Source organism: Pseudomonas sp. P1.8 (assembly GCF_001269805.1).
Taxonomy (GTDB): Bacteria; Pseudomonadota; Gammaproteobacteria; order Pseudomonadales; family Pseudomonadaceae; genus Aquipseudomonas.
The window spans coordinates 342,747-399,520 of the sequence record NZ_LHVM01000023.1 but is presented as its reverse complement, the minus strand read 5'-3'; the positions used below and the strand labels follow the sequence as shown (position 1 = coordinate 399,520).

52 protein-coding genes (2 of these 52 cut by a window edge) are annotated in these 56,774 nt (G+C 58.9%); 37 read left to right on the top strand and 15 right to left on the bottom strand.

Annotated features, from left to right (window positions below; translation table 11 throughout):
• The 5 genes from AD668_RS26030 to gcvP form a co-directional block, all read left to right on the top strand.
• On the top strand, positions 1-657 hold the 3' portion of the coding sequence (locus tag AD668_RS26030) for an extracellular solute-binding protein (RefSeq protein ID WP_053163697.1). 348 nt of this gene lie to the left of the window's left edge; the window shows 657 of its 1,005 coding nt (coding positions 349-1,005); its start codon lies beyond the left edge, outside the window; it ends in the stop codon at positions 655-657.
• Between the two features lie 201 nt (positions 658-858).
• A complete protein-coding gene (locus tag AD668_RS26025) occupies positions 859-2,475 on the top strand; it encodes an iron ABC transporter permease (RefSeq protein WP_053163694.1) in 1,617 nt (538 codons plus the stop codon).
• Between the two features lie 153 nt (positions 2,476-2,628).
• Positions 2,629-3,711, top strand: a complete 1,083-nt coding sequence (gene gcvT / locus AD668_RS26020; RefSeq protein WP_053163692.1) for a glycine cleavage system aminomethyltransferase GcvT — start codon at positions 2,629-2,631, stop codon at positions 3,709-3,711.
• Positions 3,712-3,759: 48 nt separating this feature from the next.
• Positions 3,760-4,143: a glycine cleavage system protein GcvH gene (gene gcvH, locus AD668_RS26015; protein WP_053163690.1), complete on the top strand. Its 384-nt coding sequence runs from the start codon at positions 3,760-3,762 to the stop codon at positions 4,141-4,143.
• A 231-nt stretch (positions 4,144-4,374) separates the two neighbouring features.
• Positions 4,375-7,248 (top strand): aminomethyl-transferring glycine dehydrogenase, encoded by a 2,874-nt coding sequence (gene gcvP, locus AD668_RS26010; RefSeq protein ID WP_053163688.1) that lies wholly within the window; start codon positions 4,375-4,377, stop codon positions 7,246-7,248.
• 151 nt (positions 7,249-7,399) lie between these two features.
• Here gcvP and AD668_RS26005 read toward each other — a convergent pair whose 3' ends face one another.
• The 3 genes from AD668_RS26005 to AD668_RS25995 form a co-directional block, all read right to left on the bottom strand.
• Positions 7,400-7,720: a DUF2388 domain-containing protein gene (locus tag AD668_RS26005; RefSeq protein ID WP_053163686.1), complete on the bottom strand. Its 321-nt coding sequence runs from the start codon at positions 7,718-7,720 to the stop codon at positions 7,400-7,402.
• 74 nt (positions 7,721-7,794) lie between these two features.
• Entirely contained in the window at positions 7,795-9,579 is a 1,785-nt protein-coding gene (locus AD668_RS26000; RefSeq protein ID WP_053163684.1) for a GspE/PulE family protein, read from the bottom strand.
• A gap of 88 nt (positions 9,580-9,667) precedes the next feature.
• Positions 9,668-10,006 (bottom strand): hypothetical protein, encoded by a 339-nt coding sequence (locus AD668_RS25995; protein ID WP_053163679.1) that lies wholly within the window; start codon positions 10,004-10,006, stop codon positions 9,668-9,670.
• Positions 10,007-10,132: 126 nt separating this feature from the next.
• On the opposite strand from AD668_RS25995, the gene AD668_RS25990 reads away from it, so the two are divergent.
• A complete protein-coding gene (locus tag AD668_RS25990) occupies positions 10,133-10,597 on the top strand; it encodes an Lrp/AsnC family transcriptional regulator (RefSeq protein WP_053163676.1) in 465 nt (154 codons plus the stop codon).
• A gap of 108 nt (positions 10,598-10,705) precedes the next feature.
• On the opposite strand, the gene AD668_RS25985 is transcribed toward AD668_RS25990, so the two are convergent.
• Positions 10,706-12,073, bottom strand: coding sequence for an inorganic triphosphatase (locus AD668_RS25985; RefSeq protein ID WP_053163673.1), 1,368 nt, complete (start codon positions 12,071-12,073; stop codon positions 10,706-10,708).
• A 155-nt stretch (positions 12,074-12,228) separates the two neighbouring features.
• Here AD668_RS25985 and argE point away from each other — a divergent pair, with 155 nt between their 5' ends.
• Both argE and argA read left to right on the top strand, forming a co-directional pair.
• Positions 12,229-13,395: an acetylornithine deacetylase gene (argE, locus tag AD668_RS25980; RefSeq protein WP_053163670.1), complete on the top strand. Its 1,167-nt coding sequence runs from the start codon at positions 12,229-12,231 to the stop codon at positions 13,393-13,395.
• A 234-nt stretch (positions 13,396-13,629) separates the two neighbouring features.
• Positions 13,630-14,928 (top strand): amino-acid N-acetyltransferase, encoded by a 1,299-nt coding sequence (gene argA, locus AD668_RS25975; protein ID WP_053163667.1) that lies wholly within the window; start codon positions 13,630-13,632, stop codon positions 14,926-14,928.
• Positions 14,929-15,026: 98 nt separating this feature from the next.
• Here argA and tauA read toward each other — a convergent pair whose 3' ends face one another.
• Positions 15,027-16,016 carry a taurine ABC transporter substrate-binding protein gene (gene tauA / locus AD668_RS25970; RefSeq protein ID WP_053163665.1) on the bottom strand — a complete coding sequence of 330 codons (990 nt, stop codon included), beginning with the start codon at positions 16,014-16,016 and terminating at the stop codon, positions 15,027-15,029.
• Positions 16,017-16,379: 363 nt separating this feature from the next.
• On the opposite strand from tauA, the gene AD668_RS25965 reads away from it, so the two are divergent.
• From AD668_RS25965 to AD668_RS25920, 10 genes are all read left to right on the top strand, one after another.
• Positions 16,380-17,708, top strand: coding sequence for an OprD family porin (locus AD668_RS25965; RefSeq protein ID WP_053163663.1), 1,329 nt, complete (start codon positions 16,380-16,382; stop codon positions 17,706-17,708).
• Between the two features lie 410 nt (positions 17,709-18,118).
• The gene (locus tag AD668_RS25960; protein WP_053163660.1) at positions 18,119-19,465 is read left to right on the top strand and encodes an OprD family porin; all 1,347 of its coding nucleotides are present in this window, start codon (positions 18,119-18,121) and stop codon (positions 19,463-19,465) included.
• Between the two features lie 294 nt (positions 19,466-19,759).
• A complete protein-coding gene (locus AD668_RS25955) occupies positions 19,760-20,398 on the top strand; it encodes a peroxiredoxin (protein ID WP_053163656.1) in 639 nt (212 codons plus the stop codon).
• Positions 20,399-20,695: 297 nt separating this feature from the next.
• On the top strand, positions 20,696-21,289 hold the full coding sequence (ssuE, locus tag AD668_RS25950) for an NADPH-dependent FMN reductase (protein ID WP_053163653.1): 594 nt from the start codon (positions 20,696-20,698) through the stop codon (positions 21,287-21,289).
• A 92-nt stretch (positions 21,290-21,381) separates the two neighbouring features.
• A complete protein-coding gene (locus AD668_RS25945; RefSeq protein WP_053163651.1) occupies positions 21,382-22,362 on the top strand; it encodes a sulfonate ABC transporter substrate-binding protein in 981 nt (326 codons plus the stop codon).
• Between the two features lie 24 nt (positions 22,363-22,386).
• Positions 22,387-23,535, top strand: coding sequence for an FMNH2-dependent alkanesulfonate monooxygenase (ssuD, locus tag AD668_RS25940; protein WP_053163648.1), 1,149 nt, complete (start codon positions 22,387-22,389; stop codon positions 23,533-23,535).
• 8 nt (positions 23,536-23,543) lie between these two features.
• Positions 23,544-24,326: an aliphatic sulfonate ABC transporter permease SsuC gene (gene ssuC, locus AD668_RS25935; RefSeq protein WP_053163645.1), complete on the top strand. Its 783-nt coding sequence runs from the start codon at positions 23,544-23,546 to the stop codon at positions 24,324-24,326.
• Complete coding sequence (ssuB, locus tag AD668_RS25930; protein ID WP_053163642.1) at positions 24,323-25,129, top strand: aliphatic sulfonates ABC transporter ATP-binding protein; 807 nt, start codon at positions 24,323-24,325, stop codon at positions 25,127-25,129. Before ssuC ends, ssuB begins: the two co-directional genes overlap by 4 nt.
• A 33-nt stretch (positions 25,130-25,162) precedes the next feature.
• Positions 25,163-25,378 (top strand): molybdopterin-binding protein, encoded by a 216-nt coding sequence (locus AD668_RS25925; RefSeq protein WP_007967989.1) that lies wholly within the window; start codon positions 25,163-25,165, stop codon positions 25,376-25,378.
• 114 nt (positions 25,379-25,492) lie between these two features.
• On the top strand, positions 25,493-26,110 hold the full coding sequence (locus AD668_RS25920) for an LpxA family transferase (protein WP_218187265.1): 618 nt from the start codon (positions 25,493-25,495) through the stop codon (positions 26,108-26,110).
• Between the two features lie 4 nt (positions 26,111-26,114).
• Here AD668_RS25920 and AD668_RS25915 read toward each other — a convergent pair whose 3' ends face one another.
• The 3 genes from AD668_RS25915 to AD668_RS25905 form a co-directional block, all read right to left on the bottom strand.
• A complete protein-coding gene (locus AD668_RS25915; RefSeq protein ID WP_053163633.1) occupies positions 26,115-26,753 on the bottom strand; it encodes a TetR/AcrR family transcriptional regulator in 639 nt (212 codons plus the stop codon).
• An 89-nt stretch (positions 26,754-26,842) separates the two neighbouring features.
• Positions 26,843-27,595 carry a carbonic anhydrase gene (locus AD668_RS25910; protein ID WP_053163630.1) on the bottom strand — a complete coding sequence of 251 codons (753 nt, stop codon included), beginning with the start codon at positions 27,593-27,595 and terminating at the stop codon, positions 26,843-26,845.
• 210 nt (positions 27,596-27,805) lie between these two features.
• Positions 27,806-29,182, bottom strand: coding sequence for a glutamine synthetase family protein (locus AD668_RS25905; RefSeq protein ID WP_053163627.1), 1,377 nt, complete (start codon positions 29,180-29,182; stop codon positions 27,806-27,808).
• A gap of 669 nt (positions 29,183-29,851) precedes the next feature.
• Here AD668_RS25905 and AD668_RS25900 point away from each other — a divergent pair.
• The 8 genes from AD668_RS25900 (at position 29,852) to AD668_RS25865 (ending at position 39,440) form a co-directional block, all read left to right on the top strand.
• Positions 29,852-31,210, top strand: coding sequence for a glutamine synthetase family protein (locus AD668_RS25900; RefSeq protein WP_053163625.1), 1,359 nt, complete (start codon positions 29,852-29,854; stop codon positions 31,208-31,210).
• Positions 31,211-31,269: 59 nt separating this feature from the next.
• Positions 31,270-32,634 carry an aspartate aminotransferase family protein gene (locus AD668_RS25895; RefSeq protein ID WP_053163622.1) on the top strand — a complete coding sequence of 455 codons (1,365 nt, stop codon included), beginning with the start codon at positions 31,270-31,272 and terminating at the stop codon, positions 32,632-32,634.
• A gap of 186 nt (positions 32,635-32,820) precedes the next feature.
• Positions 32,821-33,933 carry a polyamine ABC transporter substrate-binding protein gene (locus tag AD668_RS25890; RefSeq protein ID WP_053163619.1) on the top strand — a complete coding sequence of 371 codons (1,113 nt, stop codon included), beginning with the start codon at positions 32,821-32,823 and terminating at the stop codon, positions 33,931-33,933.
• Between the two features lie 243 nt (positions 33,934-34,176).
• Positions 34,177-35,274 carry a polyamine ABC transporter substrate-binding protein gene (locus AD668_RS25885; protein WP_053163616.1) on the top strand — a complete coding sequence of 366 codons (1,098 nt, stop codon included), beginning with the start codon at positions 34,177-34,179 and terminating at the stop codon, positions 35,272-35,274.
• Between the two features lie 72 nt (positions 35,275-35,346).
• The gene (locus AD668_RS25880; protein ID WP_053163613.1) at positions 35,347-36,489 is read left to right on the top strand and encodes an ABC transporter ATP-binding protein; all 1,143 of its coding nucleotides are present in this window, start codon (positions 35,347-35,349) and stop codon (positions 36,487-36,489) included.
• Entirely contained in the window at positions 36,486-37,406 is a 921-nt protein-coding gene (locus tag AD668_RS25875; protein ID WP_053163608.1) for an ABC transporter permease subunit, read from the top strand. The genes AD668_RS25880 and AD668_RS25875 overlap by 4 nt, the downstream gene beginning before the upstream one ends.
• Positions 37,403-38,293, top strand: coding sequence for an ABC transporter permease subunit (locus AD668_RS25870; RefSeq protein WP_053163606.1), 891 nt, complete (start codon positions 37,403-37,405; stop codon positions 38,291-38,293). The genes AD668_RS25875 and AD668_RS25870 overlap by 4 nt, the downstream gene beginning before the upstream one ends.
• 181 nt (positions 38,294-38,474) lie before the next feature.
• Positions 38,475-39,440: a GlxA family transcriptional regulator gene (locus AD668_RS25865; RefSeq protein WP_053163604.1), complete on the top strand. Its 966-nt coding sequence runs from the start codon at positions 38,475-38,477 to the stop codon at positions 39,438-39,440.
• 140 nt (positions 39,441-39,580) lie between these two features.
• Here AD668_RS25865 and AD668_RS25860 read toward each other — a convergent pair whose 3' ends face one another.
• Positions 39,581-41,980 (bottom strand): penicillin acylase family protein, encoded by a 2,400-nt coding sequence (locus AD668_RS25860; protein ID WP_053163601.1) that lies wholly within the window; start codon positions 41,978-41,980, stop codon positions 39,581-39,583.
• Positions 41,981-42,067: 87 nt separating this feature from the next.
• Positions 42,068-42,664: a DUF6436 domain-containing protein gene (locus AD668_RS25855; RefSeq protein ID WP_053163597.1), complete on the bottom strand. Its 597-nt coding sequence runs from the start codon at positions 42,662-42,664 to the stop codon at positions 42,068-42,070.
• Between the two features lie 95 nt (positions 42,665-42,759).
• On the opposite strand from AD668_RS25855, the gene AD668_RS25850 reads away from it, so the two are divergent.
• A complete protein-coding gene (locus AD668_RS25850; protein WP_053163595.1) occupies positions 42,760-43,707 on the top strand; it encodes an alpha/beta hydrolase in 948 nt (315 codons plus the stop codon).
• A 69-nt stretch (positions 43,708-43,776) separates the two neighbouring features.
• Here AD668_RS25850 and AD668_RS25845 read toward each other — a convergent pair whose 3' ends face one another.
• Positions 43,777-44,517, bottom strand: coding sequence for a DUF2059 domain-containing protein (locus AD668_RS25845; RefSeq protein ID WP_053163592.1), 741 nt, complete (start codon positions 44,515-44,517; stop codon positions 43,777-43,779).
• A 108-nt stretch (positions 44,518-44,625) separates the two neighbouring features.
• On the opposite strand from AD668_RS25845, the gene AD668_RS25840 reads away from it, so the two are divergent.
• A complete protein-coding gene (locus AD668_RS25840) occupies positions 44,626-45,258 on the top strand; it encodes a 2OG-Fe(II) oxygenase (protein WP_053163589.1) in 633 nt (210 codons plus the stop codon).
• A 1-nt stretch (position 45,259) separates the two neighbouring features.
• Entirely contained in the window at positions 45,260-45,739 is a 480-nt protein-coding gene (locus tag AD668_RS25835; protein WP_053163586.1) for a DUF523 domain-containing protein, read from the top strand.
• Positions 45,740-45,800: 61 nt separating this feature from the next.
• On the opposite strand, the gene AD668_RS25830 is transcribed toward AD668_RS25835, so the two are convergent.
• The gene (locus AD668_RS25830) at positions 45,801-46,373 is read right to left on the bottom strand and encodes a transporter substrate-binding domain-containing protein (RefSeq protein ID WP_053163582.1); all 573 of its coding nucleotides are present in this window, start codon (positions 46,371-46,373) and stop codon (positions 45,801-45,803) included.
• A 135-nt stretch (positions 46,374-46,508) separates the two neighbouring features.
• Here AD668_RS25830 and AD668_RS25825 point away from each other — a divergent pair, with 135 nt between their 5' ends.
• Positions 46,509-46,934 carry a DUF4399 domain-containing protein gene (locus AD668_RS25825; protein WP_053163579.1) on the top strand — a complete coding sequence of 142 codons (426 nt, stop codon included), beginning with the start codon at positions 46,509-46,511 and terminating at the stop codon, positions 46,932-46,934.
• A 180-nt stretch (positions 46,935-47,114) separates the two neighbouring features.
• Here AD668_RS25825 and serA read toward each other — a convergent pair whose 3' ends face one another.
• Positions 47,115-48,344, bottom strand: a complete 1,230-nt coding sequence (serA, locus tag AD668_RS25820; RefSeq protein ID WP_046032306.1) for a phosphoglycerate dehydrogenase — start codon at positions 48,342-48,344, stop codon at positions 47,115-47,117.
• A 206-nt stretch (positions 48,345-48,550) separates the two neighbouring features.
• Between serA and AD668_RS25815 the strand changes: the two genes are divergently transcribed.
• The 4 genes from AD668_RS25815 (at position 48,551) to AD668_RS25800 (ending at position 52,827) form a co-directional block, all read left to right on the top strand.
• On the top strand, positions 48,551-49,945 hold the full coding sequence (locus AD668_RS25815) for an FAD-binding oxidoreductase (RefSeq protein WP_053163575.1): 1,395 nt from the start codon (positions 48,551-48,553) through the stop codon (positions 49,943-49,945).
• A gap of 36 nt (positions 49,946-49,981) precedes the next feature.
• Complete coding sequence (locus AD668_RS25810) at positions 49,982-50,647, top strand: fumarylacetoacetate hydrolase family protein (RefSeq protein WP_053163573.1); 666 nt, start codon at positions 49,982-49,984, stop codon at positions 50,645-50,647.
• A gap of 217 nt (positions 50,648-50,864) precedes the next feature.
• A complete protein-coding gene (locus AD668_RS25805; RefSeq protein WP_053163569.1) occupies positions 50,865-51,791 on the top strand; it encodes an SdiA-regulated domain-containing protein in 927 nt (308 codons plus the stop codon).
• 118 nt (positions 51,792-51,909) lie between these two features.
• A complete protein-coding gene (locus AD668_RS25800) occupies positions 51,910-52,827 on the top strand; it encodes an SdiA-regulated domain-containing protein (RefSeq protein WP_053163566.1) in 918 nt (305 codons plus the stop codon).
• Positions 52,828-52,947: 120 nt separating this feature from the next.
• Here the strand turns inward: AD668_RS25800 and rpiA are convergent, their stop codons facing one another.
• Positions 52,948-53,622, bottom strand: a complete 675-nt coding sequence (gene rpiA / locus AD668_RS25795; protein ID WP_053163564.1) for a ribose-5-phosphate isomerase RpiA — start codon at positions 53,620-53,622, stop codon at positions 52,948-52,950.
• A gap of 267 nt (positions 53,623-53,889) precedes the next feature.
• Between rpiA and ilvA the strand changes: the two genes are divergently transcribed.
• On the top strand, positions 53,890-55,404 hold the full coding sequence (gene ilvA / locus AD668_RS25790; protein WP_053163561.1) for a threonine ammonia-lyase, biosynthetic: 1,515 nt from the start codon (positions 53,890-53,892) through the stop codon (positions 55,402-55,404).
• A gap of 40 nt (positions 55,405-55,444) precedes the next feature.
• Positions 55,445-55,870, top strand: coding sequence for a DUF2269 domain-containing protein (locus AD668_RS25785; protein ID WP_053163558.1), 426 nt, complete (start codon positions 55,445-55,447; stop codon positions 55,868-55,870).
• 93 nt (positions 55,871-55,963) lie between these two features.
• Here the strand turns inward: AD668_RS25785 and AD668_RS25780 are convergent, their stop codons facing one another.
• Positions 55,964-56,620 carry an HAD family phosphatase gene (locus tag AD668_RS25780; protein WP_053163556.1) on the bottom strand — a complete coding sequence of 219 codons (657 nt, stop codon included), beginning with the start codon at positions 56,618-56,620 and terminating at the stop codon, positions 55,964-55,966.
• Between the two features lie 143 nt (positions 56,621-56,763).
• Here AD668_RS25780 and AD668_RS25775 point away from each other — a divergent pair, with 143 nt between their 5' ends.
• Positions 56,764-56,774, top strand: partial view of an RNA pyrophosphohydrolase gene (locus AD668_RS25775; RefSeq protein WP_053163553.1) — the beginning only. The gene runs 469 nt beyond the window's last position; 11 of the gene's 480 nt are visible here — the first part of the coding sequence; its start codon is at positions 56,764-56,766; the stop codon falls past the right edge of the window.

Below are 56,774 nucleotides of genomic sequence, written 5' to 3'. Positions count from 1 at the left end.
CACGCCTGGACCGGTTTGAGCCTGCGGGCACGGACCATCGCCTATTCCACTGACCGCGTGAAACCGGGCGAACTGACCACCTACGAAGCGCTGGCCGACAAAAACTGGGAAGGTCGCTTGTGCCTGCGCACGGCGAAGAAGGTCTACAACCAGTCCCTGACCGCTACCATGATCGAAGTGCACGGCGCCGAGAAGACCGAGAAAATTCTCAAGGGTTGGGTCAACAACCTGTCGACCGACGTGTTCTCCGACGACGTCGCGGTACTGGAGGCGATCAATGCCGGTCAGTGCGACGTCGGCATCGTCAACACCTACTACTACGGCCGCCTGCACAAGCAGAAACCGGACCTGCCGGTAAAACTGTTCTGGCCAAACCAGGCCGACCGGGGCGTGCACGTCAACTTGTCGGGTATCGGCCTGACCAAGTACGCCCCGCACCCGGAAGCGGCCAAGGCGCTGGTGGAGTGGATGACTACGCCTGAGGCGCAGAAAATCTTCGCCGATGTGAACCAGGAGTTCCCGGCCAACCCGGCTGTGCAGCCATCGGCTGAAGTCGCGGCCTGGGGCAAGTTCATTGCCGATACCTTGCCTGTGGAAATCGCCGGCAAGCGCCAAGCCGAAGCGATTCGCCTGATGGATCGCGCTGGCTGGAACTGAGTCGCCCGTTATACTGCGCCCCGCCTATGCGGGGCGTTTTGTTTGTGCGCCCCGCGTTTTGCTCCTGTAGGAGCCGGCTTGCTGGCGAAGGCGTTCTTGCGTGTTGCAGCGATCTTTCGGCCGTCTTCGCTGGCAAGCCAGCTCCTACAAAATCTATCCACTTCCAATTCTGACCATTTCATCGTTTAGAGAGCTTTGTCCTTGGCCCACCCCGCCCAACGCCGCTGGTATCCCCTGGTCTTCGCCATCGCTGCGTTGGTTCTGCTGCCCCTGAGCGTGCTGCTGCTGTCCTGGCAAACCATCGATCAACAGATCTGGTCCCACCTCTGGGACACGCAGATGCCACGGTTGTTGGGCAATACGCTGACGCTGGTGTTGGGCGTCGGTGTGGGTGTGACGCTTCTAGGCGTGAGCCTTGCCTGGCTGACCAGCCTTTGCGAGTTCCCCGGTCGACGCTGGCTTGATTGGGCGTTGATGCTGCCGTTCGCCATTCCTGCCTACGTGCTGGCCTTCGTCTTCGTCGGCCTGCTGGATTTCGCCGGGCCGGTGCAGTCTCTGCTGCGCGAATGGTTTGGTACTGGGCTGCGTCTGCCACGTGTGCGCTCCACGGGCGGCGTAATTGTCGTGCTCGTGCTGGTGTTCTATCCCTACGTATATCTGCTGGCGCGCACCGCGTTCCTCGCCCAAGGCAAAGGCCTGATGGAAGCGGCGCGGGTCCTGGGACAGTCGCCGTGGCAGGCGTTCTGGCGTGTGGCATTGCCGATGGCGCGGCCGGCCATTGGCGCGGGTGTTGCGTTGGCGCTGATGGAAACCCTGGCGGACTTCGGGGCTGTGTCGGTGTTCAACTTCGACACCTTCACCACGGCTATCTACAAGACCTGGTACGGATTTTTCAGCCTGTCCTCTGCCGCGCAATTGGCCAGCTTGTTGCTCCTGGTGGTGATGGTCGTGCTGTACGGCGAACGCCGTGCTCGCGGAGCCAACCGGGCGAGCAACGAGCGTCCACGGGTCAAGGCGTTGTATCACTTGCGAGGATTCAAGGCGCTGGCGGCCATGACCTGGTGCGCACTGGTGTTTGCCTGCGCCTTCGTCATTCCGATGCTGCAACTGGTTGTCTGGTTCTGGCAGCGCGGGCGCCTGGATCTTGATGAGCGTTACACCGGGTTGATCGTGCACACCTTGTATCTGGGAGCGATGGCCGCGTTGATTACCGTGAGCGTCGCCCTGGTTCTTGCGTTTGCCCGGCGCCTGGCACCGACCCGAGGGATCCGGGCGGGGGTCAGCCTGGCTAATCTGGGGTACGCCTTGCCCGGCTCGGTGCTGGCTGTCTCGATCATGCTGGCGTTCAGTTACCTGGATCGTGAGCTGGTGGTTCCGCTCTCCGGTTGGCTTGGCGCAGCCGGCAAGCCGTTGCTGCTCGGCAGCCTGGCGGCGCTATTGCTGGCGTATCTGGTGCGTTTTATCGCCGTGGCATACGGACCGCTTGAAAGCAGTCTGGCGCGTATACGGCCCTCTTTGCCCGAAGCGGCACGTAGTCTTGGTGTTAGTGGGCCGCGACTGTTTTTCAAAGTGTATCTGCCGTTGTTGCTACCCGGCACCTTGAGCGCAGCCTTGCTGGTTTTTGTCGATGTACTCAAGGAAATGCCCGCGACCTTGCTGATGCGTCCGTTTGGCTGGGACACGCTGGCTGTGCGGATCTTTGAAATGACCAGCGAAGGCGAGTGGGCGAGGGCGTCTTTGCCGGCGCTGACACTGGTGTTGGTAGGCTTGTTACCGGTCATCGGATTGATCCGACGTTCGGCGCATCGAAACACCTAGGTGCCAGTCCTACACCTTGCGGCTACAATGCGCGGCATTCGGTGCGGTCCGTCTGACAGACCAGGTAGCTGAAATCGGCTGAAAGCCTTTTTTTCAAGGTATTCAAGCCGCAGCACTTGTCCGCACCTTCGCCACGCCCGGAAGGAGAAACCCATGGGACAGCGTACGCCTCTGTATGACCTTCATCTCGCCCTCGGCGCGAAGATGGTCGATTTTGGCGGTTGGGACATGCCTCTGCATTATGGATCGCAGGTCGAGGAGCACCATCAGGTGCGCCGCGATTGCGGTGTCTTCGATGTATCCCACATGACCGTGATCGATGTCGGCGGCCTCCAGGCCAAAGCCTGGCTTCAGCATTTGCTGGCCAATGATGTCGAGCGCCTGCACAGCCCTGGCCGTGCGTTGTACAGCGCCATGCTCAACGAGCAGGGCGGTATCGTCGACGACATGATCGTCTATCGCCTCGACGAGGGTTATCGCCTGGTGGTCAATGCGTCCACTCGCGATCAGGACATGGCGTGGATATCATCCCATCGCGACGGCTTTGATGTGCAGCTGAGCGAGCGCTCCGAAATGGCGATGCTGGCCATTCAAGGCCCCCACGCCCGCCAGAAAATTGCGGAACTGGTGAGCCAGTCCCGCAGCAACCTGATCCAGCTACTCAAGCCTTTCGAAGGGCAGCCCGACGGGGACTGGTTTATCGCTCGCACCGGTTATACCGGTGAGGATGGGCTGGAAATCATTCTTCCCGCCGATCAGGCGCCGGGATTTTTCAACGACCTGGTTGGTGCCGGAATCTCTCCGATAGGCCTCGGTGCCCGGGATACCTTGCGCGTCGAGGCCGGCATGAACCTCTACGGTCAAGACATTCAACAAGACGTTTCGCCTTTGGCCTCCAACATGGCCTGGAGCATCGCCTGGGAACCGGCCTCGCGCCAGTTCATCGGCCGCTCGGCACTGGAAGCGGAAAAGGCTGCCGGGATCCAGCACAAACTGGTAGGGCTGGTCCTTGAAGAACGCGGAGTTTTGCGCGCTCATCAGGTGGTCCGCATAGCCGATGTTGGCGAAGGGGAGATCACCAGTGGTAGTTTCTCTCCTACGCTTAGCAAGTCGATTGCACTGGCGCGCGTGCCGATGGCAACAGCCGACCGCGCCGAAGTGGAAATCCGTGGCAAGTGGTACCCGGTCCGAGTGGTCAAACCGACCTTCGTTCGCCACGGCAAAACCTTGATCTAATCTTTTCCAGCGGTTAACGACCGCTGACATTTCCTGAGGACACAGAACATGAGCGATATCCCTGCCGACCTGCGTTTTGCCGAAAGTCACGAATGGGCACGTCTGGAAGCCGATGGCACCGTCACCGTGGGCATCAGCGATCACGCGCAGGAAGCGCTGGGTGATGTGGTATTTGTTGAGTTGACCGAAGTCGGCAACGTATTTGCTGCTCAAGATCAGGCGGGTGTCGTTGAATCGGTTAAAGCCGCTTCCGACATCTACTCGCCGATTGCCGGTGAAGTGATCGCAGTCAACGAAGAGCTGGGCGCCAACCCGGAATTGCTCAACTCCGACCCGTACGGAGCGTGGATCTTCAAGATCAAGCCAAGCAATGCCACTGATCTGGACAAGCTGCTCGATGCCGCCGGTTACCAGGCCGCCATCGGCGAATAAGCTTAAGCGTCACCCCAAAGCCCCGACCCGTCGGGGCTTTTTGTTGTCTGGCGATTTTCCCTTGTAGGAGCGAGCTTGCTCGCGATGGATCGTTAACGAAAACGCTACAACCCAGGCCCCCCGCGGCGCGCTCGCTGTCATCGCGAGCAAGCTCGCTCCTACAAGGGTGGCTGCTATGCTGGTTTGACCGTATTGCATCGACGTTGAGCGCCAGTCAAGAGAGAGCCCGTCATGTCCCAGTTGCCGTCCCTGAGCCAGTTACGCGATCCCAATGCCTTTCTCCGCCGCCACCTGGGGCCTGATGCCGCCGAGCAGCAGGCGATGCTCGACAGTCTCGGCCTTGGCAGCCGGGTTGAGCTGATCGAGCAAACAGTGCCGCCTGGCATCCGCCTGAACCGTGCGCTGGACCTGCCCCCGGCACTCGACGAAGAAGCCGCACTGGCCAAGTTGCGCGGTTACGCCGAACAGAACCAGGTCTGGACCAGCCTGATCGGGATGGGCTACCACGGCACCCTCACACCGGCTGTCATCTTGCGCAACGTGCTGGAAAATCCCGGCTGGTACACCGCGTACACGCCCTATCAGCCGGAGATTGCCCAGGGGCGACTCGAAGCATTGTTGAATTTCCAGCAACTGACCATCGATCTCACCGGCCTGGAACTGGCCAACGCGTCGTTGCTGGATGAAGCCACTGCGGCGGCGGAAGCCATGGCCTTGGCCAAGCGGGTCGCCAAGTCGAAAAGCAATGTGTTCTTCGTCGATGAGAACTGTCATCCGCAGACCATTTCCGTGGTGCAGACCCGCGCCGAAGGGTTCGGATTCGAGCTGGTCGTCGACGCTGTGGATAACTTGAAACAGCACCAGGTGTTCGGCGCGCTGATGCAGTACCCAGATACCCACGGCGAGATCCGCGATCTGCGACCCTTGATCGATCACCTGCATGCCCAGCAAGCGATTGCCTGTGTCGCCACGGATCTGTTGAGTCTGCTGCTGCTGACGCCTCCCGGGGAATTGGGTGCGGATGTGGTTTTCGGTTCCTCCCAGCGTTTCGGCGTGCCAATGGGCTATGGCGGCCCCCATGCGGCCTTCTTTGCCAGTCGAGACGAATACAAACGAGCGATTCCGGGGCGGATCATTGGTGTTTCCAAGGATGCGCGCGGCAACATTGCCCTGCGCATGGCCCTGCAAACCCGCGAGCAACATATCCGTCGGGAAAAGGCCAACTCGAACATCTGTACTGCCCAGGTGTTGCTGGCCAATATCGCCAGTTTTTATGCGGTTTATCACGGCCCCGAAGGGCTCAAGCGCATCGCCCAGCGCGTCCATCGCCTGACCTGCATCCTCGCCGAAGGCCTGGCGCGAAACGGAATCAACCACGTCAATCAGCACTTTTTCGACACCCTGACCCTCGATGTCGGGGGAACCCAGACCGCTATCATCGAAAGTGCCCGGGCGGCGCAGATCAACCTGCGTATTCTCGGGCGCGGGCAACTGGGCCTGAGCCTGGATGAGACCTGCGATGAAACCACCGTCGCCAAACTGTTCGATGTTTTTCTCGGGGCCGATCACGGGCTCAGCATTGAGAGTCTCGATGCTGAAACCTTGCCGGGCGGCATTCCCGAAGGGCTGCTGCGAACTTCGCCTTATCTGCGCCACCCGGTGTTCAGCGCCCATCACAGCGAAACCGAGATGCTGCGTTACCTCAAGCAACTGGAAAACAAGGATCTGGCGCTCAACCAATCGATGATCCCGCTGGGCTCATGCACCATGAAGCTCAATGCCACCAGTGAGATGATCCCCATCACCTGGCCGCAGTTCGCCAACCTGCACCCGTTTGTGCCCAAAGAGCAGGCCGTGGGTTACACGTTGATGATCGAAGAACTGGAGCGCTGGCTGTGCGCGATTACCGGATTCGATGCCATTTGCATGCAGCCCAACTCGGGTGCGCAGGGTGAATACGCCGGGCTGCTGGCAATCCGCAAATACCACGAGAGTCGCCAACAGGGCGGTCGGGATATTTGCCTGATTCCATCATCGGCCCATGGCACCAATCCGGCGTCGGCACAAATGGCCGGTATGCGCGTGGTGATCGTCGAATGCGATGAGGCGGGTAACGTCGACCTCGACGATCTAAAGGGAAAAGCGGCAGCTGCCTCTGACAAGCTCGCCTGTCTGATGGCGACCTACCCATCGACCCACGGTGTGTACGAGGAAGGCATCAGCGAGATTTGCGAAGTGATCCACCAGCACGGCGGCCAGGTGTACATGGACGGCGCCAACCTCAATGCCCAGGTCGGTCTGGCGCGACCGGCGGACATCGGTGCCGATGTGTCGCACATGAACCTGCACAAAACGTTTTGCATTCCCCACGGCGGTGGCGGGCCAGGCATGGGGCCGATTGGTGTGCGCGCGCATCTGGCGCCGTTCGTGGCCAATCACCCGGTGGTGCCGATCGATGGGCCGCAACCGCAGAACGGTGCGGTCAGCGCTGCGCCTTGGGGCAGTGCGAGCATTTTGCCGATCAGCTGGATGTACATCGCCATGATGGGGCCGCAACTGGCGGATGCCAGCGAAGTGGCGATCCTCGCCGCGAATTACCTGGCGCGGCATTTGTCCGGCGCATTCCCGGTGCTCTACACCGGGCGCAACGAGCGTGTGGCCCACGAATGCATTCTCGATTTGCGACCGCTCAAGGCGCTGACCGGCATTACCGAAGAGGATGTGGCCAAGCGTTTGATGGACTACGGATTCCATGCGCCGACCATGTCGTTTCCGGTGCCGGGAACGCTAATGGTTGAACCGACCGAAAGTGAATCGAAGGCCGAACTGGATCGCTTTATCGGGGCGATGCTGAGTATTCGTGCGGAAATCAACGAGGTGCAAAACGGCAACTGGCCCGCCGAAGAAAATCCGTTGAAAGGGGCGCCGCATACCCTCGCCGATATCACCGGCATCTGGGAACGGCCGTACAGCGTCGAACAGGCAATCACCCCGGATGCACACACCAAGGCTCATAAATACTGGCCGGCGGTGAATCGGGTGGACAACGTGTACGGGGACCGGAACCTTTTTTGTGCGTGTGTGCCGGTGGATGATTACCGTTAGGCAAGATCAAAAGATCTTCCGAACGCGGCCCGAGCCTTCGCCAGCTCCTACGATTGAATGGCGATCTCCTGTAGGAGCTGCCGAAGGCTGCGATCTTTCAGACATAAAAATGCCGCTCATGTGAGCGGCATTTTTAGTCCGGCAGCGAAGCTTACTTCGCAGCAGCCACGGCATTCCTCGCCAGAATCGCGTTCGCCAGTTCCATGTCCGTGGCTTGCAGGCCCGGGTTTTCGGCGCGGACTTCTTGCATGGCGGCTTCCAGGTAAGGCCCGCGGATGCCGCCATCGCTGGCAACGAAGCTGCTGGCGTCATCCTGGGTTGCAACGACCAGCTTGTGATCCTTGGATGTCAGGTAAGACGAACCGGTGGTTGCGCCGGACGTCAGAACGTTACGCCAAAACGTATCGGCCATTGCCGAACCGACAGGCAGAGACAGCAGAGCGACGGTTGCAACAGCAAGTTTGAAACGCATGAAAAGGTGACTCCAATGGATAAAATCCGCCGTTGGATTGCCTTCCCCCCCATCGAGTTCAATCATCACCTTATCTAAAGTTGTTCGCTCTGGGGCGTCACCCGCAATACCTCTTCAACCGTGGTCAAACCGGCCGCGACTTTTTGCGCTCCCGACAGGCGCAGGCTGCGCATGCCTTCCTTGAACGCTTGCCGTCGCACGGCCAGCAGGTCGGCGTCGGGACGGATCAGCGCTTTCATGCCGTCGCTGAGCTGCATGATTTCGTAGACTCCGGCGCGGCCGTGATAGCCGGTATCGCGACACTCCGCACAACCCACGGCGCGTTGGGCATTGAGCGGCAATGGCGCTTGCCAGGGACGGGTCAGGGTTTGCCAGTCGTCGTCTCCCAGTTTTATCGGCGCCTTGCAGTGCGGGCACAGGGTTCGCACCAGACGCTGGGCCATGACACCGAGCACTGTGGCTTTGATCAGGTAATGCGGCACGCCGAGTTCAAGCAGGCGGCTGATGGCGCTGGGGGCGTCGTTGGTGTGCAGCGTCGACAGCACGAGGTGGCCGGTGAGCGCGGCCTGGATTGCCATTTCCGCCGTCTCCAGATCGCGGATTTCGCCGATCATGATGATGTCCGGGTCTTGCCGCATCAGCGCCCGCACGCCGGCAGCGAAGGTCAGGTCGATGTTGTGCTGGACCTGCATCTGGTTGAACGACGACTCCACCATTTCAATCGGGTCTTCGATGGTGCAGAGGTTGACCTCCGGCGTCGCCAGTTTTTTCAGCGTGGTGTAGAGGGTGGTGGTCTTGCCCGAACCGGTCGGGCCGGTGACCAGGATGATGCCGTTGGGCTGGCGGGTCATATCTTGCCAGCGGCGCAAGTCATCGGTGGAAAACCCAAGCTGATCGAAGTCCTTGAGCAGCACTTCGGGGTCGAAAATCCGCATGACCATTTTTTCGCCAAACGCCGTCGGAAGGGTCGACAGACGCAATTCGACCTCGCCGCCGACTGGCGTCTTGGTTTTCACTCGGCCGTCCTGGGGTTTGCGTTTTTCCGCAACGTTCATGCGCCCCAGACTCTTCAGGCGGCTGACAATCGCCATGGTGACCTGCGGCGGAAATTGATAGACATTGTGCAACACGCCGTCGATGCGAAACCGCACCGTGCCCTGTTCGCGCCGAGGCTCGATATGGATATCGCTGGCGCGTTGCTGGAATGCGTACTGGAACAGCCAGTCGACGATGTTGACGATGTGCGCGTCATTGGCGTCCGGCTCCTGATCGCTGGCGCCGAGGTTGAGCAACTGCTCGAAGTTGCCCAGGGCATTGACCTGCTGATCAGAGTTGTTCGCCCCGGTGACCGATCTGGCCAGCCTGAAGAACTCGACGCTGAAGCGCTGTATGTCCACCGGATTTGCTACTACGCGTTTGATCGGCAGCTTGAGCACGTGGGTCAGGTCAGCCTCCCAGCCGCTGACGTATGGTTGGGCGCTGGCCACTGTCACCGCGTCACGGTCGATGGCGACTACGAGAATCTTGTGGCGCTGGGCGAAGGCGTAGGACATCAGCGGGGTCACGGCCGCAACGTTGATTTTCAACGGGTCGATTCGAAGGTAGGGCTGACCGGCCTGCCGGGACAGCCACAGGGTGAGGTTTTCGAGGTCCAGGTGTTTGCCTGTCCGGCTCAGGTCGTCCAGATGTTGATCGGCGATAAATTCCAGCGGGTGCACCTGGTCATTGGCGGCGTGACGGCGTCGGGCATTGAGTGCGTGTTCGGCGCAGTCCTGGCTGACAAAACCCTGCGCGACCAGTTCACGCAGTACCTCGTTGAGATCCAGCCAGCGGTCCTGAGTGGCGAGTTGAACGGACATGCGGGCTCCTTTTGAACAAGTGCGCAAAGGATAGCCGGGGCGTTGCAGACTGTTGGGCCACTACTCGACGAAGCCGTGTCAGGGTTTTTCAGCCCGTGGCTTGAGTTGCTTCGGCCCACATGAAATCAGCCGTTTGCAGATCGACGGAGCAGACGCTGATCAGGTTCCTGAGTTTTTCCGCGATCACTTGAGCGCGGTGGAAGCTCAGTCCGTCCATGACGATGTCGATGAGCAGCAGGTCATCCTGGCGCTGTACGTTGACCTGTTCCGGTGTCAGAAACTGCAAGGCAAACAGGTTGAGCGCTCGACACAAAATATCCGGTTCGGCTTCGGCCAGCATTTGGTAACGCACGCGGCAGTGAGCATTGCTGACATGCCAGACATCGGCGCGAGTGGGCGGGGTGTTTACGGCTTCAAGAAATGGCATGGTTGGGCTCCAGAATCATTGGAGAAATATTTACATCCGAAGCCGGGTATTTCTTGTCTATGATGAGGCGTTTAGTGCGCTTGTTGAATAAAACAATTCGCTGATCATCAATTAAAAGGTTTATTTATGCCGATCGAACTGGACAGTTATGACCGCAAGATCCTCGTTTTGCTGCAAGAGGATGCTTCTCTGTCCAGTGCTCAGATCGCCGAGCAGGTTGGTCTGTCGCAGTCGCCGTGCTGGCGGCGGATTCAGCGGATGAAAGAGGAAGGGATCATCCGGGCCCAGGTGACCTTGCTCGACCGCAAGAAAATCGGTCTGAACACGCAGATCTTCGCCGAAGTAAAACTCAACGCCCACGGCCGCTCGAACTTCACTGAGTTCACCGAGGCGATTCGCGGCTTTCCGGAGGTGCTGGAGTGTTATGTGCTGATGGGGGCGGTGGATTTTTTGCTGCGCATTGTCACGGCGGACATCGAGGCGTACGAGCGATTCTTCTTCGAGAAACTGTCGATGGTGCCGGGGATTCAGGAAGTGAATTCGATTGTGGCGTTGTCGGAGATCAAGTCGACGACGAGTTTGCCGGTCTGAAATACTGAGGTAATTGTGCGGGCCCCATCGCCAGCAGGCTGGCTCCCACATTGGTTTTGTGTACGTCACAAATCCCCTGTGGGAGCCAGCCTGCTGGCGATGGCGGTATTACATGCGCAACAGCATTTTCCACGCGCGGTTCTGATACACCGCAATCGCCTGCTGCTTGCGCGCATCGAGGACTTCGTCGGTGATCGATTCGTTGGCCAGTTGCGCCAGCTTGTTCAGCTCGCCATACAGGCGATCCATTTCCGGGACCTCCAGCACGTTGCGCGCATGGTGCAGCCACACCTGGATGCGTTCGATACGCGGCAATTGCTCGGCCAGGTCTTCCGGCTGTTGCTGATAACGCTGCAATTGCAACGAAGTGGCTTCCTCGCCCAATAGGCGCGGCAACCAACTGCCCAGTTGCGCAGCACCCTGGCGATTGCCACGGGTGTTGCGGTCGGCAGCCCAGGTGCGGGCCAGCAACCAGCGCGATGTGGTCAGAGAGAACAGGCCCCAGCGCGGGTCTTCCAGTTCTTCGAGGAACTGCTCCGGCGCGGCTTTGCGCACGTCTTCATCGTCCAGGCCGGCCTGAACCAGCGGGCGCCAGTCTTCCAGCAACGCGTCGAGCGCGACGCGCAGGTCGTGGGTCGATTGACGCGGAGCGGCCTGGCCGAGGCTGCTGATCAGCGCACGCATTTCAGCGAGGCACTCGACCCAATCCTGCAGCAGGCGCCAGTGACCATTGAAGCGATATTGTTCGGCCAAACGCTGGCTGCTGCTCAGCAAATGCCAGCTCAGCGCAGAAAAAGCGTCGTCCAACTGCGTTTCGGCGGTGATCTGCGGCGCCGGCAGGCTCAACGAGTAACTGTGGGCGTCATACAGGCGATAGCCGCGCTCGGCCTTGCTGATGTCGCATGGCATCAGCGCCAGTTTTTCAGCCAGCTCGGCAGCCAGTTCCAGCAGGGCTGCCGGCTCGCCTTCGCGCAGTTCCAGTTCCAGCTCGCAGATTTCTTCTTTCTGCTTGCCGACCACCACGTGGCCCAGGTCCAGCGCGGCTTCGATGACCACTTTGGTCTTGCCGCGGCCCCAGGCGATTTCGGCGCGCTCACGGACGAAATCGGTGGTGAAGATCGGCTTCAGGGTTTTCTTGTCCAGTTCGGCCAGTTCCTCGGGCCAGCATTCGCCGTCGAGTTTCTTCAGGTCGAGCTTTGCTTTGGGCAGGTTCCAGTCGTACTCGTTACGAACCGATAGACCGGCAATGCTCTGGCCACGGGTCTTGAGGGTCTGAATGACTTCTTCGCCATCCTTGCGCAGGCGCAGGGCGACTTTGGCCTGGGCCAGATCGCGCTCAGGCGTGTCGAAGTACTGATTCATCAACTCACGGCGTTCCCAGCCACTTTTGTTGCGTTTTTTCAGTAACGGGTGCTCGCGCAGGGCGGCGAGGGTTTCGCGGCTGACGCGGAGTTTGATTTCGGTTTCTTTCTGCATGGCCGGAAAATCCAGGATCGGGAGCGCAGCCGGGGAATATGTGGCTGCCAAGGTCGTGCAGTGTACAGGACTCAACCTGCCTACGCCGCGCAACGGTTTATTCCTGTCGCCAGATGGTTCTATGATGGACTTCAATTCGGGGGTTGGAGTCTGCGATGCCTTTGCCGTCCATGAAAGATCAGTTCGCTGCACTGATCGCCGCACCGTCTGTCAGCTGCACTCAGGCGAGCCTCGATCAGACCAACCGCCATGTGATCGACCTGCTGGCTGCGTGGCTTGGCGACCTGGGTTTTGCCTGTGACATCCAGCAAGTCAGCCCCGGCAAATTCAATCTGCTGGCCAGTTTTGGTTCAGGTCCCGGCGGGCTGGTGCTGGCCGGTCACAGTGACACAGTGCCGTTCGATGGCGCACTGTGGCAGACCGATCCGTTGAAACTGACCGAAGTCGACGGTCGCTGGGTTGGCTTGGGCAGTTGTGACATGAAAGGCTTTTTCGCCTTGGCCATCGAAGCCGTCAAGCCACTGCTCGACCAGCCGTTCAAGCAACCACTGCTGATCCTCGCCACCTGCGATGAAGAAAGCTCGATGTCCGGCGCCCGCGCGTTGGCGGCAGCGGGACGGCCACTGGGGCGTGCCGCGGTGATCGGCGAGCCGACCGGGCTCAAGCCGATTCGCATGCACAAAGGCATCATGATGGAACGTATCGACATCCTCGGGCAGAGCGGTCATTCGTCTGACCCGCGCCTTGGTCACAGCGCCCTGGAAGCCATGCACGATGCCATCGGTGAGCTGCGTGGCCTGCGCCTGTTGTGGCAGCGTGAGTTTCGCAATCCACAATTTGGCGTGCCGACACCCACGATGAATTTCGGCTGCATCCATGGTGGCGACAATCCCAATCGCATCTGCGGCCAGTGTTCGCTGGAGTTCGATTTGCGTCCGCTGCCCGGCATGGACCCCAAAGTCTTGCGTGCCGAGATCCTGCAGAAACTCAAGCCGGTTGCCGAGCGGCATCAGGTGAAGATCACCTACGCGCCGTTGTTCCCCGAAGTGCCGTCCTTCGAGCAGGCCGAGGACACGGAACTGGTGCGAATCGCCGAAAAGCTCACCGGCCACAGCGCTGAAGCAGTGGCGTTCGGCACCGAAGCGCCTTATCTTCAGCGTCTTGGCTGCGAAACGCTGGTACTGGGCCCGGGTGATATCGCCTGTGCGCATCAACCGGGGGAATACCTCGAAATGTCACGTTTGCAGCCTACGGTGCATCTATTACGTCAACTGATCGAACATTACTGCCTGACACCGGCCCAAACGCAACACGACCTGTAGGAGCCGGCTTGCTGGCGATGAACAATGACGCGGTTCATCTGATGGACCGCAGCGCTTGCATCCCCAGCAAGCCGGCTCCTACAGGTTTCATGTATAAATTGCCGATGTTCGAACCCGTATTCATGAGGAGAGCGCGCGTGTCGCCAAGCCTGTTCCGACGATAACCATCAGCCCGCTGTGCTTTTTTTCAGTTTCGCCCTTTTTTCGGCTGCTATTTATTACAGGCCCAGGTTCATGCCCGAATACGTTAATTGGCTTCGTCACGCTTCGCCTTACATCAACGCCCACCGCGATTGCACCTTTGTCGTCATGCTGCCCGGCGACGGCGTTGAGCATCCGAATTTCGGCAATATCGTCCACGACCTGGTGCTGTTGCACAGCCTGGGTGTGCGTCTGGTGCTGGTTCACGGTTCCCGCCCGCAAATCGAAGCGCGCCTCGCGGCCCGAGGCCTGACTCCGCATTACCACCACGGCATGCGCATCACCGACGCAGCAACCCTGGAGTGCGTGATCGACGCAGTCGGCCAGTTGCGCATCGCCATTGAAGCGCGCCTGTCGATGGACATGGCCTCGTCGCCGATGCAGGGCTCGCGCCTGCGGGTAGCCAGCGGCAACCTGGTGACGGCACGGCCGATCGGCGTGCTCGAAGGCGTCGACTACCACCACACCGGCGAAGTGCGCCGGGTCGATCGCAAGGGCATCAACCGTCTGCTGGACGAGCGCTCCATCGTGCTGCTGTCGCCGTTGGGCTACTCGCCGACCGGTGAGATTTTCAACCTGGCCTGTGAAGACGTGGCCACGCGCGCGGCCATCGAGTTGGGGGCGGACAAGCTGCTGTTGTTTGGCGCTGAACTGGGTTTGATCGACGAAAACGGGCGTCTGGTGCGCGAGTTGCGTCCGCAGCAGGTGCCGGCACATCTGCAGCGTCTTGGCAGTAACTATCAGGCCGAATTGCTGGATGCCGCTGCCGAAGCTTGCCGTGGCGGTGTGGCTCGCAGCCATATCGTCAGCTACGCCGAAAACGGTGCACTGCTGACCGAGCTGTTCACCCGTGACGGCGGCGGCACGCTGGTGGCACAGGAACAATTCGAAGTGGTGCGTGAGGCGGCCATCGAAGACGTCGGCGGCTTGCTGGACTTGATCAGTCCGCTGGAAGAACAGGGCATCCTGGTGCGCCGTTCCCGCGAGGTGCTGGAGCGCGAGATCGAGCAGTTCAGCGTGGTCGAACGTGAAGGCATGATCATCGCCTGTGCGGCGCTGTATCAGATCGCCGATTCGGATACCGGCGAGCTGGCGTGCCTGGCAGTGAACCCGGAGTATCGCCATGGCGGTCGCGGCGATGAATTGCTGGAACGTATTGAAACTCGTGCCCGGGCTCAGGGGTTGAAAACCTTGTTCGTCCTCACTACCCGTACCGCTCACTGGTTCCGCGAGCGTGGATTTGTGCCGAGCAGCGTTGACCGGCTGCCGTCGGCACGGGCGTCGCTGTACAACTACCAGCGTAACTCGAAGATCTTTGAAAAAGCCCTTTGACCGAATAGCCTCATCGCTGGCAAGCCAGCTCCTACATGATTTGCGCCGACCTGTAGGAGCTGGCTTGCCAGCGATCGGTTGCGAAGCAACCGCAATAATTACTCGGTTACGAACTTCGCGCTGACATACGGCGAATAGTCGAGCAGCACTGTCTCCACCTTTCCTTGCTCCTTCAAGAATTTCGCCGTCTCGCCAATCGCTTTGGCCGTGCCGCCCTCCAGCAGCGCGGAGGTTTGCTGCGCCTTGGCATCCGGGAATGTAGAACCGGCCAGCAACTCCGGCACATCGGCAGCATTGGCGCCGGTCAATTTGGCGATTTTCTGCACGGGCACCGAGTCGGCGGTCCAGTCGGCCTTATGCGCGGCATAGTCGGCGAAGGAGTCCAGGGTGACCTTGGCAAATTTGGCCACGACGTCCGGGTGTTTCTCCGCGTAATCCTTGCGCGCCACCCACACCTCAAACGTCGGTGCTCCCCATTGACCCACTTGCGCGGCGTCGGTCAGGGTCTTGCCGGTCTTGCGGATCTCTCCCAGGGCTGGCGACCAGACGAACGCGCCATCAATGTCGCCACGCTTCCAGGCGGCTGCAATCTCTGCCGGTTGCAGGTTCACCACTTTGACTTTCGAGGCATCCAGGCCCCAGTGCTTCAGCGCGCCGAGCAGGCTGTAGTGGGAGGTTGAAACGAACGGCGTGGCAATGGTCTTTCCGATCAGATCTTGCGGATTGTTGATGCCGCTACCATTGCGCACCACCAGCGCTTCGGCCGCATTGATCTGGGCCGAGACGATGAACGCGACAATTGGCAAGTTGCGTGATGCGGCAGCCGCCAGCGGACTTGAACCCAGGTTGCCGATCTGCACGTCCCCCGAAGCGATGGCCGTGACCACTTCCGGGCCGCTGTTGAAACGTCGCCAGTCGATCGGCTGACCGATGGACTTCTCATAGAGCCCGTCCGCCTGAGGCACCTTGCTGGGATCGATGCCGGTTTGATAGCCAACGGTGAGGTTTGCCGCATGGGCTGAGAAAGAAACGGCCAGCGATACACAAACTGTAACAAATGAGCCGGATAGTGCGCGCTTGATCGTCATGGGGTCGCCTTTCGGTAAAGGAATTATTTCCGATTTGCGTCAACGCTAAACGATCTAAAAAACAGCTAATAAATACCAATTTGGAATTAGCTTATGAGCACGGCCACGCTGTATCAAGGCGATGGTGGGCCGCGAGCTAAATGCCTAAATGGTATTAGAAAAGAATCACCTATTTCTTTTCAGGTTCATGACGAGCTCATGACGCTGCATGGACCAAAAATCGGGGGATTAGACCATGGTCGTAGACACACATGGTTACGATTGACTTGTGAGTCACGGTCTGGCGCTAATCGCGCATCTTAGGATTTCGGGCATCGATCCGAAACCAGGAATACAAGAATTAGAAACGAGAGGAGCTTCACCATGAACAAGTCCACCTTGGCTATCGCCGTGGCCGTAGGGGTTTTGGCGCAGCAGGCAGGCGCCGCAGGTTTCATCGAAGACAGCAAGGCTTCCATCAGTTCTCGCACCATGTATTTCAACAACGATAATCGGGACGGCGGCGCGGATCAGCGCGAAAGCGGTGAAGGCCTGAAGTTCGATTATCTGTCCGGGTTCACCCAGGGCCCAGTCGGTTTCGGTATCGACGCCCAGGCTCTTTTGGGTATCCACCTGGACGGTGGCAAAGGCCATCACCCAGACCCAAACACCTTCTTCCCAAGCGACACCGATCATTCGGCCGTGGACGAGTGGAGCCGTGCGGCTGCCAACGTCAAGGCACGCTTCTCGAAGACCGAAGCGCACCTGGGTGGAGCGTTGCAGCCCAACATGCCGATTCTGGTCGCGAACGACAGCCGTCTGCTGCCGCAAACCTTTGACGGTGGCACCATCACCTCGAAGGAAATCGACAACGTGACCTTCAACCTCGGCCAACTGGAGCACTCGGCGGGTCGCGCCTCTTCGAACTCCACCGGCCTGGCCGTGGCGGGCGGTACTCAGGACAGCAACAAGTTCTATTACGGTGGCGCTGACTGGAAGGTCACCAAAGACCTGACCCTGCAGTACTACCATTCGAATCTGAAGGACTACTACAAGCAGGACTTCTTCGGCTTGATCCACGTCCTCCCGATCGATGCCAACCAGTCCTTCAAGACGGACATCCGTTATTTTGACAGTGGCTCCGATGGCAAAAATGGCCAGATCGGTTACGTTTTCAACAACAACGGTGGTTACGCCAGCAATCCGGGCGAGGTCGATAACAAGACCTGGAGCGCCATGTTCACCTACACCCTGGGTGGCAACGCATTCCTGCTGGGTCATCAGCGCGTCAACGATGATGGTGGTTTCGTCTATCTGAACCAGGGCAACGTAGTGGATGGCAATGGTCGTCCCGAATCCAACGGTGGCGCCAGTTTCTACCTGTTCACCGATTCGATGATCAACGGCTTCGTCCGCGCCGGCGAGAACACCACGTTCGGCCAATACTCCTATGACTTCGCTGCACTGGGTGTGCCGGGCCTGAAAACTTCGATCGCCTACCTGCACGGCGACAACATCAAAGCCAGAAACGGTGTTGGCAGCGATATGTCCGAGTGGGAGCGCGACATGCGTATTGACTACACCATTCAGCAAGGTGCGCTCAAAGGTTTTGGCGTAACGCTGCGTAATGGTGTTTACCGTGGCAGCCAGATTGACATCGCCGACCAGGATCAGACTCGCCTGATCTTCAACTACACCTACAGCTTCCTGTAAGTAGCTGCTCGAAAAAGACCCTGCCCACTGGCGGGGTTTTTTTTGCGTTGTTTTTTATATTCCATAAATGCTTAACCTAATCATTTTTTATTCTTTTTGGTTTTTATTTGTCCCGCCTACAGTGAGCGCGTCCGACCGTCGCTGTACACCCTCGGATTTGGCAGCTACATCCCTCGACAAATGATCGCCTCCAGGAATTGGCCTGCCGCCGATACCTCGGATCCGCCGCGGGAAGGCATATTCCACAAAGATATTAAAAAACACCAAACGATTCATTTTGGGTTTATAGCAATGTATCCTGCGGCCGCCAAACGACCGGTTTAGACGGTTTGCCGCGAAATTACGCGTTTAGGATCCCGGGCATCAGATCCGGGACCAGAAACAGAAGAATTAGAAACGAGGAGCGAAACATGAACAAATCCACCTTGGCCCTGGCTGTGGCCACAGGGGTTTTGGCGCAGCAAGCAGGCGCCGCCGGTTTTATCGAAGACAGCAAGGCAACATTGGGGCTGCGCAACTTCTACATCAACACCGATTACCGTGACGGCACCGGCAACGTCCCGAACAAGAACGAAGAGTGGGGCCAAGGCTTCGATCTGCGTTTTATCTCCGGTTATACCCAGGGCCCTGTTGGATTTGGTGTGGATGCGATCGGCCTGTTGGGCGTCAAGCTCGATTCCGGCGGCGGCACCAACGGCGCGAGCGGCAACTCGTACGGCGGCACTGTGTTCCCAAGCAAGTCCAACGGCGAATCGGTTGATGACTTCTCCAGCCTGGGGTTGACGGCCAAGGCCAAGATTTCCCAGACCGAGCTGAAGTTGGGAACCTTGCAGCCAAAGCTGCCGGTGATCGTGACCAACGACGGTCGTTTGCTGCCGCAAACCTGGCAGGGAGGCCAGATCACATCGAACGACATCAAGGACCTGACGCTGATCGGCGGTCAGATCGAACAGGTAAAGGGTCGTAACTCGAGCAACAACGAACAGTTGTCGATCTCTGGTGCAAACAGCCGTTCCGCTACAGGCCGCGACAGCAACAAGTTCATCTATGCCGGCGGTGACTACAAGCTCACCAAGGACCTGACTGCCCAGTACTACTTCGGCAATCTGGAAGACTTCTACAAGCAACACTTCCTGGGGCTGGTACATAACTGGGCTATCGGCCCGGGCGTCTTGAAATCGGATCTGCGTTACTTCAACAGCTCTGATGATGGTGCCAACGGTCACGATCCCCTGTACTACACCACTGGCAATTACAATGCGCCAAACGGAAAAGGCAAAGTCGACAACAACCTGTACAGCGGCCTGTTCCTGTACTCCGTTGCCGGTCACACCTTCGGTGGCGGTTATCAGGTCAGCAACGGCAGCAGTGACTTCCCTTGGCTGAACCAGGGTGACGGTTCGTCGAACTACACCATTACCGATATGCAGATCCAGAAGTTCGGCCGTGCCGGCGAGCGCACCTGGCAGGCACGCTATGCGTATGACTTCGCCAAGGTCGGCGTCCCTGGTCTGACTGCGGGTCTGGTCTACCTGCGTGGCGACAACATCGACACCGTGAACCTTCGCGGTGCCGAGGCAGCCAACGGTGCTTCCGAGTGGGAACGCGATCTGAGCGTTGCCTACGTCGTTCAGGAAGGCCCGTTGAAGAACCTGGGTCTGGCGTGGAAAAACGCTACCTGGCGCACCGACCTGCCGAACACCCGTTCGCAGGACGAAAACCGCCTGATCCTCAGCTACTCGCTCCCGCTGCTGTAATAGCGCTCGCATAACCGAAACAAAAAAAGCCCCGCCCGGCATCGCGCCGAGCGGGGTTTCTGTGTTTTCAAGGCGGGCTCACCCCCGTAACCCCGCCTTGAACTTTCCCTCTTTCGCTGCAACTCAAGGCCTTCTCGAACCTTGCCGACGATGGTGGGCGCGATGCGCATCGAGGTCCAGTGAACAGAATTTTAATATTCATTTATGATCTAAATAAATCGATATTTATTCTTTTTAATAGATAAAAAATGCAGGCACAGTTGAGTTCATCAAGCACTCACAAGGAGCAGCATCATGAGCCTCAGACTCGGCGACATCGCACCCGACTTCGAACAGAATTCCAGCGCTGGCACCATCCGTTTCCATCAATGGCTGGGCGATAGCTGGGGCGTGCTGTTTTCCCATCCGGCGGATTTCACGCCCGTGTGCACAACTGAGTTGGGTCTCACTGCCAGGCTCAAGGATGAATTCGCCCAGCGTGGCGTCAAGGCCATTGCCTTGTCCGTGGATTCAGTGGAGTCGCATCACAAGTGGATCGAAGACATCAACGAGACCCAGAGCACGGTAGTCAATTTCCCGATCCTCGACGACGCAGACCGCAAGGTCTCGGACCTCTACGACCTGATCCACCCTAACGCCAACGACACCCTGACCGTGCGCAGTCTGTTCGTGATCGACCCGAAGAAAAAGGTCCGGCTGACGATTACCTACCCGGCGAGCACCGGTCGCAACTTCAATGAAATCCTGCGGGTTATCGACTCACTGCAACTCACCGATAACTACAAGGTGGCCACCCCGGCCAACTGGCAGGACGGTGATGAGGTGGTGATCGTGCCGTCGCTCAAGGATGAGGATGAAATCAAGCAGCGCTTTCCCAAGGGTTATCGGGCGGTCAAACCTTACCTGCGCCTGACGCCGCAGCCCAACCGCTAATTGCTTTTGTAGGAGCTGGCTTGCCGGCGAACCAGGCGACGCGGTGATTCAGGCACACCGCTATCGCCGGCAGCCAGCTCCTGCGGGTTATGGGTACCTTCATTCTCTCAGCAGGGGCTTTCAGGTCGTTTCGACGGCCTGTTTTTTTGCCCGGAAGAAAACGGCTTTCATATTTCTATAATGCATAACCAAATGAATAAATATGATTTATAGATATATAAATCACCTGTTAAGGTCACTCTATCGAAGCGAGATCGCGTACTGCGAATCGCCAACACCGTTCAAGGAATCGTCTGAATGTTGGTTGTCTCACTCGGTGGCAGTCCCAGCCAGCGCTCCCGTTCCGGGGTGCTGCTGGATCGCTCCCGGCAATGGTTACAAGCGCAGGGTGTAGAGGTGGTGAGTTATCAGGTACGGGACTTCCCGGCCGAGGACTTGCTGCACGCACGCTTCGACAGCCCCAAGGTGATCGACCTGTTGCAACAGATTGAAAACGCCGATGGCCTGCTGATTGCGACACCGGTTTACAAGGCATCGTTTTCCGGCGCACTGAAAGTCGTGCTGGACCTGCTGCCCGAACGAGCCCTGAGTCACAAAGTGGTTTTGCCAATGGCCACGGGCGGCAGCATCGCCCACATGCTGGCGGTGGATTACGCGCTCAAGCCGGTGTTGTCGGCCTTGAAAGCCCAGGAATTGCTGCAAGGGATTTTCGCTGTCGACAGCCAGATTGCCTACGGCGAAGGCAGTGCGCTGGCGCAGTTGGCACCGGAGCTGGAACAACGACTGAGTGAATCACTGGAGCTGTTTTTCAGCGCCATGGCGCGACGGCCCAAGCCGCTCGATCCGAGCCTGTTGAACGATCGTTTGTTGAATGCTCGCTGGAGCATTTGAGTCTCACCGAAAAACATTGATGTACTGGCCTTACTCGCCCGCTAACGGGCAAGCAGGTGCAGCCAAAACCCAACTGCAAAAAGGAGAGCGCCATGCGCCCTGTCATTTTGCGTCGTGGTCTGGTCGCTCTGTTTGCTGCGGCTGTCACCTTCGGCGCCATTACTCAAGCTCAAGCTGAAACTCTTCGAATCGGCTATCAGAAATACGGCACCCTGGTGCTGCTCAAAGCCAAAGGCACTTTGGAAAAACGCCTCGCCGCACAAGGCGTGGATGTGCAATGGACTGAATTCCCCGGTGGCCCACAACTGCTCGAGGGCCTGAACGTCGGCTCCATCGATTTCGGCGTGACCGGCGAAACACCGCCCGTATTTGCCCAGGCAGCGGGTGCTGATTTGCTCTACGTGGCCTATGAACCGCCCGCGCCCCACAGTGAAGCGATCCTGGTGCCGAAGGACTCGGCGATCAAATCGGTGGCGGACCTCAAGGGCAAGAAAGTCGTCCTGAACAAAGGCTCCAACGTGCACTACCTGCTGGTGCGCGCGCTGGAAGATGCCGGCCTCAAATACACCGACATCCAGACTGTTTTCCTGCCTCCGGCCGATGCCCGCGCCGCGTTCGAGCGTGGCAGTGTCGACGCCTGGGTGATCTGGGACCCGTACCAGGCCGCCGCCGAACAACAGTTGCAAGCACGCACTCTGCGCGATGGCCAAGGCATCGTCGACAACCATCAGTTCTATCTCGCCACCAAACCTTATGCGCAGAAAAATCCCGAGGTGATCAAGACCCTCGTGGAAGAAGTACGTGCGGTGGGCGAGTGGTCCAAAGCCAATCCTGAGGATGTGACTGCACAGGTCTCACCGCTGCTGGGCCTACCAGCAGACATCACCCTGACCTCGGTGAAGCGCCAAGGCTACGGCGCGCTGTTCCTCACGCCTGAAGTGGTCGCCGCGCAGCAGAAAATCGCCGACAGCTTCTATCAGCTCAAGTTGATTCCCAAGCCTTTAAGCATCAAAGACGTGATCTGGACGCCGCCGGCAGCCGTTGCCCAAAGCTCAGTAACCAAAGCCCAATAATTCGAATCCAAAGGAGACCACTCCATGAGCCTCAATATCTTCTGGTTCCTGCCTACCCACGGCGACGGCCATTACCTTGGCACCGCTGAAGGCGCTCGCGCCGTTGACCACGGTTATCTGCAACAGGTCGCGCAAGCGGCAGATCGCCTGGGCTTCGGCGGTGTGCTGATTCCCACCGGTCGCTCCTGCGAAGACTCGTGGCTGGTGGCGGCGTCGCTGATTCCGGTGACCCAGCGTCTGAAGTTTCTGGTCGCCCTGCGCCCCGGGATCATTTCCCCGACGGTGGCAGCGCGGCAGGCGGCGACCCTGGATCGTCTGTCCGGTGGGCGTGCGTTGTTCAATCTGGTCACCGGTGGTGACCCGGAAGAGTTGGCCGGCGATGGTCTGTTTCTCAGCCACGAAGAGCGTTATCAGGCTTCGGTCGAATTCACCCGCATCTGGCGCCGCGTGCTGGAAGGCGAAACCGTCGATTACGACGGCCAGCACATCAGCGTGAAGGGCGCGAAATTGCTCTATCCGCCGATCCAGCAACCGCGACCGCCTTTGTACTTCGGCGGTTCCTCGGAAGCGGCGCAAGACCTGGCCGCCGAGCAAGTGGAAATGGTCCTGACCTGGGGCGAGCCACCGGCCGCTGTCGCGGAGAAAATTGAACAGGTCCGTGCCAAGGCCGCGAAGCTTGGTCGTACCGTGCGGTTCGGTATTCGTCTGCATGTAATCGTGCGTGAGACCAACGCCGAAGCCTGGCAAGCGGCGGACAAATTGATCTCGCATCTGGACAACGAGACCATCGCCCGTGCCCAGGCATCGCTGGCGCGTTTCGATTCGGTCGGCCAGCAACGCATGGCTGCGCTGCATGGCGGAAACCGCGACAACCTCGAAGTCAGCCCTAACCTGTGGGCCGGTGTCGGCCTGGTGCGCGGTGGTGCCGGTACGGCGCTGGTGGGCGACGGTCCGACCGTGGCAGCACGGGTGAAGGAGTACGCAGACCTGGGCATCGACACCTTCATTTTCTCCGGTTATCCACACCTGGAAGAGTCGTACCGAGTGGCGGAATTGCTGTTCCCGCACCTCGATGTCGAGCGTCCCGAGTTGCCGAAAAGTGCCGGTTATGTCAGCCCGTTCGGCGAGATGGTCGCCAACGACATTCTTCCCAAAGCCGCGTCCCAGAGCTGAGGCGCGCCATGAAGAAGTTCATCCACAGTCTCGCGCCCTGGGCGTTGCCGGTGTTGCTGCTGGCGGTGTGGCAGTTGTCGGTGTCGGCCGGCTGGTTGTCGACACGGATTCTGCCGGCGCCCAGCGCCGTGATAGAAGCCGGTGTCAATCTGGTCAGCAGTGGCGAAATCTGGACGCACCTGGCCATCAGTGGCTGGCGTGCGGCCTTGGGTTTCACCATTGGTGGCGGTATCGGCCTGGCGCTGGGATTCATCACCGGCCTGTCGAAGTGGGGTGAGCGCCTGCTCGACAGCTCGGTGCAAATGATCCGCAACGTGCCGCACCTGGCGCTGATTCCGCTGGTGATCCTGTGGTTCGGCATCGACGAGTCGGCGAAGATTTTCCTGGTGGCGTTGGGCACGTTGTTCCCGATTTACCTCAACACGTATCACGGCATCCGCAACGTCGATCCGGCGCTGGTGGAGATGGCGCGCAGTTATGGCCTGTCCGGTTTCAGCCTGTTCCGGCAGGTGATTCTGCCGGGTGCGCTGCCTTCGATTCTGGTGGGCGTGCGTTTCGCCCTGGGCTTCATGTGGCTGACGTTGATCGTCGCGGAAACCATTTCCGCCAGTTCCGGCATTGGCTATCTGGCGATGAATGCCCGGGAGTTCTTGCAGACCGACGTGGTGGTCCTGGCGATTCTGTTGTACGCGGTGCTCGGCAAATTGGCCGACCTCGCAGCTCGCGGACTTGAGCGTGTCTGGCTGCGCTGGCATCCGGCCTATCAGGTTGCCAAGGGAGGTGCGGCATGACGGCTCAACAGCCTCCGCGACTGCTGCGCGGGATTCCGCTGGCAGTGCGCAAACTGCAAAAAACCTTTGGTGCGCGACAGGTGCTGCGCGAGATCGACCTGCACATTCCGGCGGGCCAGTTTGTCGCCGTGGTGGGGCGTAGTGGTTGTGGCAAAAGTACTTTGCTGCGCTTGCTCGCCGGGCTCGATCAACCCACGGGCGGTGATTTGCTTGCGGGTGCCGCGCCACTCAGTGAAGCCCGGGAAGACACGCGGCTGATGTTCCAGGAAGCGCGTTTGCTGCCGTGGAAAAAGATTATCGACAACGTCGGTCTCGGCCTCAAGGGCAACTGGCGTCCAAAGGCCTTGGAAGCGCTGGAAGCGGTGGGTTTGGCCGATCGTGCCCACGAGTGGCCGGCAGCGCTGTCGGGCGGACAGAAACAACGCGTGGCATTGGCTCGCGCTCTGATTCATCAGCCGCGCTTGCTGTTGCTGGACGAGCCGTTGGGCGCACTGGATGCCTTGACCCGGATCGAGATGCAACAACTGATTGAACGGCTCTGGCAGCAACACGGCTTCACCGTATTGCTGGTGACTCACGATGTCAGCGAAGCGGTGGCAATTGCCGATCGGGTGATCCTGATCGAAGACGGCGAAGTCGGCCTCGATCTGCACGTGGAATTGCCGCGACCTCGGGTGCGCGGCTCCCATCGGCTCGCGGCGCTGGAAACCGAAGTACTCAATCGCGTATTGGCGCTGCCCGGCCAGCCGCCGGAACCGGAACCTGTTTCACCCTTGCCCACGCAGTTGCGCTGGGCTCAATAACTCAAGCCTTATCCAACGACAGGAATCACCATCATGACTATCAAAGCCATCAACGTTCGCAACCAGTTCAAAGGCTCCATCAAGGAAATCGTCCTCGGCGACGTGCTGTCGGAAATCGACGTACAGACTGCTTCCGGTATTGTCACTTCGGTGATCACCACGCGTTCGGTCAAGGAGCTGGAACTGGCCGTCGGCAGTGAAGTGATCGCATTCGTGAAATCCACCGAGGTGTCGATCGCCAAGTTGTAAGCCGTGTGCGTAAACCACAACCCCGGAGGGTTTGAGCCCTTCGGGGTTTTTTATTGCCTGCGCTGACGGTGGTAGAGTCCGACGTGAATTTTTTGCGACGCAAAGGAGATCAAGGTGACAGTCAGGATTTCGGATTACATTCATGGTGCGATCCAGTCAGCGCTGGCCCCGTGGGCAGACTCAACGCCCTGGGAGCTGGTGAGCGATGCACCCGAGCGCGTGCGTGAGCTGCTACGGCAGTTGCCGGATGAGCATTACCAGGTGTCGGGCGATGTTGCCGTGCACCGCACGGCGCAGGTCGAAGAGGGTGCGATCCTCAAGGGGCCGTTGATTATCGGCCCTGGCTGTTTCATCGCCGCCGGTGCTTACTTGCGTGGCGGGTGTTGGCTGGATGAGCACTGCATCATCGGCCCCGGTGCGGAACTCAAATCATCTTTCATGTTTGCCGGCAGCAAACTCGCTCACTTCAATTTTGTCGGTGATTCGGTGCTGGGCGCCGGGGTCAATCTGGAGGCGGGCAGCCTCATTGCCAACTATCGTAACGAGCGTGCGGACAAAACCGTGAATGTGCGGATCGTTGATGGACTGGTGTCGACCGGGTGCGAAAAGTTCGGTGCGCTGCTGGGCGACGGCGCGCGACTCGGTGCCAACGCGGTGGTCGCACCGGGTGGATTGTTGCGACCGGGAACAGTGATCAGGCGCCTGGCGCTCTACGATTGCGAAGAGGTTTGAAACATCAGTCGCCGAGGCTACGCTTGGGCAGGAACGGCGGCAGGTACAACCCGATATAGGCATCAAACACGCGCATCGCTTCCTCGGCCATGCGCGGTGTAATCTGCCCGTGTTGTTGCACCGAGCGTGCATAGACGCGGTCGCCCAGTTCCATGGCCAGGGCAAACACGTCCACATCCATCGGAAGCTTAGGCAATTCGAAGTGGTGGTCGAAAAGCTTGTGCATCAGGTCGCCCAGTTCGATGTCGTGCTGGCGGTCGGCCTGGGTGACTTCGGTCAGGCCGTGCTGCGCCAGAATGAGTTGGCGGGCGGCGGCGTCCTCGCTGTAGATCGCCAGCATGCGCTGTTCCACCAACCGCGACAGGTCACGCCAACTCCTCAACGCGTCGTGGTCGATGGGCGCTTGCAGACAGGCACGGAATGCCGCGTGCACGTCGGCGGTCAGCGCTTCAAGCAGGGCCGGGACGCTGGCGAAAAAGTGGTAGACGGAGGAGGGCGGGATCTGCGCGCGCTCGGCGACGCTGTAGATCGACAGACTGGCCACGCCCTCGGTGGCCAGCAGCGTGCGGGCGGCATCGAGTATCGAATCGATCCGGGCCTGGCTGCGTGCGCGGGGTTTGCGAGGTGCGGCTACGCGTGTCATTGAGGTCTCCTGCGGGGCAGCAGGCATTGTACGAGTCGACTCGCCTATTGTCTGTATTGACTCGCCGCCTGGGCTGGTCGTCCACTGACTCAGTGACCGACCACCACGCTACGACTGTTCAAGGGTTGGACCGGGCGAGCATTCATTGGGTATATCGCTCGAAAAGCCTCCAACTGTGCCGGGGACAATTGCACCGCAGTCGTCAGCACGTTCCATCGCACACCCTCAGTACAGGGGGGCTTTGTAAGCGAACCCATAAAGGCATAGGCGTTGTGGTTCACAGGTAACAAGTCGGCAATGTTCGCGCTGCCCAGGGTGGCCCTGCCACCTGCTTTCCTGGGCATGGCGGCGAAGATCGGCTCCAGTGCCGTGTTGTGTGCGCCCTCTTCAAACATCAGGGCAACAATCGCGAGTTCGCCTGCGTCATTACGGTGAACCAGATGCGCGCCCAATGGATAAGTGCGGCCCTCGATCTTTTCTTCGGCAGGTGCATGAAAGTGTATTTGCACCAGAGAGAATGCTCCGGTGGGCAGCGAGACACTACCTGAATCGGGTGCAGATACCTGAATCGTATGGCCGTTGTTCAGTACGCTGACCTTGTTTGGGTGATAGGAGAAGGACACTGGTTCGAAGGGGTACTTCATCGCGTTTTGAATGTCGATCGGTGACTGTTCTTTCCCGGATTTGCAAAGGCCATATTCGCTTTTCAGTTCGCCCCAGTTTTCCGGGCCAGAGGGGCCGGCGTAACGCCACGGGGCGGTATCGGCGGCTTTGGCCCAGGCAGTGGTGCAAAAACCAGCGGCGATCAAGGTAATGGCTGTACTCAATAGAATCTTAATCATCGATGCAAAACTCAACACTCGCAGAGGTGGCCGGATCAAAACCCGGGACCCTGAAGTCTGAACTTGCGCGAAGGCAATCGATGTAATCACTGTCTGAGGGTTGTGTAGGAGTTATCCCGGAAAGTGCCAGACATCATCCGGCCCGCAATGAGTCCAAAAAAAAACGCCGCAGCTTTGAGGCCGGCGGCGTTTTTTTACAACAGCAACCGCTTACACGGTATGCAGGTACCAGTTGTACTCGAGGTCGGAGATGGAATGTTCGAACTCCTCCAGCTCGCTCTCTTTGCACGCGACGAAGATATCGATGTATTTCGGATCGATATACTTGGCCATGACTTCGCTGTCGTCCAGTTCGCGCAGTGCATCGCGCAGGTTGTTCGGCAGGCTCTGCTCGTTCTGCTCGTAGCTGTTGCCTTCAACCGGAGCCCCCGGCTCGATCTTGTTGGTCAGACCGTGATGCACACCGGCCAGAACCGAAGCCATCAGCAGGTATGGGTTGGCGTCGGCACCGGCAACGCGGTGCTCGATGCGCACGGCATCGGCAGAGCCGGTCGGTACGCGAATCGCTACGGTACGGTTGTCCAGGCCCCAGCACGGCGAGTTCGGCACGTAGAACTGTGCGCCGAAACGGCGATACGAGTTGACGTTCGGGCAGAGGAAAGCCATCTGCGCCGGTAGGGTCTCGAGCACACCGCCGATCGCGTGACGCAGTGCGGCGTTCTGCTCGGGATCCTCACTGGCAAAAATGTTTTTGCCGTCTTTGTCGAGAATCGAAATATGGACATGCAAACCATTGCCCGCCTGACCCGGGTAAGGTTTGGCCATGAAGGTGGTGTCCATTTCATGGTCGTAGGCGATGTTCTTGATCAGGCGCTTGAGCAGGACTGCATAGTCGCAGGCCTTGATCGGGTCGGCCACGTGGTGCAGGTTCACTTCGAACTGCGCCGGGGCACTTTCCTTGACGATGGCGTCGGCCGGAATGCCTTGTTCTTTTGCACCTTCCAGAATGTCCTGGAGGCAGTCCACGTATTCGTCGAGGTCGTCGATCAGGTAGACCTGTGTCGAGTGGGGACGTTTGCCGGACACCGGAGAACGAGGTGGTTGCGGTCGACCGTTCACGTTCTCCTGGTCAATCAGGTAGAACTCCAGTTCGAACGCGGCGCAGATGGTCAGGCCCATTTCGTCGAACTTGCGCACCACGTTGGCCAGCACTTCGCGCGGGTCGGCGAAGAAAGGTTCGCCTTCGAGTTCGTGCATGGTCATCAACAGTTGCGCGGTCGGACGCTTCTGCCATGGCTCGTTGCACAGGGTATCGGGAATTGGATAACAGATTCGGTCAGCATCACCGATATCCAGGCCCAGGCCGGTGCTTTCCACCGTCGAACCGTTGATGTCCAGAGCAAATAGGGAGGCCGGCAGGTTGATGCCTTTCTCGTAAACCTTGTGGAGGCTGGTGCGTTCAATGCGCTTGCCGCGCACCACACCATTCATATCCGCAATCAGAAGGTCAACGTACAGAACCTCAGGATGTTCCTTAAGGAACGCGTTCGCTTCGTTAAGCTGAACGGCACGCGGGGGTACCGACATGATGCAACACCTTTGTTGTTAAAAATATCAATCATTGATCTTTTCTGGTTTCAGTCAACCCGAACGGCATGCCGAAGTCAAGCGAGGCCTTTTTTGCCCTAAAAAAGCGCTCGCATGGCTTTTTTGAGGCACTTTGGGGCGTTTTTATACCCTTTGGCGTGTTGGCTACCGCGGGCTTGAGCGGACCGTGTTGTATTTTTTACGGGGGTGTTGTGTAAAAAAATGAACAAGGCTAAGCTCGAATCAAACCCATAACAGCAATAATACCGGGGTGCTTCATGTCTCGCCTGCCGTTAATCGGCGTCACCGACTGCTCAAGACAGGTCGGTCGACATGTTTACCACATCAGTGGTGACAGGTTCGTCCGCGCCATGGGCTCAGCAGCTCGGATGATTCTCTCGTCCTTGACGGTTCGACCGTCCCCGTCCGATATTCTGGACGGTCGCAATGGCACCCCCATTACGGTTACTCCATTCAATATAGAACCGATTCACAATAGTGGCTCAACCATCGTGCAGGATACCGCTCGCGATTCTGCACGCCTGGCTTCGACGCAAGTGCCCACAAGCACGGGCGCCTGCCGCAGACTTGCATTCCAACGCGACGCCGATGCGTCAACTATCGCCTGACTCATGCAAGAGTCAGGGAACTCAAAGCCTAGAGGCATTTATGAGTAACAACCTCGACCAGCTCACCGATTGGTTGAAAGACCACAAGATCACAGAAGTCGAATGCATGATCGCCGACTTGACCGGGATTACCCGGGGCAAGATTTCGCCGACCAACAAATTCATCGCCGAAAAAGGCATGCGCCTGCCAGAAAGCGTTCTGCTGCAGACCGTGACCGGCGATTACGTCGAAGACGACATCTATTACGAACTGCTCGATCCGGCCGACATCGACATGATCTGCCGTCCAGACCAGAGCGCGGTGTACGTGGTGCCTTGGGCCATCGAGCCGACCGCCATCGTTATCCACGACACCTACGACAAACAAGGCAACCCGATCGAGCTGTCGCCGCGCAACGTGCTCAAGAAGGTTCTGAAACTCTATACCGACAAGGGCTGGCAGCCGATTGTGGCGCCGGAAATGGAGTTCTACCTGACCAAGCGCAGCGACGACCCGGATTACCCGTTGCAGCCGCCGATCGGTCGCTCCGGTCGTCCGGAGACCGGTCGCCAGTCGTTTTCCATCGAAGCGGCGAACGAATTCGATCCACTGTTTGAAGACGTCTACGACTGGTGCGAATTGCAGGAGCTGGATCTCGACACATTGATCCACGAGGACGGCACGGCGCAGATGGAAATCAACTTCCGTCACGGCGATGCCCTGTCCCTGGCCGACCAGATCCTGGTGTTCAAGCGCACCATGCGCGAAGCCGCGCTCAAGCACGACGTGGCCGCGACCTTCATGGCCAAGCCGATGACCGGCGAGCCGGGCAGTGCAATGCACTTGCACCAGAGCATCATCGACATGGAGACCGGCAAGAACATCTTCTCCAATGAAGACGGGACCATGAGCCAGCTGTTCCTGCACCACATTGGCGGCTTGCAGAAACTCATCCCCGAGCTGTTGCCGCTGTTCGCGCCCAACGTCAACTCGTTCCGCCGCTTCCTGCCGGACACCTCGGCACCGGTGAACGTGGAGTGGGGCGAAGAGAACCGCACCGTGGGCCTGCGGGTTCCGGATGCCGGACCACAGAACCGTCGGGTGGAAAACCGCCTGCCGGGCGCCGACGCCAACCCTTACCTGGCAATTGCCGCGAGCCTGCTCTGCGGCTACATCGGCATGGTCGAAGGCCTGAACCCGAGTGCGCCGGTGGTGGGGCGTGGCTATGAACGCCGCAACCTGCGCCTGCCACTGACCATCGAAGATGCGCTGGAACGCATGGAAAACAGCGCGACCATCGAGCGTTATCTGGGCAAAAATTTCATCACTGGCTACGTCGCGGTCAAGCGGGCCGAGCATGAAAACTTCAAGCGCGTCATCAGTTCGTGGGAAAGGGAATTCCTGCTCTTTGCCGTTTGATACGCCGGGCGCCGTCGTTTTCGGGCGGCGCTTTTACCTGATTTTTTTAGGAGATTCGTATGACCAGCAACAATCCGCAAACCCGTGAATGGCAAACCCTGAGCAACGATCACCACCTGGCTCCGTTCAGCGACTTCAAGCAGCTGAAAGAGAAAGGCCCGCGGATCATCACCAATGCCAAGGGTGTTTACCTGTGGGATAGCGAAGGCAACCAGATCCTCGACGGCATGGCCGGTTTGTGGTGCGTGGCGATTGGTTACGGTCGCGATGAACTGGCCGACGCGGCCAGCAAGCAGATGCGCGAATTGCCTTACTACAACCTGTTCTTCCAGACCGCCCACCCGCCGGTGCTGGAACTGGCCAAGGCCATCTCCGATATCGCGCCCGAAGGCATGAACCACGTGTTCTTCACCGGGTCCGGTTCCGAAGGCAACGACACCATGTTGCGTATGGTTCGCCATTATTGGGCGATCAAAGGCCAGCCGAACAAGAAAGTCATCATCAGCCGCAAGAACGGCTATCACGGTTCCACCGTGGCCGGCGCGAGCCTGGGCGGCATGACTTACATGCACGAACAGGGCGACTTGCCGATCCCGGGCATCGTCCACATTGCCCAGCCGTACTGGTTCGCCGAAGGCGGCGACATGACCCCGGAAGAGTTCGGGATCTGGGCGGCCAATCAGCTGGAAGAGAAAATTCTCGAAGTCGGCGTCGACAACGTCGGTGCCTTCATTGCCGAGCCGATCCAGGGTGCGGGCGGCGTGATCATTCCGCCAGACAGCTACTGGCCGCGCATCAAGGAAATCCTCGCCAAGTACGACATCCTGTTCGTGGCCGATGAAGTGATTTGCGGTTTCGGTCGTACCGGTGAGTGGTTCGGTAGCGATTTCTACGGTCTCAAGCCCGACATGATGACCATCGCCAAAGGCCTGACGTCCGGCTACATCCCGATGGGTGGCCTGATTGTGCGTGATGAAGTGGTGGACGTGCTCAACGAGGGCGGCGACTTCAACCACGGTTTCACTTACTCCGGGCACCCGGTGGCCGCTGCGGTGGCGCTGGAAAACATCCGCATCATGCGCGACGAGAAAATTATCGAGCGCGTCCATGCAGAAACGGCACCGTATTTGCAGAAACGTCTGCGGGAACTCAACGATCATCCGCTGGTGGGGGAAGTTCGTGGGGTAGGTCTGTTGGGGGCCATCGAACTGGTTCAGGACAAGGCCACACGCAAGCGTTATGAAGGCAAGGGCGTCGGCATGATCTGCCGTCAATTCTGCTTCGACAACGGCCTGATCATGCGCGCCGTCGGCGATACCATGATCATCGCGCCACCCCTGGTGATTACACCGGCGGAAATCGATGAGCTGGTGGCCAAGGCTCGCAAGTGTCTTGACCTGACCCTGAGTGCATTGCAGGGCTAAGTGCTAGGCTCTGAGCGCAAAGTCCGAGGTTCTGTAGAAAACAGGAACTTGCGCTCAGAGCTGTCAGAAAGCGTGGCCTTTCCTTGAAAGACCGATGTGGATCTTGCCAGACTAGCCGCGGTTCCAGTTACCCGGGTTCGGTCGCTGAACAAGTGGTTCAAAAAAGAAAAATTTGGAGCATTACGCATGAAGGCACTAGGTAAAAAGCTCGCTGGCAAAACACTCCTTGCCATGTCCATGATGGGGTTGATGGCGGGCGCGGTTCACGCCGATGACAAAGTTCTGCACGTGTATAACTGGTCCGATTACATCGCCCCGGATACCGTCAAGAAGTTCGAAGACGAGTCGGGCATCAAAGTGGTCTACGACGTCTTCGACAGCAACGAAACCCTCGAAGCCAAGTTGCTGGCCGGCAAGTCCGGTTATGACATCGTTGTGCCGTCGAACAATTTCCTGGCCAAGCAGATCAAGGCCGGCGTGTACCAGAAGCTGGACAAGTCCAAGCTGCCTAACTGGAAAAACCTGAACCCTGACCTGCTCAAGGCCGTATCGGTCAGCGACCCGGGCAACGAACACGCTTTCCCGTACATGTGGGGTTCGATCGGCATTGGCTTCAACGCCGAGAAGGTCAAGGCTGCACTGGGTGCCGATGCACCGACCAACTCCTGGGACCTGTTGTTCAAACCTGAAAACGCCGCGAAGTTGAAATCGTGCGGTATCAGTTTCCTCGATTCGCCAACCGAGATGATTCCGGTGGCGTTGCACTACCTGGGCTATCCAACCGACAGCCAGGACAAAAAACAACTGGCCGAAGCCGAAGCGCTGTTCCTGAAAATCCGTCCTTCGGTAGGTTACTTCCACTCGTCCAAGTACATCTCCGACCTGGCCAACGGCAACATCTGCGTGGCCGTGGGTTACTCGGGTGACATTTACCAGGCCAAGTCCCGCGCAGAAGAAGCCGGCGACAAGGTGAAAGTCAGCTACAACATTCCGAAAGAAGGTGCAGGCAGCTTCTACGACATGGTCGCCATCCCTAAAGATGCCGAAAACGTCGAAGGCGCCTACAAATTCATGACCTTCCTGCAGAAGCCGGAAATCATGGCTGAAATCACCAACGCCGTGCGTTTCCCGAACGGTAACGCGGCTGCCACGCCGCTGGTGGATAAAGACATCACCAGCGACCCGGGCGTTTACCCGCCAGCGGACGTCCTGGCCAAGCTGTACGCGATTGCCGACTTGCCGGCCGCGACCCAGCGGATCATGACCCGCAGCTGGACCAAGATCAAATCCGGTAAATAAGTAATAGCCCTGTAGGAGCGAGCATGCTCGCGATGAACCTGAGAGCGCCACGGGGTGTCAGGCACCCATCGTTATCGTTGACGACCATCGCGAGCAGGCTCGCTCCTACAGGTGTAACTGCATAAAAGTTTTGCTGGAACGGTTTTTCGAGGGTAAGTTGCGCGCCGGTTTTGTTGCCGGGCAACCACGGTTGTCATGTAACACGGGGCAACTTGGGCCCAACTAATTTTAGAGGACCTTCACTTGCCTATTTTTTCTTTGTTGCGCAATGCCATGCTGGTTGGCGCCGGATTGACACTGGCTGTCAGTGTCCAGGCCGCCGGTACCGTGCATATTTATAACTGGTCGGATTACATCGGCGAGAGCACGTTGGCCGACTTCCAGAAAGAGACCGGCATCAAGCCGGTGTATGACGTTTTCGATTCCAACGAAACCCTGGAAGGCAAGTTGCTGGCCGGGCGTACCGGTTACGACGTGGTCGTGCCGTCGAACCATTTCCTCGGCAAGCAGATCAAGGCCGGGGCTTTCCAGAAGCTCGACAAGTCGCAACTGCCGAATTATTCGAATCTCGATCCTGTGTTGCTCAAGCGCCTGGAACAGAACGATCCCGGCAACCTGTACGCCGTGCCGTACCTGTGGGGCACCAACGGCATCGGTTATAACGTCGACAAGATCAAGGCTGTGCTGGGCGTCGATACGATTGATTCGTGGGGCGTGCTGTTCGAGCCGGAGAACATCAAGAAGCTGCAAAGCTGCGGTGTAGCGTTCCTCGATTCGGCTGATGAAATGATGCCGACCGTGCTCAACTACATGGGCCTGAACGCCAACAGCACCGACCCTGAAGACTACAAAAAAGCCGAAGCCAAGTTGCTGGCGGTGCGGCCTTACGTGACGTACTTCCACTCTTCGAAATACATCGCAGACCTGGCCAACGGCGATATCTGCGTGGCGATCGGTTTCTCCGGCGACATCTTCCAGGCGAAAAATCGCGCCGATGAAGCCAAGAAAGGCGTGAACATCGCTTACTCGATTCCCAAAGAAGGCGGCGCGCTCTGGTTCGACATGCTGGCGATTCCGAAGGACTCGACCAACGTCAAACAGGCCAACGCGTTCATCAACTACTTGCTGAAACCTGAGGTGATTGCGCAGGTCAGCGATTACGTCGGCTACGCCAACCCTAACCCGGCGTCGGACAAACTGATGGAACAGTCCATTCGCACCGACGAAGCGGTGTACCCACCGCAAGCGGTGCTCGACAAGACCTACGTGTCCGTCGAGTTACCGCCGAACATTCAACGTTTGATGACCCGCAGCTGGACCAAGGTCAAGTCGGGTAAATAGTTTCAAGGCTCAAACTATCCAGGTTGGCTCACCTTGAGCGAACTGCACTCTTTTTTTCTGGGAGTTTCGTAAATGGCAGTTGCCTCCGGCGCCTATAAGAAAGCCCTCGAGGGCGACCAGTCACCTAAACAGGTGCTGGTCAAAATCGACCGGGTCACGAAGAAGTTCGACGAGACGATTGCCGTGGACGACGTGTCCCTGGAAATCAAGAAAGGCGAGATTTTCGCCCTGCTCGGCGGTTCGGGATCGGGCAAATCCACGTTGCTGCGCATGCTCGCCGGTTTCGAACGGCCCACGGAAGGGCGGATTTTCCTCGATGGCGTAGACATCACCGACATGCCGCCGTACGAGCGGCCGATCAACATGATGTTCCAGTCGTACGCCCTGTTCCCGCACATGACCGTGGCGCAGAACATCGCCTTCGGCCTCAAGCAGGACAAATTGCCGGCCGCTGAAGTCGATGCCCGCGTGGCGGACATGCTCAAGCTGGTGCAGATGAGCCAGTACGCCAAGCGCAAGCCGCACCAGTTGTCCGGCGGCCAGCGTCAGCGCGTGGCCCTGGCCCGTTCCTTGGCCAAGCGCCCGAAGCTGTTGCTGCTCGACGAACCGATGGGCGCGCTGGATAAAAAGCTGCGCTCGCAAATGCAGCTGGAACTGGTCGAGATCATCGAGCGCGTCGGCGTGACCTGCGTCATGGTGACCCACGACCAGGAAGAGGCCATGACCATGGCCGAGCGCATCGCGATCATGCACCTGGGATGGATTGCCCAGATCGGCAGCCCGATCGACATCTACGAAACCCCGACCAGCCGCCTGGTCTGCGAATTCATCGGTAACGTGAACATCTTCGAAGGCGAAGTGATCGACGACGCCGAAGGCCACGCGATCATTACCTGCAAAGACATGGACCACCAGATCTACGTGGGCCACGGCATCAGCACCTCGGTGCAGGACAAATCGGTTACCTACGCGATCCGTCCGGAAAAACTGCTGGTCACCGCCGACATGCCGACCTGCCAGTACAACTGGTCCAGCGGCAAGGTCCACGACATTGCGTACCTGGGCGGGCACTCGGTGTTCTACGTCGAGCTGCCAAGCGGCAAGCTGGTGCAGTCGTTCGTGGCCAACGCCGAACGTCGTGGCGCGCGTCCGACCTGGGGCGATCAGGTTTACGTGTACTGGGAAGACGATAGCGGCGTGGTACTTCGCTCATGAACATGCGCAAATTCAAACGCCGACTCAATCGAATAATTCCCGGTGGCCGCCAACTGGTCATCGGGGTTCCGTTCATCTGGCTGTTCCTGTTCTTCATGTTGCCGTTCTTCATTGTGTTGAAGATCAGCTTCGCCGAAGCCGACGTGGCCATTCCGCCGTACACCGAAATCTACAGCTTCGCCGAACAGAAGTTGCAGTTGCTGCTGAACCTGGGCAACTACGCGATGCTCGGCGACGATGAGTTGTACATCGCCGCGTACCTGGGCTCGTTGAAGATGGCGCTGATCAGCACCATCCTCTGCCTCGTGATTGGCTACCCGATGGCCTACGCCATCGCCAGCGCCCGTAAAGAGATGCAAACGGTGCTGGTGCTGCTGATCATGATGCCGACCTGGACCGCGATCCTGATCCGCGTCTACGCGTGGATGGGCATCCTCAGCAACAACGGTTTGCTCAACGGTTTCCTGATGAGCATGGGCTGGATCGACGAACCGCTGCAGATCCTCAACACCAACCTGGCGGTCTACATCGGTGTTGTCTATTCGTACCTGCCGTTCATGATCCTGCCGCTGTACGCCAACCTGGTGAAGCACGACAACAGCTTGCTGGAAGCCGCTTCCGACCTGGGTTCGAGCACGTTCAACAGCTTCTGGAAAATCACCATCCCGCTGTCCAAGAACGGCATCATCGCCGGCTGCATGCTGGTGTTCATCCCGGTGGTGGGTGAGTTCGTGATTCCGGAACTGCTCGGCGGTCCGGAAACCCTGATGATCGGTAAGGTGCTGTGGCAAGAGTTCTTCAACAACCGTGACTGGCCGGTGGCGTCCGCTCTGGCGGTGGTGATGCTGGCGATCCTGATTGTGCCGATCATCCTGTTCAACCGCAGTCAGGCCAAGGAAATGGAGGGTAAAGAATGAAGCGCTTCCGTTTCTCCAGCTTGATGCTGGTCGTGGGTCTGTTGTTCATCTACCTGCCAATGCTGATCCTGGTCATCTACTCGTTCAACGCCTCGAAGCTGGTAACGGTATGGGGCGGTTGGTCGATCAAGTGGTACGTCGGCCTGCTCGACAACTCGCAACTGATGGGTTCGGTGGTGCGCTCGCTGGAAATCGCCTGCTACACGGCGATTGCGGCGGTGGCACTGGGTACCCTGGCCGCGTTCGTCCTGACCCGTATCACTCACTTCAAGGGCCGCACGCTGTTCGGTGGCCTGGTCACCGCGCCGCTGGTGATGCCCGAAGTGATCACCGGTCTGTCTCTGTTGCTGCTGTTCGTGGCGATGGCGCAGATGATCGGCTGGCCACAGGAACGCGGCATCGTCACCATCTGGATCGCCCACACGACGTTCTGTGCGGCGTATGTGGCGGTGGTGGTCTCGGCGCGCTTGCGTGAGCTGGACCTGTCCATCGAAGAGGCAGCCATGGACCTCGGTGCTCGGCCGTGGAAGGTGTTCTTCCTGATCACCATTCCGATGATCGCGCCATCGCTGGCAGCGGGGGGCATGATGTCCTTCGCGCTGTCCCTGGATGATCTGGTATTGGCGAGCTTCGTGTCCGGGCCGGGTTCCACGACCCTGCCGATGGAAGTGTTCTCGGCGGTGCGTCTGGGTGTCAAACCCGAGATCAACGCCGTGGCCAGCCTGATCCTGCTGGCAGTGTCGATTGTGACCTTCCTGGTCTGGTTCTTCAGCCGCCGTGCCGAAGAAAGCCGCAAGCGTGCGATCCAGCAAGCCATCGAGGAGAGTGCTGCCGACTCCTGGAAGCAGCCGGATGTGCGTCGCGCACAGGCACCGGAAGCGGCTTGAGCCTGATGGGTTGATCACCTCTTTGTGATCAGCCCGAATCCCCTGTAGGAGCGAGCATGCTCGCGATGCACGTGAGGGCACCGCGTACATTCAGGTAGCCCCGTCATCGTTGACGACCATCGCGAGCATGCTCGCTCCTACAGGGATGGCGCAATCCGATTCATAGAAGGCGATTCACGTCATGAGTAAAACCGTCGCCATCGTTGTTTTCTCCGGCGTGCAGTCGCTGGATGTCACCGGTCCGCTGGACGTGTTCTCCGAAGCCAACCGTTTTCTTGCCCCCGAGGATCACTATCGTCTGGAGGTGATCGGCGTCGAGCGCAAGATGATGGTGTGCTCCAACGGTTTGTCACTCAACGCTCATCGCCACTTCAGCGAAGCACGGGAGCCGTATGACCTGTTGCTGGTGGCTGGTGGGCCGCAGTTGCCCTTCATGGATTTCGGCAGGACCTTCGATGGCTGGTTGCGCCATGCCTGCGTGCGAGCCGAGCGTTTTGGTTCGATCTGTAACGGTGCCTTTATGCTTGCCCGGGCCGGTTTGCTGGAAGGGCGCACGGTCACCACGCATTGGCAGGACGCTGCGGCGCTTGCGAGTTTTTGCCCTTCGACCCGGGTGGAAGCGGATCGGTTGTACGTCGAGGACGACGAGCTGTTCACCTCGGCCGGGGTCTCGGCGGGGATCGATCTGTCGCTGTACCTGCTGGGGCGCGATCATGGGCCCGACGTTGCGTTGAATGTGGCCAAGCGATTGGTGGTGTTTACCCAGCGTTCGGGTGGCCAATCGCAGTTCAGTCCATTTTTGACTCCCCACGCCGAACCGACCTCGATCATGGCGATGGTTCAGCATTACGTGCTGGCCAACCTGACCGGCGACCTTGCCGTCGCTGATCTGGCCAATGCCGCCAACATGAATGCGCGCAACTTTTCCCGGGTGTTTGCCAGGGAGGCGAAAATCACCCCGGCGGAGTTCGTCGAGCGAGCGAGGGTGGATGCGGCACGGGTGATGCTCGAGAGCACGCGGGCGCCACTCAAGACCGTGGCGTATCAGTGCGGGTTTCGCGATGCGCAGCACATGCGCAGTGTGTTCAATTGTCGGTTGGGAGTGACGCCGCAGCAGTTCAGGTTGAATTTTTCGGCGATGGTTTGAAGTATTGGCATGGTCTTCACAGCCCCATCGCGGGCAAGCCCGCACCCACAGGTTTTATGTTGCTAACAACAATTGTGTTCAACCAAGATTCCTGTGGGAGCGGGCTTGCCCGCGATGGGGCCGGTCCTGTCGACAATGAGTTATGGCGCAGCTCGCGCCGGCAATAGCTTCAACGTTCCGCGCGTATTGGCCGTGACCTCTTCGTCATTGAGGTGCGCCTGGAAATAGAGGCCTTCGATGTACGCCTCGGATTGATCCTCATAGTGACGGTCGAGCAGCACACCACTCTGGCCGACCGGGTTGATGGTCAGGCTGTGGGCTGGATCGGCAAAGTCGACCAGGCGTCGGGTCGAGGGTCCGTAGGTGACGGGCCACGGTGCCGGGCCGATTTTCGCTGAAAGATTGTTCGGCACCTCGTGGCTGCCTGGAGCGGCGAACGGACCCACGTTGAAGATCCGGTCCAATGGCTTCTGTTGTCCCAGTGGATGGCCGTGGGTCAGCGTGTGCGCGTTGCCCCACTGCCACTGCGCGAAGTCCGCGCCGAAGGTGGCCTTGAGGTGCGCGATGCTGGCCTGCCAGGCTGCCTTCACCGTGTCTGCGCGGGTTTCCTTGCCGAGGGTGGTGCGGTTGTCCCACCACGGCGAGTCGACGGTTTCAGCCAGGCGCGGCAGCGCGGCGTCGATCACGCGGGTCGAGAGCAAGGTTTCGAAAAAGTCGTTGCCCAATTCGTCGTGCATGGTCGCGTCGGCGAGGCTGAACAGGAATTGGTTGAACACCGTGGCGCTGGTGGACTCCAGCGGGTAATCACCTTTCCATTGCGCCAGTTGTTCCACCAGTTTGAGTTCGTCGGGATCGCTCACCACTTCACGCAACACCGGCAACAGAGGTGCCAACAAACGCGGACCGTAGGCCGTGGTGGTGCCCAGTTGCAGCTTCTGGCTGGTCTCCAGATCCCACTTCACGTTTTTGTCGCTGAGCTGCTGATTGAGCTGCTGGCCGCGGTCGGCAAGGTTGTAATAACCGGGAATCTCCATGCCGGTTGACGACACGGGCTGGAAGTTGGCCGAGACGATGTAGCCCCGCGCCGGGTTTTCTTCCTGGGGGTTGGCGCTGAACGGGTAGAAGCCGTCCTTGTCCGCTTCGGCCGTGCTGCCATCGAGGATGAACCAGGGACGCACACCCGCCGGACGCTTGGGCAATTGCGCCGCTGCCCACCAGCCGATATCGCCCTTGGTATTGGCCCAGACAACGTTCAAGCCGGGCGCCTGGATTTTTGCCGCGGCACCACGGGCCTTGGCCAGGGTGTCGGCGCGGTTGAGCTGATAGAAACCGTCGATGATCGGATTCTGGCTTTCGAGAAAGGCCCACCACATGGCAATCGGCGTTTTGCCGACACCGGCACCCAAGGCGTCGTTGACGATCGGCCCATGGGGCGATTGGCGCAATACCAGTGTCACCGGTGCCTGGCCCTTGACCGCGATCTGTTGTTCGCTGGAGGTCATGTCCACCCATTTGCCGCGATACCAGACCTGGTTGGGGTTGCCTGGGTTGACCTTCTCGGCGATCAGGTCGAGGTCATCGTTCTGGAACATGGTAATGCTCCAGCCGAAGTCGCGGTTCAAGCCCAGGGATGCGAACGGCATCAAGGCCTGATAGTGACCGTAGAGCTCGAAGCCCGGTGCATAGAGGTGAGCTTCGTACCACACCGACGGCGCAGAGAAGCGTATATGCGGATCGCCCGCCAGCAGTGGCTTGCCGCTTTTGGTGCGACTGCCGGCGACAACCCAGGCATTGCTGCCCTCGAATTGCGGCAGGCCATTATCGGCCAGGGCCTGTTCGCTGAGGCGGGCGAGAGCGTTGAGATCTTTCCAGTCGATGCCGGTCATCGACGGTGCGGCTCCATTGAGCACGCCCTTGGGCTGCCAGTCGAGATCAAAGACGTTCAGGTATTGAGGGCCCAGTTGATCACGGACAAACGTCAACAAGGGTTCGGTGCGAAATGCGGCAGCAAAGCTGTAGGCCATGTAACCGGCAATGCTGATGGTGTCCTGAGCCGTGAACGGGCGCTTGGAAATGCCCAGCACATCGAATTCCACGGGTTTTGGGTGGCTGTCCTGATACTGATTGATACCGTCCAGGTAGGCTTGCAGGGCAATGAACGAGGGAGACTGTTTGTCCAGATTCGCCAGATAGGTTTCGGCACGCTCGCGAATGCGCAGACTGCGCATCAGTTTGTCGGTGTCGAGCAGTTTCGGTCCGAGCACTTCAGCCAGTTCGCCACGGGCGAGACGGCGCAGGACTTCCATCTGGAACAGCCGGTCCTGGGCATGCACATAGCCGAGAGTGCGGTACAGGTCGGTTTCGTTTTCGGCGCGGATATGCGGGACGCCGCGCTCGTCGTAGCGCACGGTGACCGAGCCTTGCAGGTGTTGCAGTTCGACCATGCCCTGGCGTGACGGCTGCTTGCTGTAGAGATACCAGCTGGCGCCTGCGGCCAGCACGACGATCAGCAGAGCGAGAGCGGTCAGGCTACGTTTCATGGCGACTCCTTGTTGTTATTGTGGTCCATGGGGCTCTGTTTAACACGCGCTGCCGATTTGACGCATCGCCCGTAGGAGGGATTCGTCTTACTCGGCTTTTTTCTCTTGCGGCGGATCGACCGGCCAGGGGCAGTAACACCCTACCGCCAGTGTGTGCGTAGCACTCACCGAACGGCCTTCGTCGAGTGCTTGCAGGATCGGTTCGATAAAGCTGTTGCTCGAATTACAGGTCAGGCCCTCGCTGTACGGGCCGAAGTACGCGAGTTTGCCGGAACGATCCCAGATCGCCACCGCGGGACTGGCGGGGACCTGTTCGGAACCGGGCAGGACGTCGATGGTTTTCAGGTTGCTCAAGATGCTCGGCAACTGGCCGTGGCTGCCGGGTTTTTGCACCGCATAAAATTCCACACCGTGCGGTACGTAGCGCTCGACCAGTTCCGTCAGGTGTTGTTGATTGCCGACGTTGCATGGGCAAGCCGGGTCCCAGAAATGCACGAGGCGGATGGCGCCAGGTCCGGCCATGGCCTCGGGAAGACGCAGCGGATCACCGGAAAACATTGCGGTGTGGGAACTGAATGCGCGCAGGTAACGCCCTTGAAACCAGTCGTAGCCCGCCCACAATGCGCCGGCACACACCACGGCGAGCAGGCTGGCAAACAGGGTGGCGCGAAGGGGCGAGCGCATCGGTTCAATCCTCGAAGGTCGGCTAGCTTGCCATGCTTGCCGCGACAGATGAATATCGCAGGCCTATAAAGTCCGTTTCTGCTTTGGAATTGTCCATGTCTGTCACTTTCGACCCTGAACTCTTGCGCGCCAGCCTGCGGCCATTGGCGGATGGGCAGCCTTTGTCGACGCAGGCGCAGGCCTATCAGCGGTTCTACGGGCTGGATTTTGCGCAGCGTCGAGTGCGCAGTGGCCTTGGGCGCTTCGAGATTGATGGGTATCAGCTGGTGAGTCAGTTCTGGTGGCCCGAAGGGGCGAAGGCGACGCTGTTTGTCTTCCACGGTTTTTATGACCACACCGGGCTGTACCGGCATGTGATTGAGTGGGCGCTGGACCAGGGGTTCGCTGTGATTGCCTGTGATTTGCCGGGGCATGGGTTGTCCAGTGGCGAGCGTGCGAGCATCAAGGATTTCGCCGAGTACCAGGACACCTTGCAAGGGCTGTTTACCGAAGCAAAATCCCTTGATTTACCGCAACCGTGGCATCTGTGCGGGCAGAGTACCGGCGGGGCCATCGTGATCGATCATGTGTTGAATGCCGGCGCGAACAGCCCGGCCCAGGGGCAGGTGATTCTGTTGTCACCGCTGGTGCGACCACGGGCGTGGGGTTGGTCGCAATTGAGCTATTACTTGCTCAAACCGTTCGTCAAAGCCATTGCCCGGCGCTTCAGCGAAAACTCCAACGACCCGGCGTTCCTGCCGTTCCTGCAAGCCGATCCGTTGCAGCCACTGCGTCTGCCGACCGCGTGGGTCGGGGCGTTGTCACGCTGGATCAAACGCATCGAAGCCGCGCCGATCAGCAGTCGACGGCCATTGATAGTGCAGGGGCAGGCAGATATGACCGTCGATTGGGAACACAATCTTGAAGTGCTGCGCGGCAAGTTTGATCGGCCACAGGTGCTAATGCTGCCTGAGGCTCGGCATCATCTGGCGAATGAAACGCTGGTGATGCGAACGGAGTATTTCGGGTTTTTGACCAAGCGGATGAGCCGGCAGTATCGATGAGTCAAGATCGAAAGATCGCAGCCTTCGGCAGCTCCTACAGAGCGCAGCTGCCGAAGGCTGCGATTTTTTTCACTGGGGGTTCTGCCCCACCGCCAACCCCGCCCGAATCGCCGCCAGCGCCGCCTGATAGTAAGCCTGACCTTCAGCCGACTCGGCAAAGGTCGCAAACTCCTCCAGCTCGTTGTCCGACAGATCACGATAGACATACAACAGCGTGTTGTTCAGGTCGCTACCGATCTGGTCCATCAGGCGTTGGCGCTGCCCGTTCAACATGCTTTGTGCCTGACCGGCCCCGAGCAGGCCGGGGATCATCGCGCTCAGGCTGTCCGCTGCGACGCCGGCAATCGCGAGGCTGACTTCTGCGCCCGCTTCACGCGCCGGCAGGGCCTGAGCGAGATGGCCGATGATCAGCATGCGGCTGTCGCTGGCCTGCATTTTTGGCAATCCCTTGGCATTTTTTGCCAGTTGATCCCGACGGGTCGCCAGCAATTCGGCGGCGATGATTTTCTTGCCCAGTGGCGACTGGAAAAACGTCAGTGCCGGCTTTGGGTCGGCGAGATTCTTGCGCAGTTGCGCTTGGGCGCGTTGGTCCACGGCCTGGGGCGCAAAGCGCTGATTGCTGTTATTGACGAGTGCCTGGAAGACCGCGGGAGGCAGGCTGCTTTGGTAGCGCTGTTGAGCGGCCGTGAGGGCGTCGTTGAAATGCACGCGTTGCTCTGGCCAGCCGGCGACCTTGTACAGCTGGTCATGGCCGTCTGCCCAGGCGGGCAAAACGCAGAACATCAGCAGTGATAAAAGCAAACGGCGCATAGGGACTCCTGTCGGCAGGCGACTATTCTCCGTGTGGCACCCTGACTTGTCGAGAATTCGAATCAACCCGCTGCGCGGCTCTGTCGGATTTTCAGGCACAGGCATACTATGCGCGCCATGCAAATATCCTCTGATCACCCGCTGCTGTTACGAATCGTCGATGACCTGGCCGAGCGCGGCTGGTCGCAGCAGAATATTTTCCTGCCTCTGGATCTGACCCGGGCTCTGGCGGCCGAGTGCCGTAAACGTGCCGCCGAGGGTGAGCTGGCTCCGGCCGCCGTCGGCCGTGGACCGACTTCGGAGATTCGCGAGGGAATCCGCGGTGATCATATCCAGTGGATCGATCCCGGCCAGGCCGAGGCTTGCGACAGCTACCTGAGCTTGATGGACAGCCTGCGCGAGGCGATCAATCGCGGGTTGTTCCTGGGGCTGGAGGATTTCGAAAGCCATTTCGCGATGTATCCACCCGGCGCGTTCTACCTCAAGCACCTCGACCGTTTTCGCGATGACGACCGGCGCATGGTCTCGGCGGTGGTCTACCTCAACGACGGCTGGCTGCCTGAGCACGGCGGTCAGTTGCGCATGTACCTGGACAATGAGCGTGCCTACGACGTGCAACCTACCGGCGGTTGCCTGGTGGTGTTTCTCTCTGGCGAAGTGCCCCACGAAGTCTTGCCGGCAGCCCGCGAACGCCTGTCATTGACCGGCTGGTTCCGGCGACGTGGCAACGAGCCGTTCTGACATGGAAAAGATTCTGGTCAGCCGCTGCCTGTTGGGCCACCGCGTGCGTTACGACGGTGGGGCCAGCGGGCCATTCGATCTGCTACAGCAGTGGCTCGATGAAGGTCGGGTTGTGCCCGTGTGCCCGGAAGTTGCCGGTGGCTTGCCGACGCCCCGGGCAGCTGCGGAAATTCCCGGTGGCCAGGGCACTCAGGTACTCGATGGCCAGGCAGCGGTGATCACCACTGAGGGTGAGGACGTCAGTGCGCAGTTTCTGTCCGGGGCTTATCAGGCGCTGGAACTGGTGCAAAAACACGGCATCCGCATTGCCGTGCTCAAGGCCAACAGCCCATCGTGCGGTAATCTGCTGACCTATGACGGCACGTTCAGCGGTGTGAAAATCAGTGGCGAAGGGGTGACGGCTGCGTTGCTCAAGCGCCATGGCGTTCAAGTCTTCAGCGAGCTCGAGCTGGCCGAAGCCGCGGCCGCACTATTGATCTAAGGCTCATCACCAAATCCTGTAGGAGCCAGCAAGCCGGCTCCTACAAATGATCGTGCTAGTTTCAGGGTTTGGGAGTTGCCCCAAACCACTTCTTCTCCAGCGCTTCCATTCGGCCATCGTCCTTGATCCGCTGCAGCGCGTTTTCAAGGCTTGCATGGAACGCCGGATTACCTTTCTGAAACGGAATTGCCAGGTTCACGGCCGGGTTCGCCTTGGGCTTTTCTTCCGTCAGTGACTGCACCAGCAGGATTGATTGCGGTTGTTCTTTTTGCGCGATCAATTGCGCATTGGTCTTGATGTAAGGCTCGCTGAAGTCGAAACGATCCGTCATCTCCGGGGTCTGTGTAATGTGATTGATGGCGATGTCGTATTTGCCGCTTTCCACGCCATTGAGCAGATCGCTGGAATCGGTGACGACAAAGTCGGCGCGCACATCCAGCTCATTGGCCAGCATCTGACCCAGCTCGACTTCGAAGCCGCTCAGCTTGTCGTCCTCCTTGAAATTGAAAGGAGGTGTATTAGCCTCAACGGCAATGCGCAATTCGCCTCGGTCATTGACGTCGTCAATCAGTTCGGCATGGGCCAATGGGCTCAGAAGGGGTATCAGGCAGATCAGGCCAGGCAGAAAGCGCATGGTCACTCCTTTGAATTTATTATCGCGACCCTCTGATTCAGGCTCGCTTTGCTATGGTTGTCGAGTGCCTTCGACAACAAATGGCCATGAAGTTGTCATGGTCAGGCGGATTTTACGGAAAAACTGGAGAAGAAAATGAAAAGCTTTACGTCACGTGCAGCGCTGGTTGGCCTGCTGATGGGTGTTTCGGTACTGGCAAGCGCAGCAACCCCGGCTCCGAAAGGGGCCGAAGTGTCCATCGTTTCTCCTGCAGACGGTGCGACGGTGCCGAAAACTGTCGTGGTCAAATTTGCTGTCGAGAACATTGCCCTGGCACCAGCAGGCGATGTCACCAAAAACACCGGTCACCACCATCTGCTGATTGATGTCGACGAACTGCCGGCGGCCGGTGCGCCGATTCCGAACGATGCCAATCATTTGCACTTCGGCAAGGCGCAGACCCAGGCTGAAGTCACGCTCACGCCGGGCAAGCACACCTTGCAGCTGGAGTTGGGCGATAGCGGCCACATGCCGTTCGATCCACCGATCCTCTCTGAGAAAATCACGGTCAACGTGAAATAAAGTAGCGAGCCCCAGTTGGGCTGACGTTATTCACTGTAGGAGCGAGCCTGCTCGCGATGGTCGTTGACGATAACGCGTGTTTACTGGATGAACGCAGCGCTCTTGAGTCCATCGCTAGCAGGCTCGCTCCCACAAAAAAGGGAGCCCCGAGGGGCTCCCTTTTTCAACTGCGGCCTGTTCTTAGAACAGTACACGGCAACGAATGGTGCCGTTGATGTGCTGCAGCTTCTCTTGCGCCAGGTCCGAGTACTCGGCGTCTACGTCGATTACCACGTAGCCAACCTTCTCGTTGGTCTGCAGGAACTGACCGGAGATGTTGATGCCGTTTTCGGCGAAGACCTTGTTGATCTCGCTGAGTACGCCCGGGATGTTTTCGTGGATGTGCAGCAGGCGGTGCTTGCCAGGGTGAGCCGGCAAGGCCACTTCCGGGAAGTTCACGGACGATACCGACGTACCGTTGTCGCTGTACTTGACCAGCTTCTCTGCCACTTCCAGACCGATGTTGGCCTGGGCTTCAGCGGTGGAACCGCCGATGTGCGGGGTCAGGATCACGTTGTCCAGACCACGCAACGGGCTTTCGAACTCTTCGTCGTTGGAGCGTGGCTCCACCGGGAATACGTCGATGGCCGCGCCGATCAGGTGCTTGTCCTTGATGGCCGCTGCCAGGTGGTCCAGTTCGACCACGGTGCCGCGAGCAGCGTTGATCAGGATGCCGCCTTTCTTGATGGCGCGGATTTCCTTCTCGCCCATCATCCACTGGGTGGCGGCGGTTTCTGGTACGTGCAGCGAAACGATGTCGGACATCGCCAGCAGCTCGTGCAGGTTACCTACCTGAGTCGCGTTACCCAGTGGCAGCTTGGTGATGGTGTCGTAGAAGTACACCTGCATGCCCAGGCCTTCCGCCAGGACCGACAGTTGAGTGCCGATCGAGCCGTAACCGACGATACCCAGCTTCTTGCCACGGATTTCGAAGGAGTTGGCTGCGCTCTTGATCCAGCCGCCACGGTGGCAGGAAGCGTTCTTCTCAGGGATGCCACGCAGCAACAGGATCGCTTCGGCCAGCACCAGTTCCGCTACGGAACGCGTGTTGGAGTACGGCGCGTTGAACACGGCGATACCGCGTTCGCGGGCGGCGTTCAGGTCGACCTGGTTGGTGCCGATGCAGAAACAGCCAACAGCTACCAGCTTCTTCGCGTGATCGAAGATCTCTTCGGTCAGTTGGGTGCGCGAGCGAATGCCGATGAAGTGAGCGTCCGCGATCTTTTCCTTGAGCTGGGCTTCCGGCAGAGAACCTGTGAGGTACTCGATGCTGGTGTAGCCCGCCGCCTTGAGGACGTCGACAGCCGATTGGTGGACGCCTTCGAGAAGAAGGAACTTGATCTTGCTCTTATCGAGAGAAGTCTTGCTCATCTGCGTAAACCTGTATCCCGGAGAAAAATGGCAGGAAAGGGAGCAGCCCGGAGCTGACCCGCACGGCAGGAAAGCCGTCACCGCAGAACAGTCGTTGGGCACTATGCTGCGGGGTCGGTATGCTAGCATAAGCGCCCCGCTAAACACTCATTCCTGCGACGTGAAGCGTTCTCAGGATGACCATGAATTGTTCGAGAGTTCTGTCGATGACCAATCCTGCCCTGATTGATGAGCTGAAGACCCTGGTTGAGCCTGGCAAGGTGCTGACCGATGCCGACTCCCTGAATGCTTACGGTAAGGATTGGACCAAGCATTTCGCGCCGGCCCCGACCGCCATTGTTTTCCCCAAGACCACCGAGCAGGTCCAGGCCATTGTCCTGTGGGCCAATAAACACAAGGTGGCGCTGGTGCCGTCCGGCGGTCGTACCGGATTGTCCGCCGCCGCAGTGGCAGCCAATGGCGAAGTGGTTGTGTCCTTCGATTACATGAACCAGATCCTCGACGTGAACCTGACCGACCGCACTGCCCGTTGTCAGCCGGGCGTGGTGACCAAGCAATTGCAGAACGTCGCAGAGGAAAAAGGCCTGTACTACCCTGTGGACTTCGCATCGTCCGGTTCCAGCCAGATTGGCGGCAATATCGGCACCAATGCCGGCGGAATCAAGGTCATTCGCTACGGCATGACCCGTAACTGGGTAGCCGGCATGAAAGTCGTCACCGGTAAGGGCGACGTGCTGGAGCTGAACCGTGACCTGATCAAGAACGCCACGGGCTACGACATGCGTCAGCTGTTCATCGGCGCCGAAGGCACTCTCGGTTTCGTGGTCGAAGCGACCATGCGCCTGGACCGTGCGCCGAAAAACCTGACCGCGATGGTCCTTGGCACCGCCGATTTCGACTCAATCATGCCGGTGCTGCACGCTTTCCAGAACAAGCTCGACCTGACCGCGTTCGAATTCTTCTCCGACAAAGCCCTGGCCAAGGTCATGGGGCGTGGCGATGTGCCGGCGCCGTTCGAAACCGACTGCCCGTTCTATGCGCTGCTGGAATTCGAAGCGACCACCGAGGAAGTGGCCAACCACGCGCTGGAAACTTTCGAGCACTGCGTTGAGCAAGGCTGGGTACTGGATGGCGTGATGAGCCAGAGCGAAACCCAGTTGCAGAATCTGTGGAAGCTGCGCGAATACATCTCCGAAACCATTTCCCACTGGACGCCGTACAAGAACGACATCTCGGTCACCGTGTCGAAAGTCCCGGCGTTCCTGAAGGAAGTCGATGCAATCGTCGGCGAACACTATCCGGACTTCGAAATCGTCTGGTTCGGCCACATCGGCGACGGCAACCTGCACTTGAACATCCTCAAACCGGATGATCTGAGCAAAGACGAGTTCTTCGCCAAGTGCGCCACCGTCAACAAGTGGGTGTTCGAAATCGTCCAGAAGTACAACGGTTCGATCTCCGCCGAGCACGGCGTGGGCATGACCAAGCGTGACTATTTGACCTACAGCCGCTCACCGGTCGAGATCGAATACATGAAAGCGGTCAAGGCGGTGTTCGACCCGAATGGCATCATGAACCCGGGCAAGATTTTCGCCGTTTGATTTTCGAACTTTAAGAGCACGAAGCAGGAGTCGGTAATGAGCTATCAGCACCAGTATGTCGACGGTACGCGTATTCACTTCCCGTTGGGGAAGGTGGTGTGCATCGGCCGTAACTACGCCGAGCACGCCAAGGAACTGGACAACCCGGTGCCGACCGAACCACTGCTGTTCATCAAGCCGGGCAGTTGCGTGGTGTCGCTGGAGGGTGGATTCAACATCCCGACCGAGCGTGGCTCAGTGCACTACGAAGCGGAAATCGCGGTGTTGATCGGCAAACCATTGTCGACCAAACCGAGCCGTGAAGAAGTGCTCGATGCCATCTCCGGTTTCGCCCCGGCCCTGGACCTGACACTGCGCGACAAGCAGGCGGAGCTGAAGTCCAAGGGCCTGCCGTGGGAAATCGCTAAATCGTTCGATGGCGCGGCGGTGATTGCTCCGTTCGTGTCCGGCAGCACCTTTGCTGACCTGACTGACATTGGCATCCGCCTGACCATCAACGGTGAAGTCCGCCAGGATGGCAACAGCAGCGCAATGCTCAACCCGATCGTACCGATGATCCAGCACATGGCCGGCTGCTTCTCGCTGCAGGCCGGTGATGTGATCCTGACCGGCACGCCGGTGGGTGTGGGGCCGTTGAATGTGGGCGACGAGATCGTCCTGGAACTGCCGGGTGCCAGCAGCTTTACCAGCAGCGTTCGTTAAAAAAGCAAAAGATCGCAGCCTGCGGCAGCTCCTACAGAGATCGGTGTAGGCGCTGCCGCCAGCTGCGATCTTTTGATTTGGCTGAAACGCAAAAGGCCGATCCCGCCATTTCCCGTTTTTTTCACATCCTGTCTGGATAATTCCAAGGCTTGCGGCCGACTGGCCGGGCTCAATTGTGCTATTACCCCTAGCCTGAATTTCTGGAACGCATTCCCTGATGGCCATCCAACCGCTCTCCACGCTTAAAACTGCCCGCCGCTCGCGCTTCGCCCTGCGTTGGTACACCTGGCTTTTGCTGGTGGCCGCCATCGCTTATGGGGTCGCATTTGCCATGCATTGGGACGATCGTGGCGTGCTCTGGATGCAGGAAAATCTCGAAAGCCCGGCCGAGCGCCAGGAGAGTGTCTGGTTGCCGGACTACCAGGCTGTGATCGACGCCAAGCTGCTGCCGGGCATGGAAAAGGATGAGGCCTCCGATCTGGCCTACGATCCTCAAACCAAAACCCTGTTTTCGGTCATGGGTAAAAATCCCTTTCTGGTCGAACTGACCTTGCAGGGCGATGTTCTACGCAAAATGCCATTGGTGGGCTGGAGCAACCCGGAAGGTGTCACCGTGCTGGGCAACGGCCTGCTGGCCATTGTCGATGAGCGTGACCATCAGATCACCATCGTCAAAGTCGATGCCGACACCCGCGAACTGAACCTCGCCGATTTCCTCAAATACGACCTCGGACCTTCGAAAGACCAGAACAAGGCGTTTGAAGGTGTCACCTGGGATGCCCGTAATCAGCAACTGTTGCTGGGTGAAGAGCGTCCCCCCGCGCTGTTCACCTGGAAAGGCGACGGCAAGACGCTCACCGGTGACAAGCAACGACTCGTCAGCAACGATTTGGACATCCGTAACCTTTCGGCCTTGGCCATCGATCCGCGCACCGGCCATACCCTTGTGCTGTCCGCTGACTCTCACCTGTTGCTGGAGTTGGACGAGAAGGGCGAGCAGGTCAGCTTCATGACCTTGCTGGGGGGCTTCAACGGCCTGAAAAAGACCATTCCGCGCGCCGAAGGCGTGACGATGGACGAGGCAGGTACGCTGTATATGGTAAGTGAGCCGAACCTGTTTTACCGGTTCGAAAAGCAGAAGTGACGTTTACGTTTTACAGGAATAATTACGCTCGGTTGTGCGACTTGGCCAGTGGCCATTAAGCTTCAGTTCAGACAGACGTGATATTTCATCCGCCTGTCTTGAACCCGAGCCCTCCCGAATGCGCCGATTTGCCCGCCCCAAGCCCTTGATTCTGATCTTGTCAGTGATATCTCTGATCGTACTGATCGGGATCGGGCAGTACATGCGCCTTTTCGAACGCGCCTGGTTCAACCTGCACACCCTGTGGCAGCCGATGAGCACCCAGTCCATCGGGCTGGATCGGTACCAGGTGGCCGCAGAGGCGCAAGTGATTGAAGGCTTGAACGACGATGTTTCGGCGTTGACCTTCGACCCTGTACGCAAAAGCCTCTTTACCGTGACCAACAAGAATTCCGAACTGATCGAGCTATCCCTCGATGGCAGGATTTTGCGTCGCGTTTCGCTGATCGGTTTCGGCGATCCGGAAGCCGTGGAGTTCATCAGCGCCGATACCTATGTCATCACAGACGAGTCTCAGCAGCGGCTGATCAAGATTCACCTGGAGCCGGGCGTGACTTTTCTCGATGCGGCAGATGCCGAACAGATGACCCTCGGCGTGCACATGAGCGGCAACAAGGGGTTTGAGGGGCTGGCTTATGATTCGGTGGGCAAGCGGCTGTTTGTTGCCAAGGAACGCGACCCGATGCTGATCTACGAGGTGCACGGATTTCCGCATTTCAATCCCGAAAAATCCTATGCAGTTCACGTGATCAACAACCCCAAGCGCGATGCCGGGATGTTCGTGCGCGATCTGTCGAGTCTGCAATACGACGAACGAAGCGGTCATTTGCTGGCGCTGTCGGACGAGTCCAACCTGATTCTGGAGCTGGACGTGGACGGGCGACCGCTGAGCACCATGTCGCTGATCAAAGGCCGGCAAGGTCTGAAGAAAACCGTACCGCAGGCAGAAGGCATCGCCATGGATGACGAGGGCACCATGTATCTGGTGAGCGAGCCGAACCTGTTTTACGTGTTCAAAAAACCAACCCAGCCTTGAGGCTGACACGGTTCCTGTAGGACCTGGCTTGCCAGCGAAGGGTGCAAGACATTCGACATCGATGTCGGCCATTACACCGCTTTCGCTGGCAAGCCAGCTCCTACAGGGGATTGTGTGAGCTTATTCAGCGCGCAGGGTTTTCACACCTTCGCTGGTCCCAAGCAGCAACAGATCCGCCGGACGCGCCGCGAACAAACCGTTGGTGACCACGCCGACGATGGCATTGATCTGCGTCTCCAGCTCCACCGGGTTGGTGATCTGCATGTTGAACACGTCGAGGATGATGTTGCCGTTGTCGGTCAGTACACCTTCACGATAGACCGGATCGCCACCGAGCTTGACCAACTCACGCGCCACGTGGCTGCGGGCCATTGGAATCACTTCGACCGGCAGCGGGAACGCACCGAGTACGGGCACCAACTTGCTGCCATCAGCGATGCAGATAAAGGTCTTGGCCACGGCCGCGACAATCTTTTCGCGGGTCAGGGCCGCACCGCCGCCCTTGATCAGGTTCAGGTGCTCGTCGCTTTCATCGGCGCCGTCGACGTAGAACTCCAGGTCGCTGACGGTATTGAGTTCGTACACCGGTATGCCGTGGCCCTTGAGGCGTGCGGCGGTGGCTTCGGAACTGGCGACGGCGCCATCGAATGCACCCTTGTGCTTGGCCAGCGCGTCGATGAAGCAGTTGGCGGTGGAGCCGGTGCCGACCCCGACGATGCTCTTGTCGTCGAGTTTCGGAAGGATGAAGTCGACGGCGGCCTGAGCCACTGCCTGTTTGAGTTGATCCTGGTTCATGCGGGCTCCGGGGTGCCGAGGAGAGAACGAAAGGCCGGCATTATAGGCTTCGGGGCCGGGAAGGTCATTGCCCGATTGGCAGATCGACCGTTCCTTGTAGGAGCGAGCTTGCTCGCGATGGTCGTGAACGATTACGCGTGAAAATAGATGTGCAGCGGTGCCATTGCGTTTTTCGCGAGCAAGCTCGCTCCTACAACAGGTGGTCGTGTGGCCAAAAGCCGGGTTAGACTCCGTGGTCCTGCCCAACCCGCTCAGTGATGCTTTCCGATGCTTGAACAGTACGTCAAAAAGATCCTCACCTCGCGCGTTTATGACGTTGCCGTAGAAACCCCATTGCAGACTGCCCGCCAGCTCTCCGAGCGGCTGGGCAACAGTATTTTGCTCAAGCGCGAAGACTTGCAGCCGGTGTTCTCGTTCAAGATTCGCGGCGCCTACAACAAGCTGACCCAGCTGAGCGATGAAGAACGCGCTCGCGGCGTGGTCACCGCTTCTGCGGGCAACCATGCGCAAGGTCTGGCCCTGGCGGCCAAGGTGTTGGGCGTGAAAGCGACCATCGTCATGCCCAAGACCACTCCAGAGATCAAAGTCGAAGGCGTGCGCTCGCGCGGTGGCAAGGTGGTGCTGCATGGTGATTCGTTCCCGGAAGCGTTGGCCTATTCGCTGAAACTGGTCGACGAAAAAGGCTACGTCTACATTCACCCCTACGACGATCCGCACACCATTGCAGGGCAGGGCACGGTAGCAATGGAGATTCTGCGCCAGCACCCGATGCCGCTGGATGCGATTTTCGTCCCGGTGGGTGGTGGCGGCCTGATCGCCGGCATCGCCGCGTATGTGAAGTATTTGCGCCCGGACATCAAGGTCATCGGTGTCGAGCCGGATGATTCCAATTGCCTGCAAGCGGCGATGGCGGCTGGTGAGCGCGTGGTGCTGCCGACCGTGGGCCTCTTCGCCGACGGCGTCGCGGTGGCCCAGATCGGTCAGCATACCTTTGATATCTGCAAAGACTATGTCGATGAGGTGATCACCGTCAGCACCGATGAAATCTGCGCGGCGATCAAGGACATCTACGACGATACCCGTTCAATCACCGAACCTGCCGGCGCCCTGGGCGTGGCCGGGATCAAGAAGTATGTCGAACAGCGCGGCGTCACCGGGCAGACCTTCGTGGCGATCGATTCCGGCGCCAACGTCAACTTCGACCGTTTGCGTCATGTGGCCGAGCGCGCCGAGCTGGGCGAGGGTCGTGAAGCGATCATCGCCGTGACCATTCCCGAGAAGCCGGGCAGCTTCAAGGCGTTCTGCGAGGCCATCGGCAAGCGCCAGATCACCGAATTCAATTACCGCTACAACACCGGCAGCGAAGCGCACATCTTCGTCGGTGTGCAGACGCACCCGGAAAACGACCCGCGCAGCGCGCTGATCGCCAGCCTGAGCGGGCAGGGTTTTCCGGTGCTGGACCTGACCGACAACGAACTGGCCAAGCTTCACATCCGTCACATGGTTGGCGGCCGCGCTGCGCATGTGGTCGATGAAGTGATCTTGCGCTTCGAGTTCCCGGAACGTCCGGGCGCGCTGTTCAACTTCCTCAACAAGCTTGGCGGGCGCTGGAATATCTCGATGTTCCACTACCGCAACCATGGTGCGGCGGATGGTCGTGTCGTCGCGGGCCTGCAAGTGCCTCACGACGAGCGCCACCTGGTGCCGGCGGCGCTGGAAGAAATCGGTTACCCATACTGGGACGAAAGCGACAATCCGGCCTATCAGCTGTTTCTTGGCTGAACGGCTACGCTGACGGGTAAGATAATAAGGAAATCTGACAATGGAATCGTTAACTGCCCTGAAAGCGGCGCACATGGTGGCAACGGTTGTACTGCTGGCTTGTGCGCTGGGGTTGGGAGTCTGGGTTTTGCTCGCGCGGCGCAAGGGTGATGCGACGGCGGGCAGCCGCACCTTGCAGGGGCCAAGAGTGTTTGTCTGGCTGCTGATGGGCCTGGCACTGCTGAGCATGCCGTTCACCGGCTGGGGGATGGTGCATCTGGTGGGCTGGCCGCTGGGCCAGACCTGGTTGCTGGCTTCCAGCGTGCTGTACACCGTGGCGGCGCTCGCGTGGTTCTGGTTGCTGGTGCGGCTGAACAAGCTGCGCAAAACGCCCGGTGACGTGGGGAAATTCACCTTTGCCTTGGCGTTGTTCAGCTTTGTCTGCTTTATCGCCATTGCCGGGTTGATGGGCGCCAAGCCGGTTTAGTGCTTGAGACCGAGTTGAACCTGTCGGCGGCAAGCCAGCTCCCACAGGGCGAGTGCTGCCCTTGTAGGAGCCGGCTTGCCGGCGATGGCGTCTTCAGTCGCGCAGAGTGATTACCGGCCAACCACGTTTCTCGGCCTCTGCCCGCAGATTCGGATCCGGATCCACTGCTACTGGATTCGTCACCTGCTCCAGCAACGGCAAATCATTCATCGAGTCGCTATAGAAGTAGCTGTCCTCCAGCGAATATCCGGTTTCTTCCAGCCAACGATTCAACCGTGTCACCTTGCCTTCGCGGAAACACGGCACATCGGTGCTGCGCCCGGTGTAGCGGCCATCGAGCATTTCGCACTCGGTAGCGATCAGGGTTTCAACGCCCAGACGCACGGCAATCGGTGCGGTGACGAAGCGGTTCGTGGCGGTGATGATCACCAGTTTGTTGCCGGCGTCGCGGTGCTTTTTCAGCAGTTCGAGGGCCTTGGGCAGCATGATCGGCTCGATGCAATCGCGCATGTAGTCGCTGTGCCACTGATCCAGCGTGGCCATCTCGGTGCGACCCAGAACCTCCAGGCAGAAGTTCAGGTAGGCAGCGTTATCCAGCTTCCCAGCCAGGTAATCCTGATAGAACTCGTCGTTGCGCGTCTTGTAGGCGACGGCGTCAAGGAAGCCGCGCTCGCACAGGTAATCGCCCCAAGCGTGATCGCTGTCACCGCCAAGAAGAGTGTTGTCCAAATCGAATAGAGCCAGGCGCATTGCAGTTACCCGCTGATATGTCTGTAAAAAGGCGACAAGAATACGGTCTTTTCACAAGAGTGCACATAAGGTAGGAACCTTCGTTGCCGCCTTCACAACCTTTGTGGAACAATGCGACGACATGCGTTTGCGAGGTTGTTGCCGTGATCGACCC

What these genes read in the sequence shown, in the direction of transcription:
- AD668_RS25860 (WP_053163601.1), bottom strand. Translation starts at nt 41,980, where the DNA reads ATGAAACGTAGCCTGACCGCTCTCGCTCTGCTGATCGTCGTGCTGGCC.
- tauA (WP_053163665.1), bottom strand. Translation starts at nt 16,016, where the DNA reads ATGACGATCAAGCGCGCACTATCCGGCTCATTTGTTACAGTTTGTGTA.
- ssuD (WP_053163648.1), top strand. Translation starts at nt 22,387, where the DNA reads ATGAGCCTCAATATCTTCTGGTTCCTGCCTACCCACGGCGACGGCCAT.
- AD668_RS25880 (WP_053163613.1), top strand. Translation starts at nt 35,347, where the DNA reads ATGGCAGTTGCCTCCGGCGCCTATAAGAAAGCCCTCGAGGGCGACCAG.
- argA (WP_053163667.1), top strand. Translation starts at nt 13,630, where the DNA reads ATGCCCGAATACGTTAATTGGCTTCGTCACGCTTCGCCTTACATCAAC.
- AD668_RS25780 (WP_053163556.1), bottom strand. Translation starts at nt 56,620, where the DNA reads ATGCGCCTGGCTCTATTCGATTTGGACAACACTCTTCTTGGCGGTGAC.
- AD668_RS25815 (WP_053163575.1), top strand. Translation starts at nt 48,551, where the DNA reads ATGACCAATCCTGCCCTGATTGATGAGCTGAAGACCCTGGTTGAGCCT.
- AD668_RS25785 (WP_053163558.1), top strand. Translation starts at nt 55,445, where the DNA reads ATGGAATCGTTAACTGCCCTGAAAGCGGCGCACATGGTGGCAACGGTT.
- gcvH (WP_053163690.1), top strand. Translation starts at nt 3,760, where the DNA reads ATGAGCGATATCCCTGCCGACCTGCGTTTTGCCGAAAGTCACGAATGG.
- argE (WP_053163670.1), top strand. Translation starts at nt 12,229, where the DNA reads ATGCCTTTGCCGTCCATGAAAGATCAGTTCGCTGCACTGATCGCCGCA.
- AD668_RS25960 (WP_053163660.1), top strand. Translation starts at nt 18,119, where the DNA reads ATGAACAAATCCACCTTGGCCCTGGCTGTGGCCACAGGGGTTTTGGCG.
- AD668_RS25875 (WP_053163608.1), top strand. Translation starts at nt 36,486, where the DNA reads ATGAACATGCGCAAATTCAAACGCCGACTCAATCGAATAATTCCCGGT.
- AD668_RS25870 (WP_053163606.1), top strand. Translation starts at nt 37,403, where the DNA reads ATGAAGCGCTTCCGTTTCTCCAGCTTGATGCTGGTCGTGGGTCTGTTG.
- AD668_RS25990 (WP_053163676.1), top strand. Translation starts at nt 10,133, where the DNA reads ATGCCGATCGAACTGGACAGTTATGACCGCAAGATCCTCGTTTTGCTG.
- AD668_RS25800 (WP_053163566.1), top strand. Translation starts at nt 51,910, where the DNA reads ATGCGCCGATTTGCCCGCCCCAAGCCCTTGATTCTGATCTTGTCAGTG.
- serA (WP_046032306.1), bottom strand. Translation starts at nt 48,344, where the DNA reads ATGAGCAAGACTTCTCTCGATAAGAGCAAGATCAAGTTCCTTCTTCTC.
- AD668_RS25910 (WP_053163630.1), bottom strand. Translation starts at nt 27,595, where the DNA reads ATGATTAAGATTCTATTGAGTACAGCCATTACCTTGATCGCCGCTGGT.
- AD668_RS25840 (WP_053163589.1), top strand. Translation starts at nt 44,626, where the DNA reads ATGCGCGCCATGCAAATATCCTCTGATCACCCGCTGCTGTTACGAATC.
- AD668_RS25805 (WP_053163569.1), top strand. Translation starts at nt 50,865, where the DNA reads ATGGCCATCCAACCGCTCTCCACGCTTAAAACTGCCCGCCGCTCGCGC.
- AD668_RS25945 (WP_053163651.1), top strand. Translation starts at nt 21,382, where the DNA reads ATGCGCCCTGTCATTTTGCGTCGTGGTCTGGTCGCTCTGTTTGCTGCG.
- rpiA (WP_053163564.1), bottom strand. Translation starts at nt 53,622, where the DNA reads ATGAACCAGGATCAACTCAAACAGGCAGTGGCTCAGGCCGCCGTCGAC.
- AD668_RS26005 (WP_053163686.1), bottom strand. Translation starts at nt 7,720, where the DNA reads ATGCGTTTCAAACTTGCTGTTGCAACCGTCGCTCTGCTGTCTCTGCCT.
- ssuC (WP_053163645.1), top strand. Translation starts at nt 23,544, where the DNA reads ATGAAGAAGTTCATCCACAGTCTCGCGCCCTGGGCGTTGCCGGTGTTG.
- AD668_RS25890 (WP_053163619.1), top strand. Translation starts at nt 32,821, where the DNA reads ATGAAGGCACTAGGTAAAAAGCTCGCTGGCAAAACACTCCTTGCCATG.
- AD668_RS25845 (WP_053163592.1), bottom strand. Translation starts at nt 44,517, where the DNA reads ATGCGCCGTTTGCTTTTATCACTGCTGATGTTCTGCGTTTTGCCCGCC.
- AD668_RS25850 (WP_053163595.1), top strand. Translation starts at nt 42,760, where the DNA reads ATGTCTGTCACTTTCGACCCTGAACTCTTGCGCGCCAGCCTGCGGCCA.
- ilvA (WP_053163561.1), top strand. Translation starts at nt 53,890, where the DNA reads ATGCTTGAACAGTACGTCAAAAAGATCCTCACCTCGCGCGTTTATGAC.
- AD668_RS25900 (WP_053163625.1), top strand. Translation starts at nt 29,852, where the DNA reads ATGAGTAACAACCTCGACCAGCTCACCGATTGGTTGAAAGACCACAAG.
- ssuE (WP_053163653.1), top strand. Translation starts at nt 20,696, where the DNA reads ATGTTGGTTGTCTCACTCGGTGGCAGTCCCAGCCAGCGCTCCCGTTCC.
- AD668_RS26000 (WP_053163684.1), bottom strand. Translation starts at nt 9,579, where the DNA reads ATGTCCGTTCAACTCGCCACTCAGGACCGCTGGCTGGATCTCAACGAG.
- AD668_RS25835 (WP_053163586.1), top strand. Translation starts at nt 45,260, where the DNA reads ATGGAAAAGATTCTGGTCAGCCGCTGCCTGTTGGGCCACCGCGTGCGT.
- AD668_RS25955 (WP_053163656.1), top strand. Translation starts at nt 19,760, where the DNA reads ATGAGCCTCAGACTCGGCGACATCGCACCCGACTTCGAACAGAATTCC.
- gcvT (WP_053163692.1), top strand. Translation starts at nt 2,629, where the DNA reads ATGGGACAGCGTACGCCTCTGTATGACCTTCATCTCGCCCTCGGCGCG.
- AD668_RS25830 (WP_053163582.1), bottom strand. Translation starts at nt 46,373, where the DNA reads ATGCGCTTTCTGCCTGGCCTGATCTGCCTGATACCCCTTCTGAGCCCA.
- AD668_RS25905 (WP_053163627.1), bottom strand. Translation starts at nt 29,182, where the DNA reads ATGTCGGTACCCCCGCGTGCCGTTCAGCTTAACGAAGCGAACGCGTTC.
- ssuB (WP_053163642.1), top strand. Translation starts at nt 24,323, where the DNA reads ATGACGGCTCAACAGCCTCCGCGACTGCTGCGCGGGATTCCGCTGGCA.
- AD668_RS25995 (WP_053163679.1), bottom strand. Translation starts at nt 10,006, where the DNA reads ATGCCATTTCTTGAAGCCGTAAACACCCCGCCCACTCGCGCCGATGTC.
- AD668_RS25825 (WP_053163579.1), top strand. Translation starts at nt 46,509, where the DNA reads ATGAAAAGCTTTACGTCACGTGCAGCGCTGGTTGGCCTGCTGATGGGT.
- AD668_RS25965 (WP_053163663.1), top strand. Translation starts at nt 16,380, where the DNA reads ATGAACAAGTCCACCTTGGCTATCGCCGTGGCCGTAGGGGTTTTGGCG.
- gcvP (WP_053163688.1), top strand. Translation starts at nt 4,375, where the DNA reads ATGTCCCAGTTGCCGTCCCTGAGCCAGTTACGCGATCCCAATGCCTTT.
- AD668_RS25915 (WP_053163633.1), bottom strand. Translation starts at nt 26,753, where the DNA reads ATGACACGCGTAGCCGCACCTCGCAAACCCCGCGCACGCAGCCAGGCC.
- AD668_RS25865 (WP_053163604.1), top strand. Translation starts at nt 38,475, where the DNA reads ATGAGTAAAACCGTCGCCATCGTTGTTTTCTCCGGCGTGCAGTCGCTG.
- AD668_RS25810 (WP_053163573.1), top strand. Translation starts at nt 49,982, where the DNA reads ATGAGCTATCAGCACCAGTATGTCGACGGTACGCGTATTCACTTCCCG.
- AD668_RS25985 (WP_053163673.1), bottom strand. Translation starts at nt 12,073, where the DNA reads ATGCAGAAAGAAACCGAAATCAAACTCCGCGTCAGCCGCGAAACCCTC.
- AD668_RS25855 (WP_053163597.1), bottom strand. Translation starts at nt 42,664, where the DNA reads ATGCGCTCGCCCCTTCGCGCCACCCTGTTTGCCAGCCTGCTCGCCGTG.
- AD668_RS25925 (WP_007967989.1), top strand. Translation starts at nt 25,163, where the DNA reads ATGACTATCAAAGCCATCAACGTTCGCAACCAGTTCAAAGGCTCCATC.
- AD668_RS25895 (WP_053163622.1), top strand. Translation starts at nt 31,270, where the DNA reads ATGACCAGCAACAATCCGCAAACCCGTGAATGGCAAACCCTGAGCAAC.